This window comes from Simplicispira lacusdiani (assembly GCF_003604195.1).
In the GTDB taxonomy this organism is placed as follows: Bacteria; Pseudomonadota; Gammaproteobacteria; order Burkholderiales; family Burkholderiaceae_C; genus Simplicispira; species Simplicispira lacusdiani.
On record NZ_QXGR01000004.1, the window covers coordinates 111,532 to 167,859 of the forward strand.

Consider the following 56,328-nt stretch of genomic DNA (forward strand, 5'->3'; position numbering starts at 1 on the left):
TGGGGGCCATGTTCACGAGGTCGAATTATCGCTGCCACTGGCCTCGGGCTCGTTCACGTCGACGGCAATGGCGATCGGGCCGGCCACGGCCTCGTCGTCCTCGGCGTCTTCCACCGGGCCGTCGTCGCTGGCGTCCTGCGGGTCGTCCAGGCGCTCGATCAGCGAGCCGTGCACGTCCAGCGTGATCTCATCGACCTCGCCCAGCCGCACGCGGATGCGCGCGCCGCGCGGCAGGTTCTGCGCGCCCAGCACGGGGAAGACCAGCGGCAGTTCGTCCGCGCGCACCAGGAAGCTGCCGCCCGGACCTTCCTTGAACACCGTGGCCGTGAGTTCGGTGATGTGGTTCTGCTCCACATACTTGAGCGTCCAGAAGCGTTCCATGCCCGCCTGGTAGCCGTTGTAGGCGCTGTAGGCGGCGTCGAAGCTGCTGATGATGGAGAACAGGTCGGCGTCCTTGGGCTTGAACGGCGCGGCCAGCGCGGCTGTCTTGCCGTGGCGCGCGCAGGCGATGATCTGCCACTGGTTCACCAGGTCGGTGTAGCGGCGCAGCGGCGAGGTGGCCCACGAGTACGCCTTCACACCAATGCCAGCGTGCGGCAGCGCCTTGGTGCCCATGCGCACCTTCACGCCGGGCGCCAGGCTGGCCTGGCTGCGGTAGATGCCGGGCACGCCGTGCTCGGCCAGCATCAGGCCCCAGGTGCTGTTGGCCACGATGGCGGCCTCGGCCACGATCAGGTCCAGCGGCGCGCCGCGCTTGCGCGTGCCGATGGTGACCTGCTCCGTGCCCTGCGGCTCGGCGCCGTCGTTGCCGTGCAGGCGGAAGGTGTAGTCGGGGCGGTTGAAGGTTTCGGGCTTGCCGCGCACCAGTTCGCGCCCGGCCTTGAGCTTGAGCGCCAGGCGATACAAAAACGATAGCTGCTCGCGCCTTTCCAGCAAGGCCGGAGGCGTGTTTTCGTGCTGAATCGAAGCGTCTTGCAGCCAGGCCTCGGTGACGATGTGGTCGAGCTGGTCGTGGCGCAGGTTCACGGCCACGGGCACGCGCTCCAGGCGCGTTTCGGTGGCGGTGATCTCCAGCGTGGCTTCGTCGATGGTGGCGTAGAGCGACACGGCCGGGTTGGCGCGGCCCTCGTCGAGCGTGTAGATCTGCACCACCGGGTCGGGCAGCATGGTGATCTTGTAGCCCGGCATGTAGACCGTGGACAGGCGGTTGCGGCCCAGCTTGTCGAGATCGCTGCCGGGCTGGATGGCCAGGCCCGGCGCGGCGATGTGGATGCCCAGCGTGACGGTGCCCGTGCCCAGGCCCTGCACCGAGAGCGCGTCGTCGATCTCGGTGGTCTGCGAGTCGTCGATGGAGTAGGCCTGCACCGGGGCCAGCGGCAGGTCTGCCGGTGGCTGGGGCGCGGTGACGGCGGGGAAGCCCGTGCCCTTGGGGAAGTTGTCGAACAGGAAGCGCTTCCAGTGGAACTGGTAGCTCGAATCGATGGCGCCGGCCTTCTGCAGCAGCTCCAGGGGCGCGGTGTGCGTGGCGCGGCTGGCCTCGACCACGGCCTTGTATTCGGGCGCGTTCTTGTCGGGGCGGAACAGGATCTTGTAGAGCTGGTCGCGGATGGGCTGCGGGCACTCGCCCCGACCCAGTTGCTCGGCCCAGTCGACGATCTGCTGCATCACCGCCTTCTTCTTCTCGATGGCGGCCAGCGCCTGCTGCAGGATCTCGGCTGGGGCCTTCTTGAAGCGGCCCTTGCCGGCGCGGCGGAAGTAGTGCGGCGCCTCGTAGAGCGCGAACAGCGCGCCGGCCTGCTCGGCCAGCGTGGCGCTGGCGGAGAAATAGTCGCGCGCCAGGTCGGCGAAGCCGAATTCGTCCTCGGGTGCGAACTCCCAGGCCAGGGGCAGTTCGATGGTGGCAGCCACGGCCTGGGCCTGGGCCATCAGTTCGGCGGGGGCGGGTTTCTCGAACTTGAGCAGGATGTGGGCGGCCTTGGCCTTGACCCGTTTGCCGGAGTCGAGCTCGATCTGGGCCGAGGTCTCGGCTTCGGAGAGGATGCGGCCGGCCAGGAATTTGCCGGCTTCTTCAAACAATGCGTACATGGGGTCGGATTGTCCCATGGGCGCGCCGGAGCACCGGGGAGGTCAGGCCAGGTCGAGAAAGCGTAGCACGGTGGGCAGGTGGTCGGCGAAATCGCTCAGCCCGTGGTCGCCGCCCTCCAGCAGCCGCAGCCGTGCCTGCGGATAGCGCGCCACCATCTCGCGCCAGTCCAGCACCTCGTCGCCCTTGGCGATGATGGCCAGCTCCGGGCCGCCCGGGGGCAGGCCGCGCTGGTCCAGTGCCTTGAGTTCGTCCACATATTCGGGCCGGAAGAAGAAGCGTTCCTCGGGGTTGTGCCAGGCGGTTTGTTCGCCGATGTGGCGCGCCAGATCGCGCGCCGGGTCCACGGCGGGGTTCAGCAGCACGCTGGGGCAGCCGGTTTGCCGGGCCACCCAGCTGGCGTAGAAGCCACCGAGTGACGAGCCCACCACCGCCATCGTGTCGCGCGGCCAGCCGGCGATGCCCTCGGTCACCAGCGCCATGGCGGCGCGTGGCGAGGGCGGGAGCTGGGGTGCCCAGAAATGCACGTCCGGGCGGTGCTCGGCCATGTGGCCGGCCACCATCCGCGCCTTGGCGGACTGGGGGGAGGAGCGAAAGCCGTGCAGGTACAGAAGGTGGGTGGTGGCCATGGAGGGGTCTGGGAGGCAAAAATCAATGTAACCGCCGCGTGCAGACGGACAGTTGTAAGCATAAGATACAGACTCTGGGGCAGTGCAGAGTGCGCTGCCCGTCCTGCCCGCGTACACCATGCCTGATTTTGCCCCGCTTGCCACCGCCCGACGCTTTGTGACAGGCGGCGGAGGCCAGCCCACCATGCTGGGGCGCTTCGAATTGCTGCGCGTGCTGGGCCAGGGCGCGCAGGCCACGGTGTGGCTGGCGCAGGACCCGCGCCTGGAGCGCCAGGTGGCCATCAAGCTCATGCCGCCGGGGCAGGACGCCGCCGTGCTGGAACACTGGCTGCGCGAGGCGCGCCACGTCGGGCGCCTGGCCCATCCCTACATCGTGCCCGTGTTCGAGGCCGACGTGCAGGGCCGCCAGCCCTACCTGGTGTTTGAATACGTGCCCGGCTGCACGCTGGCCGAGCACCTGGCGCACCAGGGGCGCTGCGCGCCGCACGATGCCGTGGCGCTGATGGTGGACGTGCTCGACGGCCTGCACGCGGCCCACGCGGCGGGTATCGTGCACCGCGACCTCAAGCCTTCCAATGTGATGGTGGACGCGCACCGCCACGCACGCGTCATGGACTTCGGCCTGGCCGCCGCCGTGGCCAGCCCGTCCGACGCCCAACTGGCCAGCGGAACGCCGGCCTACATGGCGCCCGAGGCCACGGCCGGGGCCGCGCCCGCGCCGTCCATGGACATCTATTCGGCCGCCCTGGTGCTGGTGGAACTGCTCACCGGCCGGCCGCTGATCCACCAGACCGACACCTGGCAGGCGCTGTACCGCATCGCCAACGAAACGCTGGAACTGCCCGCCGACCTGGGGCCGGGCGTGGACGATGCGCTGCGCGCCGTCCTGCGGCGCGCCCTGGCGCGCGAGCCCTCGGCGCGCTTTGCCTCGGCGGCCGACTTCCGCGACGCGCTGCGTGCCTGGGCCGCGCCCGTGAGCGCGCCCACGGCGGCGAGCAACGCCACGCTCGACTTCCTGCTGCGGCGCATGCGCCACAAGAGCGATTTTCCAGCGCTGTCGGACTCGGTGGCGCGCATCCAGCGCGTGGCCAGCTCCGAGGACGACAGCATCAGCGACCTGACGAACGAGATCCTCAAGGACGTGGCGCTGACCAACAAGCTGCTGCGCCTGGTCAACAGCGTGCAGTTCGCCCACGCCAGCCGGGGCAGCGTGAGCACGGTGTCGCGCGCCGTGAGCCTGGTGGGCTTCAACGCGGTGCGCAACATGGCGCTGAGCCTGGTGCTGCTGGACCACATGCAGAACAAGCAGCACGCCAGCCAGATGCGCGAGGAATTCCTGCGCGCCATGATGGCGGGCACCCTGGCGTCCGAGCTGTGCGGCCCGGGCCAGGGGGGCGAGGAGGCCTTCATCGGCGCCATGTTCCAGAACCTCGGGCGCATGCTGTGCGAGTTCTATTTCCCGGAGGAGGCGGGCCAGATCCGCGCGCTGGCGGCGTCCGGGCGGACGGAAGGTGGCGACGAGGCCGCTGCGGTGCAGGTGCTGGGCCTGGGGTTCGAGGACCTGGGCGCGGGCGTGGCGCGCATCTGGGGCCTGCCCGACACCTTGCAGCGCTGCATCCGCAAGCCCCAGGGTTCGCCGCCGCAGCGCCCGCCCGAACAGGGCCCCGAGCGGCTGCGCTGGGTGGCGCGGGCCGCCAACGAGGCCACCACCATCCTGCTGCGTAACGAGCGCAAGCAGGCCGATGAAGCCCTGCGCGTGATGGCCACGCAGTACGCGCGCACGCTGGCCATGTCGGCCGAGGCCATCGGCGCGGCCACGACGGAGGCGCGCCAGAAGCTTGCCGGCATGGCGCAGGCGCTGGACCTGCGCGTGGACAAGGGCTCGCCCGCGGCGCGCCTGCTGGCCCAGCCGGCCGCAGATGCGCCGCCAGAGATCGCGGACATGCTCTCGACCCACGAACTGCGCCCGGACGAGACTCAGCCGCTGCCCGCGATGCTGCAGACGCAGGCCGGCAAGGCGCCGTCCCCGGCGGAGGTGGCCGAGGTGCTGTCGGCCGGTATCCAGGAGATCACCAACGCCATGGTCGAGAGCTTCAAGCTCAACGACATCCTGCGCATGATCCTGGAGACCATGTTCCGTGCCCTGGGCGCGCGGCGCATGGTGTTCTGCCTGCGCGACGCCAAGACCGACATCGTGACCGGGCGCTTCGGCCTGGGCGAGGGCAGCGACGAGGCGGTGCGCGCCATGGCCGTGCCGCTGAAGGTGCAGAGCGACCTGTTCGCCGCCGTCTGCCTGCGCGGCGCCGACACGCTGATCGCCGACGCCACCGACGCGCGCATGCAGGAGCGCCTGCCCGCCTGGTACCGCAACGGGCCGAACGCGCCGACCTTCCTGTTGCTGCCGCTGCAGATCAAGGGCCGGCCGTTCGCGCTGATCTATGCCGACCACGCCCATCCCGGCGCCATCGCCGTGGATGACAAGGCGCTGGGCATGCTGCGCACGCTGCGCAACCAGGCCGTGATGGCGTTCCGCCAGGCGGGGTGAAGCACGGCCGTGGCGGCGGCCCGCCAGGCCACGCCCGATAATCGCGCCATGGGAACTTCTTTTGACAAGCCCTCGCTTGTCCAGCGCGTCCTGCCCCTGTTCCGGGGGTTCGACGGCTGGCTGGTCGGGGTCGTGCTGCTGCTGGCCTGCCTGGGGCTGGTGGCGATGTATTCGTCGGGCTATGACCACGGCACGCGCTTTGTCGACCATGGCCGCAACATGCTCATCGCCGGTGTCCTGCTGTTCACCGTGGCCCAGGTGCCGCCCCAGCGCATCATGGCGATGGCGGTGCCGCTGTACCTGACGGGCGTGGCGCTGCTGGTGGCCGTGGCGCTGTTCGGCATCACCAAGAAGGGGGCGCAGCGCTGGGTCAACGTGGGCATCGTCATCCAGCCCAGCGAGATCCTCAAGATCGCCATGCCGCTGATGCTGGCCTGGTGGTTCCAGCGGCGCGAGGGCCAGTTGCGCCCGCTCGATTTCGCCGTGGCCGGCCTGCTGCTGGCCGTGCCCGTGGGGCTGATCATGAAGCAGCCGGACCTGGGCACCTCGCTGCTGGTGCTGGCGGCCGGCCTGTCGGTGATTTTCTTCGCGGGCCTGCCCTGGAAGCTGGTGCTGCCCCCCGTCTTGCTGGGCTTGGCGGGCATTGGGGTGCTGGTGGTGATGGGCGATGCCTGGTGCGCCGACGGCGTCCGCTGGCCGGTGCTGCACGACTACCAGCAGCAACGTATATGCACGCTGCTCGATCCCACGCGCGACCCGCTGGGCAAGGGCTTCCACATCATCCAAGGCATGATCGCCATCGGCTCGGGAGGGGTGTTCGGCAAGGGGTTCATGGCGGGCACCCAGACGCACCTGGAGTTCATTCCCGAGCGCACGACCGACTTCATCTTCGCCGCCTATTCCGAAGAGTTCGGCCTGCTGGGCAACGGCTTCCTCATCCTGTGCTTTCTGTTCCTGGTCTGGCGCGGCTTGGCCGTCGCCCTGGGCGCGGCCACGCTGTTCGGCCGCCTGATGGCGGGGGCCGTGTCGATGATTTTCTTCACCTATGCGTTCGTGAACATGGGCATGGTCAGCGGCATGCTGCCGGTGGTGGGCGTGCCGCTGCCGTTCATCAGCTACGGCGGCACGGCCATGGTCACGCTGGGCCTGGCGCTGGGCATCCTGATGTCCATCGTGCGCGCGCAGCGCCAGCCGCCGCAGGCGGCCAAGCCGACGCTTTGAGAAGGCGTGAGCGAACCTGCCACGCCCGCTCATTTCGCCAAAACACACCCGCTCGTCGTTGCAAATTCTCGCCATGGCCCGCGCCATGGCTGTGCTTTGCGCCTAGATCGGCCGCGTTTTGGCGGCCTGCTCGGGCACGCCGGATTCATTCACGCCTGCTGAGCCCCGCGCCTAAAATGCGGGCATGACTTCCCGCTCTTCTTCCGGCACGCCGCAGCGCGCGCCCACCACCCAGCGCATCGATGTGGCGCGCCAACTGCTGCTGGCGCCTTTCGGGCTGGACGAAACCCATCTGGCGCGCGCCCTGGCCGACATCCGCGCCCACCAGGTCGATGACGCCGACCTGTACTTCCAGTACACCCGTAGCGAGGGCTGGAGCCTGGAGGAGGGCATCGTCAAGACCGGCTCGTTCTCCATCGACCAGGGCGTGGGCGTGCGCGCCGTCAGCGGCGAGAAGACAGCGTTCGCCTACTCCGACGACATCTCGGAGGCATCGTTGCTGGATGCTGCCCGCACCGTGCGATCCATTTCGGCTGCGGCCCAATCTGGAAAAGCGCGAGTAGCTCCTAAAAAAATAGCAAGCAGCCGCAGCCTCTACCCCGGTGTGGACCCCATCGCCACGCTCGACAGCACGGCCAAGGTGCGGTTGCTGGAAAAGGCCGAGCAGCTGGCCCGCGCCAAGGACCCGCGCGTGGTCCAGGTCATGGCCGGCCTGGCGAGCGAATACGACGTGGTGCTGGTGGCGCGCGCCGACGGCACCTTGGCGGCCGACGTGCGCCCGCTGGTGCGCCTGTCGATCACCGTGATCGCCGAGCAGGGCGGGCGCCGCGAGATGGGCTCGTCCGGCGGCGGTGGCCGCTTTGGCCTGGCCTATTTCGATGACGCGCAGATCGGCCAGTACGTGCATGAAGCCGTGAACGCCGCGCTGGTGAACCTCGACGCGCGCCCCGCGCCCGCGGGCGAGATGACCGTGGTGCTTGGCCCGGGCTGGCCCGGCGTGCTGCTGCACGAGGCCGTGGGCCATGGCCTGGAGGGCGATTTCAACCGCAAGGGCTCCAGCGCCTTCAGCGGCCGCATCGGCCAGCGCGTGGCGGCCAAGGGCGTGACCGTGCTCGACGACGGCACCCTCCAGGACCGGCGCGGCTCGCTCAACGTGGACGATGAGGGCCACGCCACGCAGAAGAATGTGCTTATCGAGGACGGTATCCTCAAGGGCTACATCCAGGACAGCCTGAACGCCCGCCTCATGGGCGTGGCGCCCACCGGCAACGGCCGGCGCGAGAGCTACGCCCACATCCCCATGCCGCGCATGACCAACACCTACATGCTGGGTGGCGACAAGGACCCGCAGGAAATCGTCGCCTCCATCAAGAAGGGCCTGTACGCCACCAATTTCGGCGGCGGGCAGGTGGACATCACCTCGGGCAAGTTCGTGTTCTCGGCCAGCGAGGCTTACTGGGTGGAGAACGGCAAGATCCTCTATCCCGTCAAGGGCGCGACCATCGTCGGCAGCGGCCCCGAGTCGCTCAAGAAGGTCAGCATGATCGGCAACGACATGCGCCTGGACAGCGGCGTGGGCACCTGCGGCAAGGAAGGCCAGAGCGTGCCCGTCGGCGTGGGCCAGCCCACGCTGCGCATCGACGGCCTGACCGTCGGCGGAACCGCCTGACGCCGGTCCGCCCGCGCTGGCGGGCTGCACTGCTTTTGGGAGCAGGCGCGTGTGTTGCCGCGCCGCGCCACCCCGGTGCGGTCCACGCCCGTGGCGCGCGCAAAAAAACCGCCAGCGGCGCACAATAGCGCGCATGGCCGCTTCGGGTTCACTGTCCCAGCAGACGATCCAGTCGTTTGCAGACATCAGCCGCTTCCTGCGCGAGGGGGTGGCCGATGAGGAGTCGCGCCAGCTGCGCGACAGCGTGGGCGTGCTGGCCCAGGTCATCGAAGAAGCCGTGCGTGCGCGCCGCGCGCCACCGGATGCGGCGCGCATCACGCGCCAGGCCCTGGCCCTGGTGCACGCGGTGCGCGAACACCAGCTGTTTCTCACCGGCATGGGCTCGGCCTGGCATTCGCTGTATGAGTTCGGCGCCTACCAGAGCGCCTTGCGCGAGCTGCGCCGGGCCGTGGAGGCCTGGCACAAGGCGCTGGAGCGCCGCAGCCCGCGCGAAGGCGGCGCGTTCGATCGGGTCGAGCTGCTGGCCTGGCGCACGCTGGGCGAAGGCATGTTGCTCATCGACATGTACGAGCAGGGCGGGCAGTCTGACAGCGAGCCCGCGGCCGTGGCGGCCCCGCGGCCTGCCCCGACCCCCTGGGAGCGGGCCAAGGCCTGGTGGCAGCACCTGCGCCGCTAAGGCCCCGGGAGGTGGTCTGGCGAGTGTGCTACATTGAGCGCATGCACAAGCCCTGCGCGTTTTATTTTTGCTTTTGGTTCTCGGTCCCTGGCGGATGAGAGGCAAGCGCGCAAGCACCTGAAACCTTCCCAACAACCGCCGATGCTGTAAAGCCCGGCGGTTTTTTGTTTTCAGCCCTGTTTTTTCCAACTTTCGAGAGAGAGCAACCCATGACAGCCAAGAGCCTGCCCACGAGTGATGCCTGGTACCGCAGCGTCGAGAAAACCAGCCAGACCGACGACGAACGCATCAAGGACATCACTGTGTTGCCTCCTCCCGAGCACCTGATACGCTTCTTCCCCATCAGCGGCACGCCCGTGGAGAAGCTGATCACCCAGACCCGCAAGGCCATCCACAACATCATGGCCGGCAAGGACGACCGCCTGCTCGTCGTGATCGGTCCCTGCTCCATCCACGACCCCGCCGCCGCGCTGGACTACGCGCGCCGCCTGAAGGATGCGCGCGAGCAGTACAAGGACACGCTGGAGATCGTGATGCGCGTGTACTTCGAGAAGCCGCGCACCACCGTGGGCTGGAAGGGCCTGATCAACGACCCCTACCTCGATGAGAGCTACCGCATCGACGAGGGCCTGCGCATCGCGCGCCAACTGCTCATCGAGATCAACCGCCTGGGCGTGCCAGCGGGCAGCGAGTTCCTCGATGTGATCTCGCCCCAGTACATCGGCGACCTGATCGCCTGGGGCGCCATCGGCGCGCGCACCACCGAGAGCCAGGTGCACCGCGAGCTGGCCTCGGGCCTGTCGGCGCCGATCGGCTTCAAGAACGGCACGGACGGCAACATCCGCATCGCCACCGACGCCATCCAGTCGGCAAGCCGGGGTCACCACTTCCTGTCGGTGCACAAGAACGGCCAGGTCGCCATCGTCAACACCAAGGGCAACAAGGACTGCCACGTCATCCTGCGCGGCGGCAAGGCGCCCAACTACGACGCCGCCAGCGTGGCCGCCGCCTGCAAGGACCTGGAGGCCGCCAAGCTGCCGGCCACGCTGATGGTGGACTGCAGCCACGCCAACAGCAGCAAGCAGCACGAGAAGCAAAAGGACGTGGCGCGCGACATCGCCGCGCAGATCGCCGGCGGTTCGCGCAGCGTCTTTGGGCTGATGATCGAGAGCCATCTGGTGGCGGGCGCGCAGAAGTTCACGCCGGGCAAGGAATCGCCGTGCGCGCTCGAATACGGCAAGAGCATCACCGACGCCTGCCTGGGCTGGAATGATTCCCTGGCCACGTTGGGTGAACTTTCCGCTGCCGTTCAGGCCCGCAGGGACCGGACGGCGGTGTAAGCTAGCCACCTGGGCCGCGCATGGTGGCGCGGCCCCATCTCCTCAGCAAAAGAAAGGCAACCCATGCACAGCGTAGTGACGGTCACCCTGGACGCCAACCAGGAATTCCGCTTTGAACTCGATGGCGTAGAGCCCATGGCACACGAAGATGCGCGCCGCTGGCTCGACAACGAGTTCACGCGCATGGAATGCGAGCCGCTGCGCGCCAGCGGCAAGGTACTGATGGCCGACAAGGTGCTGGTCGTGGCAGCGGCCGCCGGGGCCAAGCTGCTGGGTGACCGCGCCTGGCTGGCGGATTTCGCACGCGCCACCAGCGCCGCGCTGGCGCGCCCGGTGATCCGCGTGGACGTCCAGTCCATGACCGTGAATTTCTAATGAAACATGGCTCTAGCGCTTTACCAGTAAGCGCTAGTAGCTATTGATTCGGTAGCAAACCTGAAGCGGCCACCGGGAGGTGGCCGCTTTTCAATGGGCGGCCAGCGCCTGCAGCAGCCTGTCGTGCACGCCGCCGAACGAGCCGTTGCTCATGCAGACGATGTGGTCGCCCGGCTGTGCGGCTTGGGTCACCTGTTGCACGAGTTGATCGATCGCGGCGGCGGTGCGTGCCCGTGCTCCGGCGGGCGCCAGCGCCGCGGCGGCGTCCCAGTCCAGTCCCGCGGTGTGGCAGAACGCCAGGTCGGCGCCTTCCAGTGCCCAGGGCAGCTGCGCCTTCATGGTGCCGAGCTTCATGGTGTTGCTGCGCGGCTCGAACACGGCCAGGATGCGTGCGTGCGGCCCCACGCTGCGGCGCAGGCCGTCGAGCGTGGTGCGGATGGCCGTCGGGTGGTGGGCGAAGTCGTCGTACACCGTGATGCCGCGCACCGTGCCACGCACTTCCATGCGCCGGCGCACGTTCTGGAAACTCCCCAAGGCTGCCGCCGCACTGGCGGGCGCCACGCCCACATGGTGCGCCGCCGCGATGGCGGCCAGCGCGTTGAGCTGGTTGTGCACGCCGGTGAGCGCCCACTCCACGCGCGCCACGCGCTGGCCGTGGTGCAGCACGTCGAAGGCGCCGGGCTCACCCTGTGCGCTGAAATCGCTCACGGCGGCGCCGAAGCTGCTCACGCCGCTCCAGCAGCCCTGGTGCAGCACGCGCGCCAGGCTCTCTTCCAGGCCGTTGGCCACCACGCAGCCCGAGGGCGGCACGGTGCGCACGAGGTGGTGGAACTGGCGCTCGATGGCAGCCAGGTCGTCGAAGATGTCGGCGTGGTCGAACTCCAGGTTGTTCAGCACGGCGGTGCGCGGCCGGTAATGCACGAACTTGCTGCGCTTGTCGAAGAAAGCGGTGTCGTACTCGTCGGCCTCGATCACGAACAGCGGGGACGCGCCCGTGGACCCCGTGCCCGGTGTGGGCCGCGTGGCGGCCCCCAGGCGCGCGGAGACACCGAAATTCAGCGGCACGCCGCCCACCAGAAAGCCCGGCTGCTGCCCGGCGCATTCCAGGACCCAGGCCAGCATCGAGGTGGTGGTGGTCTTGCCGTGCGTGCCCGCCACGGCCAGCACATGGCGCCCCTGCAGCACATGCTCGGCCAGCCATTGCGGACCGCTGGTGTAGGGGGCGCCCGCGTCGAGGATGGCCTCCATCAGCGGGAATTTCGGCGTGCCATCGGGCTGCCGGGCGCGGCTGACGACGTTGCCGATCACAAACATGTCGGGCGCGAGCCCCATCTGGTCGGCGCCGTAGCCCTCGATCAGCTCGATGCCCAGCGCGCGCAGCTGGTCGCTCATGGGGGGGTAGACGCCGGCGTCGCAGCCCGTCACCTTGTGGCCCGCGGCGCGGGCGAGCGCGGCCACGCCGCCCATGAAGGTGCCGCAGATGCCCAGAATGTGTATATGCATGGGGGGATTCTAAGGTTCTGCGAAAAACCATTCGAACGCTTGCGCAGTCAGCGCAAGCAGCTATCAAAAAGAGAGTTTTTCCTGGGCACCCGTGCGCGCGGCATGCGAAGGGCCTGCCGCGCGCGGGGCTGCTGGAATGGTTTTTACCGGTGCAGTCCTGCGTTCAGGTCACAATGCGGGCGGGGAGAACCGCCATGTCGACGAACCTTGCCTCAGAAATCGCCCAATCCGCGGCCCGCTTGGTGGTCGAGGAAGGGCTGGAGTACGGCCCGGCCAAGCGGCGCGCGCTCAAGCTGCTGGGCCTGCCGGCACGCACTCCGCTGCCCGACAACGACCTGGTGGACATGGCGGTGCGCGAGCATATCGCCCTGTTCTGTGCCGACACACAGCCTGCGGAGCTGCGCGTGCTGCGCTCCCTGGCCCTGGTCTGGATGGAGCGCATGGCGGCATTCCGGCCCTACCTGGGCGGTGCGGTCTGGCATGGAACAGCCACGCGGCTGTCGGATATTTATCTGCAGTTGTTTTGCGATGACCCGAAATCGGCAGAAATCGCGCTGATCGACCATGGTGTGGACTATGAACCCAGCACGGTGCAGGGTTTGCACGGCGCACCGGTCGAGGCACTCACCGTGGGGTGTCCGTCGCGTGAATTGGGGCAGATGGTCGGCGTGCATTTCCTGATATACGACCTTGACGACCTGCGTGGCGCGTTGCGCCCCGATACCCAGGGGCGCATTCCACGGGGCGATGCCACCGCCGTGCGCCAGCTATTGGAGCCTGAATCTTGACCCAGCATTCTTCGAATTCCCCCGCTGTGGACGGCGTTGCCTCGCCTGGCGCTGATGTTCCCACGCCCGCGGGCGCGCGCCGGCGCCATCTGCTCTATGCCGGGGTGGCGGCCGCGGCTGCGCTGGGTGGTGGCTGGGCCTGGTGGCGCGCCAATGGCTCGGATGCGCATGCGGAAGCGGCCCGGGCCTTCTGGGGGCGCTCGTTCGAAACGCCTGCGGGCGCCACCCAGGCCATGGCCGCGTTCCAGGGCAAGCCGCTGCTGCTGAACTTCTGGGCCACCTGGTGCCCGCCGTGCATTGCCGAGCTGCCGCTGTTGAATGGGTTCTATCGTGAACATGCCGCCAAAGGCTGGCAAGTGGTGGGCATCGCCATTGATCAGCCGTCAGCGGTGCGCGCTTTCCTGGAGCGTGCCCCCGTGGATTTTCCGGTTGTCATGGCGGGACTGGGAGGCACCGACCTGTCGCGCGCACTTGGCAACCTGGGCGGCGGCCTGCCGTTTACCGTGCTGTTTGACGCGGATGGGCGCATTTTCCACCGTAAAATAGGACAGATCACGCCCGACGACCTGCGCCAATGGGTTTCATTGGGGTGATGAAATACCCGATAGAGGTGCTTGCGGCAGGGAGGTGCTGGTGATTGATGAAAATTGCCAGATGAAGAGTAAAAAAGGGTGAAATTGGAGTAAATTCGCGCCCTGTTCAGTTTTTAGCTGTTGGAGCTGCCATGGATTTGCGAAAACTCAAGACCCTGATCGACCTCGTGTCCGAATCGAATGTCTCCGAGCTGGAGATCACCGAGGCCGAGGGCAAGGTCCGCATCGTCAAGAGCGGCGGCACGGTGGTGCAGCAGTATGTCGCGCCCGCGCCGGCCCCCATGGCCGCGGCCCCCGCGCAGCCGGCCCCCGCGGCGGCGCCGGTGGCGGAGCTGCCTGCGCCCGCGCCTGCCGAGCCGGCGGGTCATGTGGTCAAGTCGCCGATGGTGGGCACGTTCTACCGCGCGGCCAGCCCGGGCGCCAAGCCCTTCGTCGAAGTGGGCAGCCAGATCAAGGAAGGCGAGACGATCTGCATCATCGAGGCGATGAAGATCCTCAACGAGATCGAGGCCGACAAGTCGGGCACCGTCACGCGCATCCTCGGCGAGAACGGCCAGGCCGTGGAATACGGTCAGCCCCTGTTCGTGATCGAGTGACGGGTTGAGGCTCAAGATAATTCCGGCCACCGGCCGCGAGGGCGTATATGTTTAAGAAGATTCTTGTCGCCAACCGGGGGGAGATCGCGCTGCGTATCCAGCGCGCCTGCCACGAGCTGGGCATCAAGGCCGTGATGGTCTATTCCGAGGCCGACCGCGACGCCAAGTACGTCAAGCTCGCCGAGGAGGCCGTGTGCATCGGACCGGCTCCCTCGCCGTTGTCCTACCTGAACATGCCCGCCATCATCTCGGCGGCCGAGGTGACGGACGCCGAGGCCATCCACCCCGGCTACGGCTTCCTGTCCGAGAACGCCGACTTCGCCGAGCGCGTGGAAAAGAGCGGCTTCCAGTTCATCGGCCCTACGCCCGAGTCGATCCGCATCATGGGCGACAAGGTGTCGGCCAAGCAGGCCATGATCAAGGCGGGCGTGCCCTGCGTGCCGGGCTCGGACGGCGAACTGCCCGACGATCCGGTGCAGATCCGCCGCATCGCCAAGGCCATCGGCTACCCCGTCATCATCAAGGCGGCGGGCGGTGGCGGTGGGCGCGGCATGCGCGTGGTGCACACCGAGGCCGCGCTGGTCAACGCCGTGCAGATGACCAAGGCCGAGGCGGGCGCTGCGTTCGGCAATCCGGCGGTCTACATGGAAAAATTCCTGCAGAACCCGCGCCACATCGAGATCCAGATCCTGGCCGACAAGCACCGCAATGCCGTGTACCTCGGCGAGCGCGACTGCTCCATGCAGCGGCGCCATCAGAAGGTGATCGAGGAAGCGCCCGCGCCGGGCATTCCGCGCCGCCTGATCGACCGCATCGGCGACCGCTGCGTGGCCGCCTGCAAGAAGATCGGCTACCGGGGCGCGGGCACGTTCGAGTTCCTGTACGAGAACGGCGAGTTCTACTTCATCGAAATGAACACGCGCGTGCAGGTGGAGCACCCGGTGACCGAATGGATCACGGGGGTGGACATCGTGCGCACCCAGATCATGGTCGCTGCTGGCGAGAAGCTGCCGTTCACCCAGCGCCAGATCCAGATCCGGGGCCACGCGATCGAGTGCCGCGTCAACGCCGAAGATCCGTACAAGTTCATTCCCTCGCCGGGACGTATCACCAAGTGGCATGCGCCGGGCGGCCCCGGGGTGCGCGTGGATTCGCACATCTACACGAACTATTTCGTGCCCCCGAACTACGACTCGATGATCGGCAAGATCATCGTGCACGGCGACACGCGCGAGCAGGCGCTGGCACGGATGCGCACGGCGCTGTCGGAAACCGTGATCGAAGGTATCAACACCAATGTGCCGCTGCACCGCGAGCTGATGGTGGATGCCAAGTTCATGGACGGTGGCACGAACATCCACTATCTTGAAGAGTGGCTGTCGCAGCGCCAACGCTGAAGCATCTGAAGGGCGCTCGCGGAAGCGCCCTTTTTCATTGGTTTGCATCCTGAAGGCACGAAGCCATGCATGAACTGAGCCTGTTGTGCCCGCAAGACCGGGTTGAAGCAGTGAGCGAGGCGCTTGAAGCGCTGGACGCGTTGAGTGTTTCGGTGGAGGACGCCGACGCGCAGACCGAGGCCGAGCAGGCGCTGTTCGGAGAACCCGGCATGCCCCCGCCGCGCGCGGGCTGGCAGCGCAGCCGCGTGGTGGCGCTGTTCGGCACGGAGGCCGCTGCGCAGGAAGCGCGGCAACTGCTGGCCGTACAAGATTTCTTCGAGGGCTGCGAGGTTTCCGGTCTCGTGCCTCTGGTCGATCAGGACTGGGTGCGGTTGACGCAGTCGCAGTTCGCGCCGGTGGATATCACGCCCGAGTTCTGGATCGTGCCCACTTGGCACGAGCCGCCTGCGCAGGCCAAGACCATCATCCGGCTCGATCCAGGCCTGGCCTTCGGCACCGGCACGCACCCGACCACGCGCATGTGCCTGCGCTGGATTGCGCGCCAGGGCGGCGGTGCGGCGCTGGGCCGCGTGCTCGACTACGGCTGCGGCTCGGGCATCCTGGCCATCGGCGCGGCCAAGTTCGGTGCCACGGACATCGATGCCGTCGATATCGACCCGGCGGCGGTGGAATCGGCCGCGCTCAATGCCCAGGCCAATGGCGTGCAACTGCAGACCGGCCTGCCCGACAAGGCTGGCGGCAGCTACCAGACCGTGCTGGCCAACATCCTGGCCACGCCGCTGCGTGTGCTGGCGCCGTTGCTCTGTGGCCATGTGGCGCCTGGCGGCCACCTGGTGCTGGCGGGCATTCTGGAACGCCAGGCCGAGGAATTGCAGGAGGCGTATGCGCCATGGCTGTCGCTCACGGTGGCGGACCGCGAGGATGGCTGGATTCTGATGACCGCCACGCGTTGAGGCCCCGGCCGGCGTGGCCTGGAGCGCCCCTACAATGCACAGCCAATGAGCCAGATCACCCGCTGCCCGTCCTGCGCGACGATGTTCAAGGTCGTTGCGGACCAGTTGCGCATCTCCGACGGATGGGTGCGGTGTGGGCACTGCAAGCAGGTTTTTGACGCCTCCGCGCATTTGCTGCCTCCCGAGCCGGAGCCCCTGATGCCGGACCTGGCGCTGGACAAGCTGCGTCCACCGCCGCAGCCGGTGCCGCGCGCGGATCCGCTGGCGCGTTCTTGGGGCGCGTTGCCTGCCTCACCGGCCGCAGCAGCGCCCGTGACGAACGCCCCACCGGCCGCCCCCGTGCCGGACGATGCGCGGGCCGCCCTCCCTGTTCCTCCGCTTCCACCGGTCATGTCGGTGCCGGAGCCCGCGGTGCCGGCCTTTCTCTCGGCCCAGGGGCCGTCTGTACCGGCGGATGGCATGGACGACCTGCCCCCATTGACGCTGGTGCCGGAGACGCCGTTCGCTTGGCGCACGCCCAGTCCTGCGCAGGCCGATCCAGCGGTGTTGTCCGCCAGGCCTTTCGAGGCTGCGCAGGGCGAGGCTCCGGATATCGAGTGGCCGGCCATCGAGTTCACTCCGCCTCCTCTGGGGTATGAACTGCCCTCGCCGGTGCTGGAGGATGTGGACCCCCATGACCTGCTGACGCCGACCGCCGTGGCGCTGGAACAATTGCCAGAGCCAGAGCCAGAGCCAGAGCCAGAGCCAGAGCCAGAGCCAGAGCCAGAGCCAGAGCCAGAGCCAGAGCCAGAGCCAGAGCCAGAGCCAGAGCCATTGGCGCAGGAAGTGCCGCGCGGCGCAGAGGGCGCTGCGCCGGGAAGGGGCGAAGCCATCGAGGCGGTGCGGCCCGAGCCCCTGGGACAGGAGCCGGCATGGCCTGAGGCCGCCGGAGCCGCGCAAACCGGGATGCCGTCAGGCCATGGGAACGATGCCCATGAGCTGGGCTCCGCCGATCTCCACGGGGGGCTGGCCGATGACATCCAGCAGGGCGGCGCCGAGGCGGTGCCGCTGGGCGAAGAGCCATCGTTCGTCCGCGCCGCCAGGCGCAAGGCGTTCTGGCGCAAGCCGTTGGTGCGTGTGGGCTTGTCACTGCTAAGCCTGTTGTTGCTGGCGGGGCTGCTGTTGCAGTTGGCTGTGCAGGAGCGCCATTACCTCGCGGCCGTGGCGCCGCAGGCTCGCGCGCCCCTGGCGGCGCTGTGCGACTTGCTTCAGTGCCGGATCGGCCCTTACCGCCATATTGCTTCCGTGGTGGTGGACGGCTCCTCCTTCCAGAAGTTGAAGGGAGAGGATTACCAGTTTTCCCTGACCCTGCGAAACCGCGCGGACCATGCCGTGGAAATGCCGGCCGTGGAATTGACATTGACCGATGCCCAGGACCAGCCCGTGTTGCGGCGTGTGTTGCGGGCCGAGGACCTGGCCGCGCCCGCCGAGCTGCTGGCGCAAGCCGAGTGGAGTGTGACGGTGCCCGTGCAGATGGCGCTGGGCGGCGCGCGCATCACGGGGTACCGGGTGCTGGCTTTTTACCCTTGACGCGGCTTCGCGCCGCAATGAATGAAATTGAGAACATGGCTGTACTGATTTGTGGTTCCCTGGCTTTCGACACCATCATGACCTTCGAAGGCCGCTTTGCCGAGCAGATCCTGCCCGACCAGTTGCATATCCTCAATGTGTCCTTCCTGGTGCCGGGTTTGCGGCGGGATTTCGGCGGTTGCGCAGGCAACATCGCCTACAGCCTCAGGCTCCTGGGGGGAGAGCCGGTGCCCATGGCCATGCTGGGGAGCGATGGCGCGGACTACTTGCAGCGCCTGGACTCGCTGGGCATCAGCACGCGCTGCGTGGGCCAGGTGCAGGATACCTACACCGCGCAGGCCATGATCATGACCGACCGCGACAACAACCAGATCACGGCCTTCCACCTCGGGGCCATGATGCAGGCGCATGCCAACCGTATCGACGGCGGCGTGCAGGACATCCGTGTCGGCATCATCGCGCCCGATGGGCGCGATGCCATGATCGAACATGCCGCGCAGTTCCAGGCAGCGGGCATCCCTTTCGTGTTCGATCCGGGCCAGGGCCTGCCCATGTTCTCGGGCGAGGAGCTTATGCGTTTCGTGGAGCAAGCCACCTGGGTCACGGTGAACGACTATGAGGGCAAGATGCTGTGCGAACGCACCGGCCTGGGCCTGGAGGCGCTTTCGCGCAAGGTCCAGGGGCTGGTGGTAACGCTCGGCGGTCAGGGCTGCGAGGTTTGGGTGGATGGCGTCAGGACGGTGGTGCCGCCCACGGTGCCGGCTGCCATCGTGGACCCCACGGGCTGCGGCGATGCTTGGCGTGGTGCCTTGCTGTTCGGTCTGGAGCGGGGCTGGCCGCTGGTGCGCTGCGCGGAACTGGGCAACCGCCTGGGTGCGCTCAAGATCGCCGCGCGCGGCCCACAGAACTACACGCTGGATTTCGATCCAGCATCGCTGATGTCCTGATGGAGCGCGGGCGGGCATAAAAAAACCCGGTGCACAGGGCACCGGGTTGGATACAGCCACCAGGGCGCTGTATCAGGGCTTGGTGCCCGTCGGGAAGGGCCATGCGGCCTGGGGATTGAGCGTGGTCTGCGCGGCAGGAGCGGCAGGGGCCTTCTCTGCTGCGGGTTTCTTGGCCGGAGCAGCTTTCTTGGGGGCGGCGGCGGCCTTCTTGGCAGGCGCAGCAGCCTTCTTGGCGGGAGCGGCCTTCTTCGCGGGCGCAGCAGCCTTCTTGGCGGGAGCGGCCTTCTTCGCGGGCGCAGCAGCCTTCTTGGCGGGGGCGGCCTTCTTCGCGGGCGCAGCAGCCTTCTTGGCGGGAGCGGCCTTCTTCGCGGGCGCAGCAGCCTTCTTGGCGGGAGCGGCCTTCTTCGCGGGCGCAGCAGCCTTCTTCGCAGGAGCCGCCTTCTTGGCGGCAGGTTTCTTCGCAGTTGCCATGGTTTTCTCCTTAGGGGTCATTGAGCAAAGAGCACTCCGGGCCTGGTATCAGACCTGGAGCGATCCATGGAGATGGGGACCCTCCCATCTCCATGAATGCGAAACGCTCCACCTCGCGGCGCGTTCGCGGGCCGGGCAGGGTGGAGCGTTGTGACTTGGTGCATGGTGTGCGTCGCTAATCCCAGGAGAGCGCGCCGCCCGACTGGTACTCGATCACGCGGGTTTCGAAGAAGTTGCGTTCCTTCTTCAGGTCGATCATTTCGCTCATCCAGGGGAACGGATTCTCTTCGTTGGGGAAAAGCGGTTCGAGGCCGATCTGGGTGGCGCGGCGGTTGGCGATATAGCGCAGGTAGCCCTTGAACATCGAGGCATTCATGCCGAGCACGCCGCGCGGCATGGTGTCCTCGGCGTAGCGGTATTCCAGTTCGACGGCCTGCATGAACAGGGCCTTGATCTCGGCCTTGAATGCGGCGGTCCACAGATGGGGGTTTTCGAGCTTGAGCTGGTTGATCAGGTCGATGCCGAAGTTGCAGTGCATGGACTCGTCGCGCAGGATGTACTGGTACTGCTCGGCGGCGCCGGTCATCTTGTTCTGGCGGCCCAGCGCGAGGATCTGCGTGAAGCCCACGTAGAAGAACAGGCCTTCCATGAGGCAGGCGAAAACGATCAGGGATTTGAGCAGTGTCTGGTCGTTCTCGGGCGTGCCGGTGTGGAAGGCCGGGTCCATGATGGCCTCGATGAACGGGATCAGGAACTGGTCCTTGTCGCGGATGGACTGCACCTCGTTGTAGGCGTTGAAGATCTCGCCTTCATCGAGCCCCAGGGATTCGACGATGTACTGGTAGGCGTGCGTGTGGATCGCTTCCTCGAAGGCTTGGCGCAGCAGGAACTGGCGGCACTCGGGCGCCGTGATGTGGCGGTAGGTGCCCAGCACGATGTTGTTGGCGGCCAGCGAGTCGGCGGTGACGAAGAAACCGAGGTTGCGCTTGATGATGCGGCGCTCGTCTTCGGTCAGACCATTCGGGTCTTTCCACAGCGCGATGTCGCGCGTCATGTTCACTTCCTGCGGCATCCAGTGGTTGGCGCAGGTGGCGAGGTATTTCTCCCAGGCCCACTTGTACTTGAACGGCACGAGCTGGTTGACGTCGGTCTTGCCGTTGATGATGCGCTTGTCGGCTGCGTTGACGCGGTGTCGCTGGGCTGCTCCTGAATCGGGAGCTGGCGTGGCAGGGGTGGCGCGCGCTGCGGAAGAGGGGGCTTGGAAACCGGAAAGAGGGAAAGTGGGCGGCGCCGATTCCACCGAGCGGTTTTTTTGCAGACCGCCGTCAAAGGATCTTTGCGATGTGGAGGTGACTTCTTCGTCCCAGGTCAGCATGGTTTTTCCAGTGTTCGGATTATGAAAGCAGCGCTGCAAAATGAAAAGCGCTTGCGCGCTGCGCCGCGAAGTTTTGTTGCTTGAATACACATGCGAGGCCGCATTTTTCAGCGTGCCTCGCGTTCGGATTTACTGACAGGCCTCGCACGATGGATCGTCGATGGCGCAGAAGCGCACGTCGCTGGCCGGCGCCATGTCCGCCGCATCGCTTTGCGATGCCGCATGTGCAGACATCGCGCCGCCGCCATGGTCGGAGGCCACGGCGTTGAGCTGGCGCGTGTTCACCGTGCTCATCTCGACGTGCGTGGCGCTTTGCGTGCGCAGGTAGTAGGTGGTCTTGAGGCCGCGCACCCAGGCCAGCTTGTAGGTCTCGTCGAGCTTCTTGCCGGAGGCGCCCGCCATGTAGATGTTGAGGCTCTGCGCCTGGTCGATCCACTTCTGGCGCCGCGCGGCGGCCTCGACCAGCCAGCGCGGCTCCACCTCGAACGCGGTGGCGTAGAGTTGCTTGATGTCCTGCGGCACGCGGTCGATGGCGTGCAGCGAGCCCTTGAAGTGCTTGAGGTCCATGACCATCACGTCGTCCCACAGGCCCAGGCGCTTGAGGTCGCGCACGAGGTAGTGGTTGATCACGGTGAACTCGCCCGACAGGTTGGACTTGACCGAGAGGTTGCCGAAGCACGGTTCGATGGAGGCATCCACGCCCACGATATTGGAGATGGTGGCGGTGGGCGCGATGGCCACGCAGTTGGAGTTGCGCATGCCGTCCTGCGCGATCTTGCGGCGCAGCGCGTCCCAGTCGAGCGTGCTGGAGCGGTCCACCTCCACGTGGCCGCCGCGCGCCTGGGCCAGCGTGTCGAGCGTGTCGAGCGGCAGCATGCCCTGGTCCCATAGCGAGCCACCGTAGCTCGAATAGCGGCCGCGCTCGGCGGCCAGGTCGGTGGAGGCCCAGTAGGCGTAGTAGCAGATGGCCTCCATCGAGCGGTCGGCGAATTCCACCGCGGCATCGCTCGCGTAGGGGATGCGCAATTCGTACAGTGCATCCTGGAAGGCCATGAGGCCCAGGCCCACGGGGCGGTGGCGCAAGTTGGCATCGCGCGCCTTCTTCACCGCGTAGTAGTTGATGTCGATGACGTTGTCGAGCATGCGCATGGCGACGGCGACCGTGCGCTGGAGCTTCCCGTGGTCGATGCCGCCGTCCTTCAGGTGCTGCCGCAGGTTGATGGAGCCCAGGTTGCAGACGGCTGTCTCGCTGTCGCTGGTGTTGAGCGTGATCTCGGTGCACAGGTTGCTCGAATGCACCACGCCGGCGTGCTGCTGGGGCGAGCGCAGGTTGCAGGCGTCCTTGAACGTGATCCAGGGGTGGCCGGTCTCGAACAGCATGGTCAGCATCTTGCGCCACAGGTCCGTGGCTTGCACGGTCTTGCTCGGGCGGATCTCGCCGCGCCGTGCCCTCTCTTCGTAGGCCACGTAGGCTCTTTCAAAAGCGGCACCGAACAGGTCGTGCAGGTCGGGCACGTCGGAGGGCGAGAACAGCGTCCATTCGCCTTTTTCCATCACGCGCTTCATGAACAGGTCGGGAATCCAGTTGGCGGTGTTCATGTCGTGCGTGCGGCGCCGGTCGTCGCCGGTGTTCTTGCGCAGCTCCAGGAATTCCTCGATGTCCAGGTGCCAGGTCTCCAGGTAGGCGCAGACCGCGCCCTTGCGCTTGCCGCCCTGGTTCACCGCCACGGCGGTGTCGTTGACCACCTTGAGGAAGGGCACCACGCCCTGCGATTCGCCGTTCGTGCCCTTGATGTGGCTGCCGAGCGCGCGCACGCGCGTCCAGTCGTTGCCCAGGCCGCCGGCGTATTTGGAGAGCAAGGCGTTCTCCTTGATCGATTCGTAGATGCCGTCGAGCTGGTCGGGCACCGTGGTCAGGTAGCAGCTCGAAAGCTGCGAGCGCAGCGTGCCGCTGTTGAACAGCGTGGGCGTGGAGGACATGAAGTCGAAGGATGAGAGCACCTCGTAGAACTCGATCGCCCGCGCCTCGCGGTCGATCTCGTTCAGCGCCAGACCCATGGCCACGCGCATGAAGAAGGTCTGTGGCAGCTCGATGCGCGTCTTGCGCACGTGCAGGAAGTAGCGGTCGTAGAGGGTCTGCAGGCCGAGGTAGTCGAAGCGCAGGTCGCGCTCGGCCTTCAGCGCGGCGCCCAGGCGAGGCAGGTCGAACTGCAGCAGGCGCTCGTCGAGCAACTGGTTCTCGACCCCCTTGCGGATGCCGTGCGGGAAGTAGTCGGCATAGTTTTGCGCCATGTCGGCTTGCGCTACCTCGCGGCCCAGGACCTCGCGTGTGATGGTGTGCAGCAGCAGGCGGGCGGTGGCGTGGGTGTAGCCGGGGTCGGTCTCGATCAGCGTGCGCGCGGCCAGGATGGCGGCCTTGTGCAGTTCTTCGAGGGGGATGCCGTCGTAGAGGTTGCGCAGTGTCTCCTGCACGATGGGCTCGGCCTGCACGCTGTCCCCCAGGCCGGCGCAGGCCGATGCGATGAGCGCGTGCAGCTGCGCCTGGTCCAGCGCCACGCGCCGGCCCGCGTCCACCACATGCAGGGCCGGGGTGGCGGGCGCCACGGTCTCGGACTGGCGCGCGCGCTCTTGGGCGCGGCGCTCGCGGTACAGCACATAGGCGCGCGCCACTTCATGGTGGCCGCCGCGCATGAGGCCCAGTTCGGCCTGGTCCTGCACATCCTCGATGTGGAAGGTGCCTCCGGCAGGGCGTGAGCGCATGAGGGCGCGCACCACGGCATGCGTCAGAGAGTCCACCACTTCGCGAACGCTGGCCGATGCCGCCCCCTGCGTGCCATGCACGGCCAGGAAGGCCTTCATCAGGGCCACGGCGATCTTCTGCGGCTCGAATGGCACCACGGCGCCATTGCGCCGGATGATTTGGTAATGCGACAGCTCGGCGGACGTGGGCTGGCTGGCGGCTGCGGCCGGCAGAAGGGATGTGCCGGCAAAAGGCGGGGTGTGGGCGTGCGTGGCTGCGTGCATGGCGTCCTCTCGATGTGGTCGAAAAATGGGGCCGGGGAATCACCCCGGGTGGCGGTTCAGGGGGCCTGGCCGGGGTATGGTCAAGCAATTGATGTTCGTCAATTGCACACTATAGGTATAGTGCTTTGTGTGTGTCAAACACTAAATGTAGTGTGTTGAGGAAATCCCTCGCTGCCTGCCGATGGCAGGGGCAGGTGCCGCGCAGGCAGGGCTGCGCCGCGCCGGCCCGGGGCGGGCGGCGTCTGGTTGCGACGCGGGGGAAGTGCCCGGGGGGAGGGTCAGCCCAGGGTGCCGGCCGGGAACTGCTGGCGGTCCCAGGCCAGCAGGTGCTGCAGGCGTGGCCAGTCGAATCCGCTGCCTGGGTCGCGTTTGCGGCCCGGCGCGATGTGCTCGTGGCCGGCCACGTGGGCAATGGGGTAGCGTAGGGCCAGGTCGGCGCACAACCGGGCCAGCGTGTCGTACTGGCCCGGCTCGAAGAGCTGGCCTTCGAGGCCTTCGAGCTCGATGCCCACCGAATCGTCGTTGCACTGGCCGCGTCCCCGGTAACGGGAGGCGCCGGCATGCCAGGCCCGCTGGTCGCAGTCCACGAACTGCCAGAGCGTGCCATCACGCTCGATGAAGAAATGCGCCGACACCTCCAGGCCCCGGATGCCCTGGAAGTAGGGGTGGGCGTCCCAGTCGAGCCGGTTCATGAACAAATCCTGCACGGCATGGCCGCCGTATTCGCCCGGGGGCAGGCTGATGGAGTGCACCACGATCAGGTCCACGCGGGCCTGCGCCGGGCGGGGGCCGAAGTTGGGCGAGGCCAAGTGCCGGGCGCCCGCATGCCAGCCGCCCGTCCAGGGCGGGCTGGTGGTGGGCTCAGGGCTCGGCGTCGGCATGTGGATCGTCGTTGGGCGCGGCGATATTCAGGCGCGCGATGCGGTAGCGGATCTGGCGCAGGCTGATGCCCAGGCGCGCCGCCGTGGCGGTGCGGTTGAAATGGTTGGCCTGCAGCGCACGCACCAGGATCTCGCGCTCCAGGTGGTCCAGCCAGGCCTGCAGGTCGTGGGGCAGGTCGGTGCAGTCGGTGGCCGGCGCCGGTGTGGTCCGCGCGGGCTGCATGTCCGCCGGTGGCGTGGTGCCGAGAACCCGCTCCGCCACGGACGGGGGGGCGGGCTCGACCACGAGGTCTTCGCCGTCGCTGAGGGCGACCGCCCGGTGCAGCAGGTTTTCGAGTTCGCGCACGTTCCCGGGCAGCGGGTGGGTGGCGATGGCCGCCAACGCGGCTGGCGTGAGCCGGTGCACCGGTCCGGCGGATTCCTGGGCGATGCGCGCCAGCAGCGCCTGGCACAGGGCCGGCAGGTCCTCGCGCCGCTCGCGCAGCGGCGGAATGAAGATCTCGATGACATTGAGCCGGTAATACAGGTCCTGGCGGAAGCGGCCCGCCTGCACGGCGGCGGCGAGGTCGTGGTGCGTGGCGCTGATGATGCGCACGTCCACCGTCTCTTCCTGCGTGGAGCCGAGCGGGCGCACGCTGCGCTCCTGGATGGCGCGCAGCAGCTTGGACTGCATGGCCAGCGGCAGGTCGCCGATTTCGTCGAGAAACAGGGTGCCGCCCTGTGCCGCCTGGAAATAGCCCAGGCGGTCGTGCGTGGCACCGGTGTAGGAGCCCTTGCGGGCGCCGAAGAATTCGGCTTCGAGCAGGTTCTCGGGGATGGCTCCGCAATTCACCGCCACGAGCGGCCCATTGGCGCGCTGGCTGCTGGCGTGCAGGGCGCGCGCCACCAGTTCCTTGCCGGTGCCGGATTCTCCGCGGATCAGCACCGGGGCCATGCCGCGCGCCACTTTGGCCACGCGCAGCTTGACATTGCGGATGGCCTCGGAATCACCCACCAGGCGATCCATCGAGGGGCTGCGGCGGTTGTCAGGCTCGGCGGCCCCATGCTGTGCTGGCGGGGTGCGTGGGCTGCGGGGCGCTGGGACGCCCTCGCTGCCTTGCACGGCCGAGGCCACCACGGAGCGGAACTGCTTGAGATCCACGGGCTTGGTGAGGTAGTCGAAGGCGCCCGAGCGCAGGGCCTCCACGGCGTTCTCCGCCGAGCCGTAGGCCGTCATGACCACGCAGCGCTCGCGCCGCTGCTGGTCGCGCAGGTCCTGCAGCAGCTCCATGCCGAAGCCGTCGGGCAGGCGCATGTCGCTGATCACCACGTCGAAGCGCCGTGCCTGCAGTTGTTGACGGGCCTCCTGGAGCGTGGCGGCGGTCTCGACGCGGTAGCCCTCGCGCAGCAGCGTGAGTTCATACAGGGTGCGCAGGTCGGGCTCGTCGTCTACCACCAGGATGGATGCGGCGGGGGCGTTCATGGACATATCAAACCACGATGGTGTCAAACAAGGAAGCCGGCGCCTGCAACTGGCCCGACTTGCGGAAGTGCACGGTGAAGGCGTTGCCCTCCATGTCGCCGCGCTGCGTCATGCGCTGAATGCGCTGGTAGCTGATGGAGGCGCCATGGCGTTCGCACAGTTCGCGGCAAATGTACAGGCCCAGGCCGCTGGAGCGGCTCTCGGAGGAGAAAAAGGGCTCGAACAGGTGGCGCTCGACCGACTGGTCCATGGGCGGGCCGTCGCTCCAGACCTGCACGCTGGCCTGCCCTGGCGCGTGCAGGCGCGTGGTCAGCTGCAGCGAGTCGGGCATCTGACCCATGAAGCGCAGCGCATTGTCGAGCAGGTTGACGAGCACGCGGCGCAGGTGCTCGGCATCGAATTCCACGTGCATCTGTTCGGTGTCCAGCGCCACCACGGCCTGGCGCCGCGCCGGGTCGTGGCCGCTCCAGTCGCGCCAGATCTGGGCCACGCTCTCGTCCAGCGCGACCGTGGATGCGGGGGCATGGCTGATCTGGTGCTGGACGCGGGCGATGTCGAGGATTTCCTCGGCGATCCGCGCGAGGCGGTCGGCATTCTGCTGCACCATGTGCGTGAGCCGTTTCTGGCCCGGGTCATGCAGGTCTTCCTCCAGCAGCGCATTGGCCTGGACGATGGCGGCCAGCGGGTTGCGGATCTCGTGCGCCACGGCGGCCGACATGCGGCCCATGGCGGCGAGCTTTTCCGTGCGCAGCCGGGCCTGCATCTCGCGCAGGTCGTGCAGGAACATCACGCACAGGCGGGCTCCGGCGGGGCCCGTGGCGGCGCGGCGCGGGGCCGTCAGCCAGGTGCGCGCGTGCAGACCGATCGGGCTCTGCCCCTCGCTGACCAGGTTCACATCGGCCACCTGGGGCTGCTCCAGGTGGAAGGTATGGTGAGCCAGCGCCACGAGGGGCTGCCAGGGGGCGCTCTGCACCAAGGTGAAAGGCGGGGCCGAGCCCGGGGTGCAGCCCAGCAGCTGCAGTCCGGCCGGGTTGGCGGTGCGCACGGTGAATTCCTCGTCCACCACCAGCACGCCATCCGTCAGGTTCTGGATCACGAGGGCGCTGACCTGGCTCTGCATCTGGGCCGCGGCCTTGTTGTGCTGCGCGATCTGCTGCTCGCGCACCAGCCGGGACGCCAGCTGATGCACCAGGAAGGCGGCGATAAAGTAACCCGTGCCCGTCAGCGCGGCCTGCAGGTAGCGCTGCGCCGCATCGCCGCCCAGGCCTTGCGTATCCAGCCATCCCGCCCAGGCCAGCAGCAGCAGGGTGACCGCCGCCGTGGTGCCCAGCGCCAGCGTGAGCGTGCCCAGCACCGAGGCCATGAGGATGGGCAGGCCGAACAGGGGCGTGAAGCTCATGCCGCCGGTGTGCAGCAGCTGCAGCGCGCTGATGGCGGCCAGGTCCACGCCGATCGATGGCAGCCAGTGCAGGCCCGAATGCGGCGGCGGCGGCGCATGCCGCCCCGCCACGCGCAGCGAGACCGTTGCCACCAGGTAGGCCAGGCAGGTGGCGAGCACCAGGGGTTCGGGGGTGTGGTTGAGCGCCTGCCCCAGTGCCTGCAGCAGCAGCAGCGCCAGGGCCACCATGGCACGGCCCGTCAGAAAGCCGTGCCACAGGCGCAGGAAGGGGGTGTCGTCCAGGGCCAGCGGCAGGGCGGCCATGCCAGGTGTCTGCGGTGCCGGTTCAGCGCGCATCTTGCCGCTGGTGCTCGGCGCAGCAGTAGCTGCGCGGCCCGCTGGTCAAGGCATCGGCGCGCGGCAGGTGCACGCCGCAGTGGGCGCAGGCCACCATGTCTTGCGGTGCGGGTGGCTGGCGCGGGGCTTCGGTGCGCGACATCGTGGCGCGGCGTTGGCCGCGCCACCAGGCATAGGCCACCACGAGAACGGCCAGCAGCACGAGGTATTTCATGCGCCGCGTCCCAGGATCACTTCGAGGGCGAAGCGCGAGCCCACATAGGCCAGCAGCAGCAGCGCGGCGCCCGCATAGAGCATGCGCCGTGCGCTGCGGCCGCGCCAGCCAAAGCGCGAGCGCCCGAGCAGCAGCGCGGCGAAGGTCAGCCACGACAGCAGCGAGAACACGGCCTTGTGGTCCCAGCGCCAGGCGCGGCCGTACAGGGCCTCGCTGAACAGCATGCCGGCGGCCAGGGTGGCCGTCAGCAGCACGAAGCCGGCGGTCACGAAACGGAAGGTGAGGCGCTCCAGCGTCAGCAGGGGCATGCCGCTGTGCGGGTCCACGGCCAGGCGGATGCGGCGCTCGGCGCGCGTCATCAGGGCCGCGTGCACCACGGCGGCGGCCAGCAGCCCGTAGGCCGAGATGCCCAGCGCCAGGTGCAGCGGCAGCCAGGCCGAGCTGGAGGCGTGCAGGGCCTGGCCCGGGAATGCCAGCGCCAGCAGCACGGCGGCGGCGCCCAGCGCCGCCAGGGCCCAGCGCGCCTGCAGCTGCGGGAAGAGCTGGTGTTCGATGGCGTACACGGTGAGCACCAGCCAGGCCGTGACCGACAGGGCCGGCGCGAAGCCGAAGCGGGGCGTGGCCTCCAGCATGCTCCAGCCCAGCGCCGCCGCATGCAGCGCCCAGGCCAGCCACAGGGCCGTGCGCGCGCCTTGGTCCTGCAGGCGCCGGGCGGCCACCGCCGGGATGGCATAGGCGAGGGCCGCCGCGATACCGAGCAGCAGACTGGCAGGGGAGCTACTAGCTAAAATCATGGTCACAGTTTACCTTTCGCCCAGGGCCCGTGCCCCGGCGCAACCCCTCCCGCCGCCCCCGATCGCGGGCCCACCCGAGAAGACCCGACATGGCCTCCGCCCTTACCGACAAACTTTCGCGCCTCGTCAAGGAGATGCGCGGCCAGGCCCGCATCACCGAATCCAACGTGCAGGACATGCTGCGCGAGGTGCGCATGGCCCTGCTCGAAGCCGACGTGGCCCTGCCGGTGGTGCGGGATTTCATCGCCCGCGTGAAGGAGAAGGCGCTGGGCCAGGAGGTGCTGGGTTCGCTCAAGCCCGGCCAGGCGCTGGTGGGCATCGTCAACAAGGAGCTGGCCGCCACGATGGGCGAGGGCGTGAGCGACATCAATCTCGCCGCCCAACCTCCCGCCGTGATCCTGATGGCCGGCCTGCAGGGCGCGGGCAAGACCACCACCACGGCCAAACTGGCCAAGCACCTGATCGAGAAGCGCAAGAAGAAGGTGCTCACCGTCTCGGGCGACGTGTACCGCCCGGCCGCCATCGAGCAGCTCAAGACCGTGACCAGGCAGGCCGGCGCCGAGTGGTTCCCGAGCACGCCCGACCAGAAACCCCACGACATCGCCGTGGCGGCGCTCGATTACGCCAAGAAGCACTACTTCGACGTGCTGCTGGTCGACACCGCCGGCCGCCTGGCCATCGACGAGGCGCTGATGCAGGAAATCAAGGACCTGCATGCCACGCTGAACCCGGTCGAGACGCTGTTCGTGGTCGATGCCATGCAGGGCCAGGACGCGGTGAACACGGCCAAGGCCTTCAAGGAGGCGCTGCCGCTGACCGGCATCGTGCTCACCAAGCTCGACGGCGATTCGCGCGGCGGCGCGGCGCTGTCGGTGCGCCAGGTGACCGGCGCGCCGATCAAGTTCGCCGGCGTGTCCGAGAAGATCGACGGCCTGGAGGTGTTCGACGCCGAGCGCCACGCCGGCCGCATCCTGGGCATGGGCGACATCGTGGCCCTGGTCGAGCAGGTGGCTGCGGGCGTGGACATGGAGGCGGCGCAGAAGCTCGCCGCCAAGGTCAAGAGCGGCGACGGTTTCGACCTCAACGACTTCCTGGGCCAGCTGCAGCAGATGAAGCAGATAGGCGGGCTCTCCAGCCTCATGGACAAGCTGCCCGCCCAGCTCACGGCCAAGGCCGGCCAGGTGGACATGGACAAGGCCGAGAAGGACATCAAGCGCAAGGAAGGCATCATCCAAAGCATGACGCCGCTGGAGCGCCGCAAGCCCGAGCTCATCAAGGCCACGCGCAAGAAGCGCATCGCCGCCGGTGCCGGCGTGCAGGTGTTCGAGGTCAACCGCCTGCTCAAGGAGTTCGAGCAGATGCAGGACATGATGAAGAAGATGAAGGGCGGCGGCCTCATGAAGCTCATGAAGAAGATGGGCGGCATGAAGGGCCTGGGCGGCGGCATGCCCAAGATGCCGTTCTGAGATTTTTGGCCTCCAGCGCTTGCCCGGCAAGCGCTGGCAGCTATCAAAACAAAAGCAAAAACCGGCGGTGAGCCGGTTTTTTTGTGCGCGCAGCGCCTGGATCGTGCTATTTAAATGGTAGCTTCTCGCGCTTAGTGGAAAAGGATTTCAGATACAAAACACTCTGAAATGCCCGCCAATCAAGCGCGGGCAGCTCACTTTTTTAGCGTCATGCGTTGCGCGCCAGCACCTCGCCACGCAGCGTGTAGGCCTTGGCCTCGGTGATGGTCACATCCACCATCTGGCCCACCAGGCGCTGGCCGCCGGCGAAGTTGACCACGCGGTTGCATTCGGTGCGGCCCATCAGTTCGTCGCCGTCGCGCTTGGAGGCGCCCTCGACCAGGATGCGCTGCACCTTGCCCACCAGGCTTTCGCTGATCGACTTGATGTTGCCGTTGATCACGGCCTGCAGCTCCTGCAGGCGGCGCAGCTTCACCTCGTGCGGCGTGTCGTCGTGCAGGTTCGCGGCGGGCGTGCCGGGGCGCGGGCTGAAGATGAAGCTGAACGAGTTGTCGAAATGGATATCGTCGATGAGCTTCATCATCCTGGTGAAATCCTCCTCCGTCTCGCCGGGGAAGCCGACGATGAAGTCGCTGCTCATGGCCAGGTCGGGGCGGATGGCGCGCAGCTTGCGCACCGTGCTCTTGTATTCCATGGCCGTGTAGCCGCGCTTCATGGCCATGAGGATGCGGTCGCTGCCATGCTGCACCGGCAGGTGCAGGTGGTTGGCCAGCTTGGGAATGTTGGCATAGGCCTCTATCAGGCGCGGCGTGAACTCGTTGGGGTGGCTGGTGGTGAAGCGCAGGCGCTCGATGCCCGGGATCTCGGCCACGTATTCCAGCAGCAGCGCCAGGTCGGCCACCTCGCTCGTGCCACCCATGGCGCCGCGGTAGGCGTTCACGTTCTGGCCCAGCAGGGTGATCTCCTTCACGCCCTGGTCGGCCAGGCCGGCCACTTCGGCCAGCACGTCATCGAACGGGCGGCTCATCTCGTCGCCGCGCGTGTAGGGCACCACGCAGTAACTGCAGTACTTGCTGCAACCTTCCATGATGGAGACGAAGGCGCTGGCGCCCTCCACACGCGCGGGCGGCAGGTGGTCGAACTTCTCGATTTCGGGGAAGCTGATGTCCACCTGCGGGCGATCCTGTCGCACACGCGCGCTCAGCAGCTCGGGCAGACGGTGCAGGGTCTGCGGGCCGAAGACGATGTCCACATAGGGCGCGCGCTTGATGATCTCCTCGCCCTCCTGGCTGGCCACGCAGCCGCCCACGCCGATCTTCACGCCGCGCTCCTTGAGGTGTTTGACGCGGCCCAGGTCGGAGAACACCTTTTCCTGCGCCTTCTCGCGCACCGAGCAGGTGTTGAACAGGATCAGGTCGGCCTCCTCGGGGTCCTGGGTGGTCTCGTAGCCCTCGGCGGCGTGCATCACGTCCACCATCTTGTCCGAGTCGTACTCGTTCATCTGGCAGCCGAAGGTTTTGATGAAGACTTTTTTGGCCATGGGGCAAATCTCGCGGGGAATAGGATGAATGCGCGGCGCCCGCCAGGGTGCCCGGTGAGGGGCGGGGCGGGTGCCGTGGAGGGGCGGAGCCGAAAAGGGCGCCGCTCAGCGGGTGGGCTTGTCCGAGGCGAAGCCGAAATTACGCACCACGCCGGCGCCGGCGCGGGGCTGCGTGGCCTCGACGGTGCTCAGGATCCAGGCGGTCAGCAGCATGCCCGTGCTTTGCTCGATGAGGTAGTTCACGGTGTACTGGTTGCCGACCACGTTGTGCGCCATGACCAGCGTGTTCTGCGGGCTCAGCAGCCGCAGGCCCGGCGCCAGGCGCACCGCGCGCCCATCGATTTCGGCCGTGCCCGGGGAGGTGATGACCAGCGTGCCGCGCAGCGCGGCGTCCGGAAAGTTGCGCTCCGATCCCATGGAATGCTGCACCGTGTTCTGCGCCACGGCCGGCGTGCAGAGCAGCGCGCCGCCGCACAGCGCGGCCAGCAGCAAGGGGGCCACGCGGACGTGGGAGGGGTGGGGGGCGGTGGGGCAGCGGTTCATGGTGTACATCCAGGGGCTGAAGCCGCAATTCTACGGGCCCGCCCGGCAAAAGGCTTCCCCCACGAAGGCCTTTTGCCGGGAAAGGGCCGGGTCAGTGCAGCACCAGCACCGGCAGTTTGCTGCGGGCGATGATGGTCTTGGTGTGCGAGCCGAACAGGAATTCGCCCAGCGGGCCACGCCCGTGGGTGACCATCACGATCATGTCGCAACCCGCCTTTTCGGCCTCGTCCATGATGGCCTGGTCCACGGAGTAGGCGGTCACATGCGATGCGGTGAAGGAAACGCCCGCGGCCTGGGCGCGCTGCGCGAACTGGTCGAGCAGGGTCTTGGCGTGGGCCTCGTTCTTCGATTCGTGGCGCTGGATGCGTTCGGCCGAGGTCTGGGCGTCGTTGCTCATCACCGACAGCGGCAGGTCGGGCTCGACCACGAAGCCGGTGATGGCCGCGCCCAGCTGCCGGGCCAGCGCGATGCTGCCGTCCATGGCGCGGTGGGACAGTTCGGAACCATCCACGGGGACGAAAAGGTTCTTGTACACGGTATCTCCTGGAAAAACCGCCGGGCCGATGCGAATGGCATGGGCGCGGGCATGGGCAGACGGCCTGCGCAACCCTCGGGATGGGCCGCCCACGACAGTGTCTCCCATGGCGGGGGCCGTGGGGCTGTGGATGCTACGTATGGAAAATGGGCGCGGGCCGGACGACGGGCCAAGAAAAAACCCACAGTGTCGCCACTGTGGGTTTGATTTGGTGGTGGTACCGGGACTTGAACCTGGGACATCAGCATTATGAATGCTGCGCTCTAACCAACTGAGCTATACCACCGTAAGACCAAAATTATATAACAAAAAAATCACTGGTGCGTGAATTGGGCCTTGCGCTTGTTCACGAAGGCGTCCATGCCTTCCTTCTGGTCCTGGGTGGCGAACAGCGAATGGAACAGGCGGCGCTCGAACATCACGCCGTCGTTCAGCGTGCCCTCGAAGGCGCGGTTCACCGACTCCTTGGCGGCCATCACGGCGATCTGCGAGAAGTCCGCGATGATGAGCGCGGCGCCCAGGGCCTCGTCCATGAGCTTGTCGTAGGGCACGACGCGGCTGACCAGGCCGGCGCGCTCGGCCTCTTGCGCGTCCATCATGCGGCCCGTCAGGCACAGGTCCATGGCCTTGGACTTGCCCACGGCGCGCGGCAGGCGCTGCGTGCCGCCCGCGCCGGGGATCACGCCCAGCTTGATCTCGGGCTGGCCGAAGCGGGCGTTGTCGGCGGCGATGATGAAGTCGCACATCATGGCCAGCTCGCAGCCGCCGCCCAGGGCAAAGCCGCTCACGGCGGCGATCACGGGCTTGCGGATGCTGCGGATGGTTTCCCAGTTGCGCGTGATGAAATCGCCCTTGTACGCGTCGGCGAAGCTGTACTTGGCCATGGCGGTGATGTCGGCGCCGGCCGCGAAGGCCTTCTCGCTGCCCGTGACGATGATGCAGCCGATCTTCTCGTCGGCATCGAAGGCCTTGAGCGCCTGGCCCAGCTCGTCCATCAGCTGGTCGTTCAGCGCGTTGAGCGCCTTGGGGCGGTTGAGGGTGATGATGCCGACCTTCTCGGCTTCGGTGCGTACTTCGATGACTTCGTAGGCCATGGTGTCTTCCAGTCGTTGTAACAAAACCGTGAAACTATAACCAAGCACCGCCGGGTGTCTGGTCAGGCGCCGTCCAGCCAGCGCGCCGCCTGGGCCGCGTCGCCGACGCCGAGCGAAATGGTGTCGGCCGGTGGCGGCGCGGCCTTGCGGCCGCGTCCCGCGCTGGCGCGGGATTCGAGCGCCAGCGGCAGCCGCAGCAGGCGCCGGTCGCGCGCCACCAGCGCGGTCACGGCCTTTTCGGTGCCGGCGTACAGGGCCACGTCGTCGAGCTTGGCGATGCGCCAGCCCTGGCCGTCCACCTCGATGCCCAGCCACTCGTCGCCCGCGGCCATGCCGGCCTGCTCGGCCAGGCCGCCGCGCAGCACGGTCTTGACCTGCACGCTGCCGTTCTCGGCTACGCGCAGGCCCAGGCGCTGGGCGGCCTGGGCTTCCTCGCGCTTGACGGTGATGCCATGGGCGCCCAGTAGGTGCTCCAGTGGCAGTTCGCCGGTGCCATGCACCCAGGCGTCGAGTTCGGCGTCGAACGGGCGTCCGCCCAGCTCCTGCAGCACGGTGCGCAACGTGGCCTCGTCCATGGGGCCGCCGGCGCAGCGCTGCCACAGGGCGCGCATCACCGCATCCAGCGTGGTGCGGCCCTCGCGGCGCAGCGTGAGGTCCAGGCACAGGGCCACGAGCGCGCCCTTGGTGTAGTAGCTCACCGTGGCGTTGGGGGTGTTCTCGTCCTGGCGGTAGTACTTGACCCAGGCGTCGAAGCTGGCCTGGGCCACGGTCTGCACCTTGCGGCCCGGGGTCTGCAACACCTGGTTGATGGTCTTGGTCAGCAGCTTGAGGTAGCCGCCATGGTCCAGCAGGCCGGCGCGGCGCAGCAGCAGGTCGTCGTAGTAGCTGGTGAAGCCCTCGAAGAACCACAGCAGCTGTGTGTAGTTCTCCTGCGCGTAGTCGTAGCGCGCGAACTCCGCCGGGCGCAGGCGCTTGACGTTCCAGGTGTGGAAGTACTCGTGGCTGATCAGGCCCAGCAGCGTGGTGTACCCCTCGCCCGCGTGCGGCGCCGTGGTGCGCGGCAGGTCGCGCCGGCCGCAGATCAGCGCGGTGGAGTTGCGGTGTTCCAGCCCGCCATAGCCGTCGTCGACCACGTTGAGCAGGAACAGGTAGTTCTTGAAGGGTGGCTTGCCCTCGCCGTGCCAGAAGCGGATGGCGGTCTCGCAAATCTTGCGCGTGTCGGCCACCAGCCGCTTGCCGTTGAAGGAGGCCGGCGCGCCCGCCACGACGATGCGGTGCGGCACGCCGCAGGCGGTGAAGCGCGCGCTCCAGAACGGGCCCATTTCCACGGGGCAGTCCACCAGCGTGTCGTAGTCGTCGGCGCGGTAGGTGCCGAAGCCCCGGTCATCCAACTCCAAGTGGAAAAGGCCTGTAGCGCACGACCAGTGGGCGCTGTCAGCTACGTTTTCAGGAGCAATGATTTCCAGCGTGCACGGCTGGTCGGCCAGGCCTTCGGGGCGCAGGCACAGGCTGGTGCCGTTGAAGAAGCCACGCGTGGCGTCGAGCCAGGCGGTGCGCACCGAAGCATCGCAGGCATACACCTCGTAGCGCAGCTCCAGCGGCTTGCCGCCCTGGCAGTCCACCTGCCAGCGGTGCTTGTCGAGCTGGCGCGGCGCCAACGCCTTGCCGCCCTGGCGGGCCTGCAGGTTTTGCAGGTGCTTGGAGAATTCGCGCACCAGGTAGCTGCCGGGAATCCAGACCGGCAGCGACAGCTCTTGCCGGGCCGTGGGCTTCGCCAGGGTGAGCGTCACATGGAACAGATGGGTGCGCGGATCGGGGGCCTCGATGCGGTAGTGGACCGGGCTGTCGGCGGTGCGGCGTGCGGGCATGGGCAGGATCAGTGGTCGCCGGCATCGGCCAGGCGCTTCTCGACGTCCTGCGCGGGAATGGCGCCGGGAACCCGCAGGCCATTGGCGAAGATCAGCGTGGGCGTGCCCGTGATCTTGTACTTCTTGCCGAAGGCCAGGTTGCGCTGCAGCGCGCTGGTGTCGCAGGTGGCGGCGGCGGGGGCCTTGTCGCGCACCATGTAGTCCTGCCAGGCGGCCGTGCGGTCCTTGGCGCACCAGATGTTGCGCGACTTCTCGGCCGAGTCGGGGCTCAGGATGGGGTAGAGGAACAGGTAGACGGTGACGTTGTCCACGTTCTGCAGGTCGCGTTCGAAGCGCTTGCAGTAGCCGCAGTTGGGGTCCTCGAAAACGGCCAGCTTGCGCTTGCCGTCGCCGCGCACGATGGTGAAGGCGTCCTTGAGCGGCAGTTCGGAGAAATCCACCGCCGTGAGCTTGTTGATCCGGTCCTCGGTGAGGTTGCGGCGCGCCTTGGTGTCGATCAGCTCGCCCTGGATCAGGTAGTTGCCCTTGGCGTCCGAATAAAAAATGTCGGTGCCGATGCGCACTTCGTACAGCCCGGACATCGAGGTGGCCTGGATCTCGTCGATCTTGCCCATCTGCGGGATGCGCTCGGCCAGGGTCTTGCGGATGGCGGCTTCCTGGGCGTTGGCCGACAGGCCCAGGGTCAGCGCGGCGGCGGCCAGCAGGGAAGGGATCAATTGCATGGTGTTCTCGTCGGGGGGTGTCAGGTAGGGCGGCGGCGAGGCGCCAGCCCGTTGGAGTGCGTGCGCGTCAATGCGTTCCCATGGCCTGGCGGGCCATCCAGTCTTTCAGGGAGCCGCTGCGCTCGAAACCCTTCATGCCCCAGTTGCGCAGCTGTTGCCAGGGGCCCTGCGGGCGGGAAAAGAGCTGCTGCAGGCCATCCGTGACCAGGCCCATGGGCAGCAGGGCGGTCTTGCGCTCGCGTTCGTAGCGGCGCAGCAGGCGCGGGTCGGAGACGCTGCGCCAGGGGTCGCGCCCGGCCAGCACGCGCGCCAGGGCCTGCGCGTCGCCCAGGCCCAGGTTCAGCCCCTGGCCGGTGAGCGGGTGCACGTTGTGCGCGGCGTCGCCCGCCAGCACCCAGCTGTTCGCCGGAGCATTCGGCAGGGCACCGCACCAGTGGCGCGCGCGCGCTTGCTGCAGCGGCCAGGCCACACGGTCGCAGGTGGTGCGCAGCGCGCCCAGCGCATCCTGGCTGGCGGCCTGCAGGCGCTGGGCAAAGCTCTCCGGATCAAGCTCCCGCAACAGGGCGGCCTGCTCCGCAGCGACCGACCACACCACCGCCACGGCGTGGCCGTCCTCGCCGTCGAGGGGCAGGAAGGCCAGGATGCTGCCATCGGGCGCGAACCACTGCCGCGCCACCTGGCCATGGGGCTTCTCGCAGGCCAGACGCGTGGCGATGGCGTGGTGGGGGTAGGGCGAGACGTCGAACTCGGCGCCGAATTCCTCGCGCGTGCGGCTGGCGCGGCCCTCGCATACCACGGTTAACGGGGCGGGCACCGGGGCTTGCACCACTTCCACCTGGGGCTGGAAGCGCACCGCATCGTGCAGGCGGGCTTCGAGCGCGGGCACGTCGACGATCCAGGCCAGCGCGGGCACGCCCTGGGCGGTGGCGTCGAAATGCACCTCGCCGTCCTGGTCGCCCGCCACGCGCATGTGCGTGACCGGGGTGGCGTGCTGGACGTCGGGCCAGCTGCGCAGGGATTCGAGCAGGGCGCGCGAGGCGGCATTCAGGGCGTAGGCTCGCACGTCGGATGTGGACGGGGCGGCCGGCGGCGGGCTGGCCACCAGGGCCACGTTCAGCCGCTCGCGCGCCAGCAGCAGAGCCAGCGTGCGGCCCACCACGCCCGCGCCGCGGATACAGATGTCGAAGGATTGCGCCATCCGGGGATTGTAGGAGGGCGCTTCCCGCCCCATGGCGCGTGGGTGCTCTTGGCGTGGCGGGATTCGCCGCTATGCTTCGGCCTCCATCCTTTCCCTGGGCCATTCGCCGTGAGCTTCCATCCCGACTCCGACCTGCAGGGCACCATCGCGCGCCTGTTCGTCCACCCCGTGAAATCCTGCGCCGGCACCGAGGTGCGGGAGGCCGTGCTGACCGAGGCCGGGCTGGAGCTGGACCGGGCCTGGATGGTCGTCGATGCCCAGGGCGTGTTCCTCAGCCAGCGCACGCTGCCCCGCATGGCCCTGGTGCGCCCACGGGTCGTGGGACAGGACCTGGTGCTGCAGGCGCCGGGCCTGCCGGATCTGCGCCTGCTGGCGGGCGCGGCCGAGGGCGCCGCCACGGTGACCGTGTGGAAAGACACCGTGCCCGCGCAGGACATGGGCGAGGCGGCGGCGCGCTGGCTGGGCGCTTTCCTGGGCCAGCCCTGCCGCCTGGTGCGCTTCGATCCGGCGCACCGGCGCCTCTCCAGCATGGGTTGGACGGGCGGCCTGGAGGCGCCCAACCGGTTCAGCGACGGCTTTCCCGTGCTGGTGGCGAGCGAGGCCTCGCTCGCCGACCTGAACCAGCGCCTGGCGGCCGCAGGCCATGGCGCCGTGGGCATGGAGCGCTTCCGGCCCAACGTAGTGCTGGGCGGCGTCGAGGCCTTCGACGAGGACCGCGTGGACGGGGTCCGCATCGGCACCGGCGGCGGGCAGGAGGCATGGCTGCAGCTCGTCAAGCCCTGCGCGCGCTGCCCCATCCCCGACATCGACCCGGCCACGGCCGAAAGCCACCCCGCCGTGGGCGACACCCTGCGCAGCTTCCGCCAGGACAAGCGGCTGGACGGCGCCATCACCTTCGGCATGAACGCCATCGTGCGCCAGGGCGCGGGCCAGGTGCTGCGCGTGGGCCAGCCCATCGCCGCCGACCTGCGCTTTGACTGACGAACCGGGTGTCCGATGCCGGGGCCGTAAAATCGAAGGTTTTCCCCCAGAACACCTGAAAGCCCTGCCATGAGCCTGAAATGCGGCATCGTGGGCCTGCCCAACGTCGGCAAGTCCACCCTCTTCAACGCGCTGACCAAGGCCGGCATCGCCGCCGAGAACTACCCCTTCTGCACCATCGAGCCCAACACGGGCGTGGTGGAAGTGCCCGATCCGCGCCTGAACCAGCTGGCCGAGATCATCTCGCCCGAGCGCATCGTGCCCGCCATCGTCGAGTTCGTGGACATCGCGGGCCTCGTGGCCGGCGCCTCCAAGGGCGAGGGCCTGGGCAACCAGTTCCTGGCCCACATCCGCGAGACCGACGCCATCGTCAACGTGGTGCGCTGCTTCGAGGACGACAACGTGATCCACGTGGCCGGTCGGGTCGATCCGATCTCCGACATCGAGGTCATCCAGACCGAGCTGTGCCTGGCCGACCTGGGCACCGTCGAGAAGGCGCTCAACCGCTACAGCAAGGCCGCCAAGAGCGGCAACGACAAGGAAGCGGTCAAGCTGGTGCAGCTGCTCACGCCCATCCAGGCCGCGCTGAACGAAGGCAAGCCCGCGCGCACGGTGCCCGTGAGCAAGGAAGACGCGCCGCTGCTCAAGCCCTTCTGCTTGATCACGGCCAAGCCGGCCATGTTCGTCGGCAACGTGAGCGAGGATGGCTTCGAGAACAACCCGCTGCTGGAGCGCCTGAAGGAATACGCGGCCGCGCAGAACGCGCCCGTGGTCGCCATCTGCGCCAAGATGGAATCCGAGATGGCCGAGATGAGCGACGAGGACCGCGACTTGTTCCTCGCCGAGATGGGCCAGAGCGAGCCGGGCCTGAACCGCCTGATCCGCGCCGGTTTCAAGCTGCTGGGCCTGCAGACCTACTTCACCGCCGGCGTGAAGGAAGTGCGCGCCTGGACCATCCACGTGGGCGACACCGCGCCCCAGGCCGCAGGCGTGATCCACGGCGACTTCGAGCGTGGCTTCATCCGCGCACAGACCATCGCCTTCGACGACTTCATCCAATACAAGGGCGAGCAGGGCGCCAAGGACGCGGGCAAGATGCGCGCGGAAGGCAAGGAATACGTCGTCAAGGATGGCGACGTGATGAACTTCCTGTTCAACGTCTAACCCCACGCCTGGCGCTTGCGCCAGCGTCCGGCCGCCCGTGGCGCACCTTTCGTGGATGCGCCTTGGCGGCCGATTTTTTTACCAGTGCAGCGCCATGCGCTGCCCTCTCTGGATGGGCCCATGAACACCGGAATCGTCTACGCCGCGCTGGCCTACCTGTCCTGGGGCCTGTTCCCCCTGTATTTCCGCCAGGTGGCCGATGTGCCCGCGCTCGAAGTGGTGCTGCACCGCACGCTGTGGTCGCTGGTGTTCGTGCTGGCCCTGCTGGCGGTGCGCCGGCAGTGGGCCTGGATGCGCGAGGTGCTGCGCCAGCCGCGCGTGCTGGGCGCGTTCGCGCTGTCGGCGCTGCTGCTGGCCGCCAACTGGCTGACCTATGTCTGGGCCGTGAACAACGGCCATGTGGTCGATGCCAGCCTGGGCTACTTCATCCTGCCGCTGGTCAACGTGGCGCTGGGCTATGTGTTCCTGCACGAGCGGCCGCGCCCGGGCCAGTGGCTTGCCGTGGCCGTGGCGGCGGCCGGTGTGCTGTGGCTGACGGTGCAGGCCGGGCGCCTGCCCTGGATCGCGCTGGTGCTGGCGCTGACCTTCGGCTTCTACGGCCTGCTGCGCAAGGTGGCGGTGCTCGGCGCGCTGGAAGGACTCACCCTGGAGACGGTGCTGCTCGCGCCGCTGACGCTGGCCGTGCTGGGCGCCTGGGCCTGGCAGGGCCAGGGGGCACTGGCGCAGGGCGACGCCGCCACCCTGGGCTGGCTGGCGCTGGCCGGGCCGGTCACGGCCGTGCCACTGCTGCTGTTCGCGGCCGGCGCGCGCCGGATTCCGCTGGCCACCATGGGCATCCTGCAATACATCTCGCCCAGCCTGCAGTTCGCGCTGGGGGTGTGGCTGTTCCATGAGGCCTTCGATCCCGCGCGTCTGACGGGTTTCGTGCTGATCTGGGCGGCCTTGCTGGTCTACACGCTCGAAGGCTGGCGCTCGCGCCGCCGTGTCCAGCCGGCCTGAATGGCGTCCGGCATGTTCGCGGCGGGCCGCGCTGGTGGCATACTGGAAAACCCGGGGGAGGGGTAGGGCGGTTGTCCGTAAGATGCTCCGTTTACCAGTGCCCGGTGCGCCTCTGGGGGCGTGCCGGGGGCGGTCTTCAGAATGCGCGCGCAGGGTTCTGGGGGCCGTGTGGAGCGGCCGGCGGCAATTGGCACCCACTGCTTTCCAGTCCATACAACCTGTAGACACAACGACGTTCCTCGCGTTCAAGGCTCATGGGTACCGCCACCATCCTTTCCTTGTTTTTCGGGCGTAGCAAGCCGCAGTTCACCGGCACGGACGTCTTTCCCCTGACCGATGCGATCATGGACTTCGACGATTCGTCGGAGGGGAGCACGCGGCCGGCGCGCCGCGAGACGGATGCCAGCAAACCCGTGGGCAAGCGCTCCAATGCGCAGAAGTGGAGCATCGCTACCGCCCTGATCGGCCTGTTCATGCTGGCGACGCTGGGTTTCCATGCGCTGGACATGGTGCGGCTGTCCACGGTCTATGTCCTCGCGGGCATGGCGGCTTTCTTCATGCTGGCCTTCTTTGCCGTGTTCAAGACGGGCCAGCATTTCCGTTTCCGCGAGAAGCGGCTCAAGCTGCCCATCGTCGCCACGGCCCTGGGCTGCATGCTGGTGGTGGTGTACCTCGAACCGGTCATGCAGATCCTGCTGGCGCCCTTCTCCTTCGTCGCCCTGGCCTACGGCATGTACCGCATTTCGCGCGCCAAGGCGTTCGTGCTCGCTGTCGGCCTGCTGGCGGGTTATGCGCTGGTGATCGTGCTGCACCATGCGCAGCAGCAGAACGAGGCGCTGTTGCGGCTGGAGATCCTGCACTTCATGGCGCTGGCCGCATCGTTGCCGGCCTTTGCCTTCCTGACCGGCAAGGTGCAGATGTTGCACCGCATCCTGCACCGGGCCAGCCGCAAGCTCAAGAACATCCAGGAAGACGCGCAGCGCGACACCTTGCTGGGCTGCTTCAACCGCCGCTACATCGTCGCGGCGCTCGAAGAGCAGAGGCAGCTGGCCGACGAAACCGGCATCCCCCTGTGCCTGGCCGTGATCGACCTCGACCATTTCAAGCGCATCAACGATGAACTGGGCCACCTGGGCGGCGACGAGGTGCTGCGCAGCTTTGCCCGCGTGGCGCAGGAGAACGTGCGCGCGGGGGACCTCTTCGGCCGCTACGGCGGCGAGGAATTCCTGCTCATCTTCCCCGCCACCGCGCTGCTGCCCGCGCTCAACACCTGCGAGCGTATCCGTGCGCAGGTGGAGTCCCATGCCTGGAAGGGCCTGCCCAAGAGCCGCGTGTCGGTGTCCATCGGCGTCACCCAGTACATCCCGGGCGAGTCGGTGCTGGAATTCTTCGCGCGCGCCGACACCGCCATGTACATGGCCAAGGAGGGCGGACGCAACCAGGTGGTGGTGGAAGAGCCGGTGGTCAAGGGCGATCCGTCGGTCTCGGTGCAAATGCTCGGGCCGGCGTCCATCTGACCGCTGCCGGTGGGAGAGCGGTTTCGCAGGGTTTTTCGATATTTCTCCCGTCCAGCATGCGTCAGTAGCTATTTTTTTAATAGCTTAAGGGGTGTGCGCCGCGCCACTGGCGGCGGTTTTCTTGACCGGATTGGTTGACACCCCTCCCGCAGGCGCCACACTGGAAGGACCGGCCGCTTTGCCGGGTGCCCGACACCGCTTCGCATGCCCACCATCCCCGCAGTTTCCCCGCCATGCCCGGCGCCCGAGGCCGTGTTCCGCGCCCAGGGCCTGGGCAAGACCTACCAGACCGGCGCCGTGGCGGTGCGGGCCCTGCACGATGTCAATCTGCAGATCGTGCGCGGCGAGTTCGTGGTGCTGCTGGGCGCCTCGGGCAGCGGCAAGTCCACGCTGCTGAACATCCTGGGCGGGCTGGACGTGCCCACCACGGGCGAGGTCTGGTTCGCCGACCACCGCCTGACCGGTGCCAGCGAGGCCGAACTGACCGACTACCGGCGCGAGCACGTGGGCTTCGTGTTCCAGTTCTACAACCTCATCCCCAGCCTCACGGTGCGTGAGAACGTGGCGCTGGTGACCGACATCGCGCCGCACCCCATGGCGATCGACGAGGCCATCGCCATGGTGGGGCTCACGCCGCGCCAGCACCATTTTCCGGCGCAGCTCTCGGGCGGCGAGCAGCAGCGCGTGGCCATCGCGCGCGCCATCGTCAAGCGCCCCGAGGTGCTGCTGTGCGACGAGCCCACGGGTGCGCTCGACTACCAGACCGGCAAGATGGTGCTGGAGGTGATCGCCCGCATCAACGCCGAACTGGGCACCACGGCGGTGGTCATCACGCACAACGCCGCCATCGCCGCCATGGCCGACCGCGTGGTCTACCTGGGCGACGGCACCATCCAGCGCGTGGAGCGCAACGCGCACCGCGTCTCGCCCTCGGAGCTGTCCTGGTGATGCCGTCCTGGGGCACAGGCCCATGAAGGCCCTCGACCGCAAGCTGCTGCGCGACCTGCGGCGCATGTGGAGCCAGGCGCTCACCATCGCGCTGGTGGTGGCCAGCGGGCTGGGCGGCTTCATCACCTGCCTGTCGGCGGTCGATTCGCTGGCGCTGGCGCGCGACCAGTTCTACGCCCAGGGCCATTTCGCCGACGCCTTCGCCAGCGTCAAGCGCGCGCCGCTGGCGCTGGCCGAGGTGTTGCGCGGCGTGCCCGGCGTGGCCGATGTGCAGGTGACGGTGGAGCAGGTGGTGCGCGTGGAGATCGCGGGGCTGTCCGACCCCATCCTGGGCCAGCTCATCGGCGTGGACCTGCGCCAGCCGCCGCGCATGAACCAGGTCACCGTGCGCCACGGGCGCGCCCTGGCGCCCGCCGGTGCCGGGCAGGCGCGCGGCGACGGTGCCATCGACGCCCTGGTGTCCGAAGGCTTCGCCACCGTGCGCGGGCTGCGGCCGGGCGATGAACTCACGGCCCTGGTCAACGGCAAGCGCCGCGGCCTGCGCATCGTGGGCACAGCGCTGTCGCCCGAATACATCTTCGCCGGGCTCGCGGGCGTGCCCGACATGCGCGGCTTCGGCGTCTTCTGGGTGGACCGCGAGGCCCTGGCCGCCGCCTACGACATGCAGGGCGCGTTCAACCGCGTGGCCGTCAAGCTGGCGCCCCAGGCCTCGGAGCCCGCCGTGCTCGACGGACTCTCGCGCCTGCTCGCGCCCTACGGCGGGCGCGACGCCCGGGGCCGGGAAGACCAGCCCTCGCACGCCATGCTCGACGCCGAGATCAAGGAGCAGCGCGTGCTGGGCACCGTGCTGCCCGCCATCTTCCTGGCCGTGGCGGCCTTCCTGCTGCACGTGGTGCTTTCGCGCCTGGTGTCCACGCAGCGCGAGCAGATCGCCGCGCTCAAGGCGCTGGGCTATGCCAATGCCGCGATCGCCGGGCACTACCTCAAGCTCGTGGCGCTGATCGTCGCCGTGGGGCTGCTGCTGGGCGTGGCGCTGGGCGACTGGCTGGGCACCCTGCTGACGCGGCTGTACGCGGAATTCTTTTTCTTCCCGGTGTTCGGGCACCGCATCGCGCCGTGGCTGTTCCTTGTCGGCGCGGGCGTGACCGGCGCCACGGCCCTGCTGGGCACGCTCAGCGCCGTGGGCGCCACCGTGCGCCTGGCGCCGGCCGAGGCCATGCGCCCACCCGCGCCCGGCTTGTACCGGCGCACCGTGCTGGAGCGTCTGGGCGTGCAGCGCATTCCGCCCGCGCTGCGCATGGTGCTGCGCAACATGGAGCGCCGGCCGCTGCGCACCCTGCTGACCATCGGCGGCACGGCGGCGTCGGTGGCCATCGTCATCATGGGCAACTTCTTCAGCGACGCCATCGACCACATCGTCGACACCACCTTCGAACTGGCCATGCGCAGCGACGTGACCGTGTGGATGGCCGAGCCCGTGGATGCCCTGGCCCTCCTGCAACTGGCGCGCTTGCCGGGCGTGGCGCTGGTGGAGCCCTCGCGCGGCGTGGCCGTGCGCATTCGCCACGGCCACCGCAGCGAGCGCGTGGGCCTGCAGGGCATCGTGCCGGATGCGCGCCTGCAGCGCATCATCGACGTGGACGGCCGCCAGAGCCCCGTGCCGGCGACGGGCCTGCTGCTCACCGACCGCCTGGCCGACAAGCTCGGCCTGCGCGTGGGCGACATGGTGCAGCTGGAGGTGCTCGAAGGCCGCCAGCGCAGCCTGACCGTGCCCGTGCAGGCCACCGTGCGCGAGATGATGGGCCTCAACGCCTACGTGCAGCGCGATACGCTCAACCGCTGGCTGCAGGAGGGCGACGTGGCCTCGCAATTCGCCGTGGCGCTGGAGCCGGGCGCCGAGCCGCGCTTCCTGGAGGCCACCAAGGGCCTGCCGCGCGTGGCGGGGGCGTTCAGCAAGGCTACGCTGCTGCGCAACATGGAGGACGTGAGCGCGCGCAACGTGCGCATCATGAGCACCATCCTCACGCTGTTCGCGGCCGTGATCGCCGTGGGCGTGGTCTACAACAATGCCCGCATCGCCCTGGCCGAGCGCACCTGGGAGCTGGCCAGCCTGCGTGTGCTGGGTTTCACGCGCGGCGAGGTTTCGGCGCTGCTGCTGGGCGAGCTGGCCATCGGCATCGCGCTGGCGCTGCCCCTGGGCATGGCGCTGGGCTGGGGGCTGGTGCACCTAGTGGTGGACCTGCTCAAGAACGACCAGTTTTTGTTCCCCGTGGTCATCGGCCCGCGCACCTATGCCGTGGCGGGCCTGTGCGTGGTGGCCGCGGGTGCGGCCAGCGCGCTGGTGGTGCGGCGGCGGATCGACCAGCTGGACATGGTGGGCGCGCTCAAGACGCGCGAGTGACGGAAAAACGGATCAAGCGAGGACGATGGCGATGCAGAAGAAGACATGGATGCTGAGCGGGGGCGCGGTGGTGGCGCTGGCGGTGCTGCTGGCCTGGGCCTTCGCGCCCCGGCCGCAGCCGGTGGAAGTGGTGGGCGTGGCGCAGGGCCGCTTCGAGACCGGCATCGACGAGGACGCCAAGACCCGGTTGCGCGACCGGTATGCCGTCTCGGCCCCGCTGGCCGGGCGCCTGGCGCGCATCGCGCTGCGCGAGGGCGACGCGGTGCGCGCGGGCGAGGTGGTGGCGCGCATCCTGCCGGCGTTGCCGGCCCTGCTCGATGAACGCAGCCTGCAGGAACACCGGGCGCGCGTGGACGCCGCGCAGGCCGGCGTGCAGCGCGCCGGGGTGCGCGCCGAGCGCAGCCGCGTGGTGCTGGAGCAGGCGCGCGGCGACCTGCGCCGCAGCGAGGACCTGGCGCGGCAGGGCTTCGTGGCCGCCGCGCGGCTGGACGCCGACCGCCTGGCCCTGGACGCCGCGCAGAAGGACGCGCAGGCCGCCATGCTGGAGCAGCAGGCGGCGCGCGCCGACCTGGCCCAGGCGCGCGCGGCGCTCGGCGTGGTGCAACGCCCGCAGGCCGGGGGCCGGGCCTTCGAGGTGCGCGCGCCCGTGGCCGGCCGCGTGCTGCGCGTGGCCCAGACCAGCGAGGGCATGGTGGGGCTGGGCACGGTGCTGGTCGAGCTGGGCGACACCACGCAGCTGGAGGTGGTGGCGCCGCTGCTGTCCACCGATGCGCTGCAGGTGCGCGCGGGCAGCCCCGTGCGCATCGAGCGTTGGGGCGGTCCCGGCGTGCTGCAGGGGCGCGTGCGCGCCGTGGAGCCGGCGGCGTTCACCAAGGTCTCGGCCCTGGGGGTGGAGGAGCAGCGCGTGAACGTGCTCATCGACCTGACTAGCCCGGCCGCGCAGTGGGAGGCCCTGGGCGACGGCTACCGCGTGGTGGCGCGCGTGCTCACGCGCGAGGCAGAGGACGCCACCCTGGTGCCCGTGAGCGCGCTGTTTCCGCTGCACGCCGACGGCGCCGCTGCGGCGGGCGCCGAACCCGCCGCGCCGCGCATGGCCGTGTTCGTGGTGCAAGAGGGGCGCGCCCGCCGCGTGCCCGTGGTGCTGGAGGCGCGCGGTGCCACCCATGCCTGGGTGAAGGAGGGGCTGCAGGCCGGCGCGCAGGTGGTGGTGTACCCGCCCGCCACGCTGGCCGATGGCGCCCGCGTGCGGCTGCGCGCGCCGTGACGGAACCCCGGGCCATGGACCTGCAGGACGACTACGCCGCCGCCGAACGGCGCCTGCGTGCCCTGCAGCGCTCGCCCCAGGCCTTCGACCACCCGGTGGGCGCGGTGGAATGGATCGAAACGCACATCTCCTGGCTGCTGCTGGTGGGTGACTATGTCTACAAGTTCAAGAAGCCGCTGCGGCTGGATTTCCTGGACTTCAGCACCCCGGCGCTGCGCCGCGCCGCGTGCGCGGAGGAGCTGCGCATCAACCGCCGTACCGCGCCGGGCCTTTATCTGGGATTGGTGGCACTCACGGGCGGCGCGCCGGACGGACTGCGCCTGCGTCCCCTGGAGGATGCGCCCCCGGATGCCGAACCCGCGGTGCGCATGCGGCGCTTCGATCAGGCGGCGCTGCTCAGCCACCTGCTGGAGCGGGAGCAGCTCACGCCCGCGCACATCGACGCGCTGGCGTGGCAGGTGGCGCGCTTCCATGGCGCGGCCGCCGTGGCCCTGCCCGGCCAGGGCTGGGGTACGGCGCAGGCCGTGCGCGCGCCAGTGGATGACTGCCTGGCCGCCCTGCGGGCCGTGGCGGCCGATGCGCCGGACCTGGCGCCGCTGCTGGGCGATGTGGCGCGGTGGTGTGCCGCCCAAGGCGCCAGGCTGGCGCCGGTTTTCGAGGAGCGCCTGCGCTCGGGCCGCGTGCGCGAAGGCCATGGCGACCTGCACCTGGCGAATCTGGTGCTCATCGATGATGCGCCGCAGTTGTTCGATGCCATTGAATTCAACCCGGCGCTGCGCTGGATCGATGGCGTGGCCGATGTCGCCTTCCTGGCCATGGACCTGGAGGCGCGCGGCCGCGCCGACCTGGCCTGGCGTTTTCTCAACGCCTGGCTGGAGCGCACGGGCGACTACGCAGGCCTGCAGGTGCTCGATTACTACCGCGTCTACCGCGCCCTGGTGCGCGCCCGCGTGGCGGGCCTGCGCCTGGCGCAGACCGAGGGCCAAGCCCGCGCCGCCTGCCTGCGGGAGCAGCGGCGCTACCTGGAACTGGCGCTGCGCTTCATCCGGCCTCGGCCCCTGGCGCTGTGGCTGGCGCACGGTTTCTCGGGCTCGGGCAAGAGCACGCAGTCGTTGGCGCTGGTCTGCCAGCGCGGCATGGTGCGCGTGCGCGCCGATGTGGAGCGCAAACGGCTGTTCGGCCTGGCGCCCGAGGACGCCAGCGGCGCCGTGCCCGGCGGCATCTACACGCAGGATGCCTCGCTGCGCACGCACGAGCGGCTGGCGCGGGCGGCGCGCTCGGCACTCGATGCCGGCCACGCGGTGCTGGTGGACGCCACCTTCCTGAACCCGGCCCTGCGGGCGCGGTTCATCGCGCTGGCCCAGGCGCTGCGGGTGCCCATCCGTATCCTGTGTTTCGAGGCGCCGCTCGACGTGCTGCGCGAGCGTGTGCGTGCTCGCCAGCAGGCCGGGGGCGATGCCTCCGAGGCCGATGTGCGGGTGCTCGAATCGCAATGGGCCGCGGCCCGGCCGCTCTCGGCCGAGGAGGAGGCATGGGCCATGCACGTGGACACGACCCGGCCCGTGGACTGGGACGCGCTGCTGCCGCCAGAACCGGCTACAGCCCCACCTGGCCTGGCACCAGGTGCAGCAGCACCGTCGTCATGAACAGGTAGCGCAAAAACTTGCCCACGGCCATGTAGGCCAGGCAGGGCCAGAACGGCAGCTTGAGCCAGCCGGCCACGGCGCACAGGGGGTCGCCCACCACGGGCAGCCAGCTCAGCAAGCAGGTCTTGGCCCCCCATTTGCGCAGCCAGATGCGCGCGCGGCGCTCGTTGCGGCTGAGTTCGCGCACCGGCTTGGCATCGGCGCCCGGGGGGGGGCCGGCCCGCCGGTGGCGCCGCGCGGCATCCCAGGCGCGGTGCGCGCCCAGCCCCATCCACCAGCTCACGCCGCCGCCCAGGGTGTTGCCCGCGGTCGCCACCAGGATGGCGGGCCAGAACAGCTCGGGGTTGAGCTTGATGAGGCCGAACACTGCGGGCTCCGAGCCCATGGGCAGCAGCGTCGCCGACACGAAGGCGACGACAAAGACCGTGCTCAGGCCGAACTGCGGCAGGGCCAGCCAGCCGAGCATTGCGTGCATCCAGGATTCCATGGCCAGGGAGTGTAGGGGCAGGCCGTGCGGGCCGCTGCCGGCACCGTTGCATGGAGGGCGGCATGGGGGTGGATATTTCATTTGCTGAAATTTTGAGCAGGTACAATCCTGCCTCCTTTTTCAGCATTCGCTGCCCACCCTCACCCATGCACATCGGCCATATTCCCCTGGCGAACCGTCTGTTCGTCGCCCCGATGGCCGGGGTGACGGACCGGCCGTTCCGCCAGCTGTGCAAGCAGCTCGGCGCCGGCTACGCGGTGAGCGAGATGGTGACCTCGCGCAAGGACCTGTGGAACAGCCTCAAGACCTCGCGCCGGGCCAACCACGAGGGCGAGCCCGGGCCCATCGCGGTGCAGATCGCGGGCACCGAGGCGGCGATGATGGCCGAGGCGGCGGTCTACAACATCGAGCGCGGCGCCCAGATCATCGACATCAACATGGGCTGCCCGGCCAAGAAGGTCTGCAACAAGTGGGCGGGCTCGGCGCTGATGCAGGACGAGGCGCTGGCGGTGTCGATCGCCCAGGCGGTGGTGGACGCCTGCGCGCCGCGCAATGTGCCCGTCACGCTGAAGATGCGCACCGGCTGGTGCCAGCAGCACAAGAACGCCGTGCAGCTGGCGCGCCAGTTCGAGGCCGTGGGCATCCAGATGCTCACGGTGCATGGCCGCACGCGCGAGCAGGGGTACAAGGGCCAGGCCGAGTACGACACCATCGCGGCCGTGAAGGCAGCGGTGCAGGTGCCCGTGGTGGCCAATGGCGACATCACCTCGCCCGAGAAGGCGCGCGATGTGCTGGCCTGCACCGGGGCCGACGCCATCATGGTCGGCCGCGCGGCCCAGGGCCGGCCCTGGATCTTCCGCGAGATCGGCCACTTCCTGGCCACGGGCGAACACCTGGCGCCGCCGTTGGTGGCCGAGGTGCGGCGCCTGCTGCTGGACCACCTGCAGGACCACTACCGCCTCTACGGCGAGCTGACCGGCGTGCGCAGCGCGCGCAAGCACATTGCCTGGTACCTGCGGGCGTTGCCGGGCGGCGAGGATTTCCGACAACATATCAATACGATCGACGACTGCCAGGCGCAATGGCAGGCGGTGGACGACTACCTGCAGGCCCTGGGCCGACAGATGGACCGCCTGCCGGCCGCGAGCGCCGGGCTGGACGCCGACGCACAAGAACAAGAGGGATTGGCTGCATGAGCAAAAAACACATCGAGGAATGCGTGCGCGAGAGCCTGCAGGGCTACTTCCGCGACCTGGGCGGCGAGACGCCCGACGGCATGTACGACATGCTGGTGCGCGTGGTCGAAAAACCGCTGCTGGAGGTGGTGATGAGCCATGCCGACAACAACCAGTCGCGCGCCGCCGAATGGCTGGGCCTGAACCGCAACACGCTGCGCAAGAAGCTGGTCGAGCACAAGCTGCTGTGAGCTTTTTTGCTATATAAATAATAGCTATTGGCGCTTGCTTGGCGGGCGCTGGAGCACGATTTCACTTCAAAACCACCACCATGAACGCACTACTCTCCGTCTCCGACAAGACCGGTATCGTCGAATTCGCGCAGGCCTTGCATGCCCTGGGCATCAAGCTGCTGTCCACCGGCGGCACCGCCAAGCTGCTGCAGGAGGCGGGCCTGCCCGTGACCGAGGTGGCCGAGGTCACGCAGTTCCCCGAGATGCTCGACGGCCGCGTCAAGACCCTGCACCCCAAGGTGCATGGCGGCCTGCTGGCGCGCCGCGAGCTGCCCGCGCACATGGCGGCGCTGAAGGAGCACGGCATCGACACCATCGACCTGCTGGTGGTGAACCTCTACCCCTTTGAAGCCACCGTGGCCAAGGCCGGCTGCACGCTGGCAGACGCCATCGAGAACATCGACATCGGCGGCCCCGCCATGGTGCGCAGCGCCGCCAAGAACTGGAAGGATGTCGGCGTCATTACTTCGGCCGACCAGTACGAGGCCGTGCTGGCCGAGTTGAAGGCCGGCGGCAAGCTGTCCGACAAGCTGCGCTTCGCGCTGTCGGTGGCCGCGTTCAACCGCATCGCCCAGTACGACGGCGCCATCAGCGACTACCTCTCCTCCGTCAGCTTCGAGGCCGAGAAGCTGTCCGAAACCTACGTGCCCCAGCGCGCGCTGTTCCCCGGCCAGAGCAACGGCATCTTTACCAAGGTGCAGGACCTGCGCTACGGCGAGAACAGCCACCAGCAGGCCGCGCTGTACCGCGACCTGTACCCCGCGCCCGGCTCGCTGGTCACCGGCGTGCAGTTGCAGGGCAAGGAGCTGAGCTACAACAACATCGCCGACGCCGACGCCGCCTGGGAATGTGTGAAGAGCTTTGACGCCGCCGCCTGCGTGATCGTCAAGCACGCCAACCCCTGCGGCGTGGCCGTGGGCCTGGATGCCCTGAGCGCCTACAACAAGGCCTTCCAGACCGACCCGACCAGCGCCTTCGGCGGCATCATCGCGCTGAACCGCACGCTCGACGGCGCGGCCGCCGCGCAGATCAGCAAGCAGTTCGTCGAGGTGCTGATGGCGCCCGATTTCACGCCCGAGGCGCTGGAGATCTTCAAATCGAAGGCCAATGTGCGCCTGCTCAAGATCGCCTTGCCCGCGCGCGGCGGCCAGACCGATTGGGAGCGCGGCCGCAACGCCATGGACGCCAAGCGCATCGGCTCGGGCCTGCTGCTGCAGACGGCCGACAACCACGAGTTGGCGCTCACCGAACTGAAGGTGGTCACCAAGAAGCAGCCCACGCTGGAAGAGATGGAAGACCTGCTGTTCGCCTGGAAGGTGGCCAAGTACGTCAAGAGCAACGCCATCGTGTTCTGCAAGGGCGGCATGACCATGGGCGTGGGCGCGGGCCAGATGAGCCGCCTGGACTCGGCGCGCATCGCCAGCATCAAGGCCCAGCACGCCGGCCTGACCCTGCAGGGCACGGCCGTGGCGAGCGACGCCTTCTTCCCCTTCCGCGACGGCCTCGACGTGGTGGTGGACGCGGGCGCGACCTGCGTGATCCAGCCCGGCGGCTCCATGCGCGACCAGGAAGTGATCGACGCCGCCGACGAGCGCGGCGTGGCCATGGTGTTCAGCGGCGTGCGCCATTTCAGACATTGAGAGCAACCCCCTGAGCGGCTGCGCCGCTTCCCCCTTCTCTTGCAGCGCTGCGCGTTGCGGAAGGGGGACGACACCAGCGCGGCGGGGCGGCCCTTGCGCGGTGTCTGCTGGTCTGGGCCGCGCCGGTTTCAAAGGGCAGCGTGACATCCAACAAAAAAGCGGCCTCGGCCGCTTTTCTTTTTGAGTGGGGCAGGGTCAGTTTGGTTTGCCCTTGCGCCCGGCCAGCACCTGTTCGATTTCTTCGTCCTTGGCCTGCCACAGCTCGTTCACCCAGGCCTGCACAGGCGCGCGCGGCGCGGGTTCGCCGTTGGCTGGCAGCACCTGCGGCGGGATGGCGCGCAGATGGGCGTGCACCACCACCTCGGTGATGCGGCCGCAGAGGGCGTCGGTGAAAGTGGGGGCGCCCTGCGGGTAGACGAGGGTCACGTCGAGGAAGCCGGTGAAGGCGTCGCCCAGGGTCTCCAGCGCCATGCCGATGCTGCCCACCTTGGGCTTGAGCAGGTGGCGGTAGGGCGATTTCTGCTGCGCGTGCTTGGCGGGCGTGAAGCGCGTGCCCTCGACGAAGCTCATCACCGAGGTGGGCACGAGGCGGAACTTCTCGCAGGCCTTGCGCCCGGCTTCGAGGTCGGCGCGCGCGCTGGCGCCGCCCTTGCGCTGCATGAACGGAAAGTCGAGCGCCCACCAGGCCAGGCCGATCACGGGCACGTAGATCAGCTCCTTCTTGGTGAAGAACTTGAGCATGGGGATGCGGCGGTTGAACACGCGCTGCAGCACCAGGATGTCCACCCAGGTCTGGTGGTTGCTGGCCACGAGGTACCAGCCGCGCGGGTCGAGCCCGTCCACGCCGCTGACCTGCCAGCGCACCGGGTTGACGGCGCCGAGCCAGAAGGCGTTGATGTCCATCCACAGCGCCGCGATGCCCATGAGGGCGCGGTCGCAGACATGGCGCACCGGGGTGACAGGCAGGATGAGCTTGGCCAGGGCGAACGGGATCATCGAGCTGCACAGCACGAGGGTGTTGATCGCCAGGATCAGCGCGGCAAACAGGAACTTGGGTGCAGCAAGCATGGGAGGAGGGGAGGCGGGTGCGGTAGAAATAAGGGTGTTTTCGGGGTGCAGCGCTTGCAGGGCAAGCGCTGCTAGCTCTTATTTTGAGAGCGTCTTGAACACTTCGCGCGCGGCGGCCACCGTGGCCGCGATGTCGTCGGCGGTGTGCGCCGCACTGACGAAACCGGCTTCATAGAGCGCGGGCGCGATGTATACGCCGCGGTCGAGCAGGCCGTGGAACAGCTGGTTGAAGCGCGCGTTGTCGGTGCGCATGACCTGCGGGTAGTTCTGCGGCAGCTCGGGCATCAGGAAGAAGCCGAACATGCCGCCCTGGCAGTCCACGCTGAAGGGCACGCCCTCGGCGTCGGCGGCGGCCTTGAGGCCGTCAACCAGCGAGCGCGTGGACTTTGAGAGGGCCTCGTAGAAGCCGGGCTTGCGGATCTCGCGCAGCGTGGCCAGGCCGCAGGCCGTGGCCACGGGGTTGCCCGACAGCGTGCCGGCCTGGTAGACGCCGCCCAGCGGCGCCAGGTGTTCCATGATGGCGCGCTTGCCGCCGAAGGCCGCCAGCGGCATGCCGCCGCCGATGACCTTGCCCATCACGGTGAGGTCGGGCTCGAAACCAGGGATGGCCTGGGCATAGACGCTCTGCGCGCCGCCCAGCGCCACGCGGAAGCCCGTCATGACCTCGTCGTACACCAGCAGGGCGCCGTGCTGCGTGCACAGCTCACGGCAGCGGCGCGTGAACTCGACGCTGGCGCGCACGAAGTTCATGTTGCCGGCGATGGGCTCGATCATCAGGCAGGCCACGTCCTTGCCATGCAGGGCGAAGGCTTCTTCGAGCTGCTGCACGTTGTTGTATTCGAGCACCAGGGTGTGCTGCACCACTTCGGGCGGCACGCCGGCGCTGGTGGCGTTGCCGAAGGTGGCCAGGCCCGAGCCGGCCTTGACCAGCAGCGCGTCGGCGTGGCCGTGATAGCAGCCCTCGAACTTGATGATCTTGCTGCGGCCCGTGGCGCCGCGCGCCAGGCGGATGGCGCTCATGCCGGCCTCGGTGCCCGAGCTGACGAGGCGCACCATGTCCATGGACGGCACGATGGACAGGATTTCCTCGGCCAGCTCGACCTCGCGTTCGGTAGGCGCGCCGAAGGAGAAGCCTTCGAGCACGGCCTTTTGCACGGCTTCGAGCACGGCCGGGTGGCCGTGGCCCAGGATCATCGGGCCCCAGGAGCCGATGTAGTCGATGTGCTTTTTGCCATTGGCATCCCAGAAGTAAGCGCCCTGGGCGCGTTGCACGAAGCGGGGCGTGCCGCCGACGGCGCGGAAGGCGCGCACGGGAGAGTTGACGCCGCCGGGGATCACGGCCTTGGCGCGTTCGAACAGGGAGGTATTCAGGTCAGTGCTTGGTGTCATGGGAATGAAGGCCGAAGCCTTCCAGGCTGGGTTGATCTTCTTTGTTGTCGTCGGCGCTGTCGTCGCCGTCTTCGGGCTCGGCCCAGAACATGCGGTCGGGCACGACATGGCCCATGCCGGGCCGGAAACCGGCGTCGAGGCAGCGGTCCAGGTAACTCAGGGCTTCGCTGCAGGCCTCGGCCAGGTCGCATCCGCAGGCCAGCAGGGAGGCCAGGGCGGTCGACAGGGTGTCGCCCGCGCCGGTGAAGGTGGCGTCGAACAGCTCGAAACGGCCGCTGCAGAGCACGGACTCGGGCGAGGCGAGCACATTCTCGACGAACTGCTCGGGCAGCGGGATGCCGGTGACCAGGGTGTAGGGAACGCCCATCTCGGCGGCGGCGGCGGCAATGTCGCGCGGACCGGGGCTGCGCTCGCTCTCCCAGTCGGGCAGGAGCCAGCGCCAGAGCGTGCTGTGGTTTCCAACCAACACGGTGGTCTGCGGCAGCATGAGCTCGCGGAAGGCGTCAAGGTACTGGTCGATCAGTCCATCCTGCCACCACGAGAGGTTGGGCATGTAGCTGACGATCGGCAGCTCGGCGTAGTCCGCGGCCAGTTCGGCGATGGCGCTGATGTTCTCCGGGCCGCCCACGAACCCGACCTTGATGACCTGGACCGGCAGGTCTTCGAGCGCGGCGCGCGCCTGCTCTGTGACCGCCTCGTCGTCGAAGCTGAAGTGGTCGCGCACCTCCGCCGTATCGCGAACATAGGCTCCGGTGACCACCGCTACCGGGTGACCCCCCACCGAGGTGATGGTGGAGATGTCCGCCGTCAATCCGCCCGCGCCACTGGGGTCGCTGGCGTTGAACACCATGACGCAGGCAGGATGAGGGAGGGCATCGGCGGCAGGTGTTTCGGCCTCGTCGGAAAAGGGGGGTGGCGACTGGTTTGGCATGGGCCCGTTGCGGTGCGGATGGTGGCGCGAAAACGGCAACCAGCAGTGGCGCCTAGATACAATCATTGCATTCTATGTGAAGGCCCTTTAAGCTGTGACCGGTTCATTAACTTGGATGTGCTTGCTATGCGGTTGGATTTATGACGAATCCAAGGGTTCTCCCGAACACGGCATTCCACCCAGCACGCCTTAGGACCGGGTTCCAGCCACTTGGGCCTGCCCTGAATGTGGTGCCGGCAAGGATGATTTCGAGATGGTTCGGATCTGAAGCGCGGCAACTGCCTGCGTTGTTTATTTTTCCCATCGGGAGCAGTGACAATTGACTACAACCGGCACATCTTTCAAAGTGCTCGTGGTGGATGACAGCAATACCATCCGACGCAGCGCAGAGATATTCCTCAAACAGGGTGGGCACGAAGTTTTATTGGCGGACGATGGTTTTGACGCCCTTGCGAAGGTCAATGATTACCATCCCCAGCTGATTTTCTGTGACATTCTCATGCCCAAGCTCGATGGTTACCAGACGGTGGCCATCATTAAGCGCAATGCCCGTTTCGCGGACACTCCCGTGGTGATGCTTTCATCCAAGGACGGGGTTTTCGACAAGGCGCGCGGCCGC

47 protein-coding genes, 1 tRNA gene and 2 pseudogenes (1 of these 50 only partly in view) are annotated in these 56,328 nt (G+C 68.2%); 27 read left to right on the forward strand and 23 right to left on the reverse strand.

The window, feature by feature from the left end; genetic code table 11:
- Positions 1-12 precede the first annotated feature (12 nt).
- On the reverse strand, positions 13-2,085 hold the full coding sequence (locus D8S75_RS06695; RefSeq protein WP_119965294.1) for a ribonuclease catalytic domain-containing protein: 2,073 nt from the start codon (positions 2,083-2,085) through the stop codon (positions 13-15).
- A gap of 42 nt (positions 2,086-2,127) precedes the next feature.
- On the reverse strand, positions 2,128-2,712 hold the full coding sequence (locus tag D8S75_RS06700; protein WP_119965296.1) for a YqiA/YcfP family alpha/beta fold hydrolase: 585 nt from the start codon (positions 2,710-2,712) through the stop codon (positions 2,128-2,130).
- Between the two features lie 118 nt (positions 2,713-2,830).
- Here D8S75_RS06700 and D8S75_RS06705 point away from each other — a divergent pair, with 118 nt between their 5' ends.
- The 6 genes from D8S75_RS06705 to D8S75_RS06730 all read left to right on the forward strand — a co-directional run bounded on the left by D8S75_RS06705 (position 2,831) and on the right by D8S75_RS06730 (position 10,538).
- Positions 2,831-5,257 (forward strand): protein kinase domain-containing protein, encoded by a 2,427-nt coding sequence (locus tag D8S75_RS06705; protein ID WP_119965632.1) that lies wholly within the window; start codon positions 2,831-2,833, stop codon positions 5,255-5,257.
- Between the two features lie 48 nt (positions 5,258-5,305).
- On the forward strand, positions 5,306-6,478 hold the full coding sequence (rodA, locus tag D8S75_RS06710; RefSeq protein ID WP_119965298.1) for a rod shape-determining protein RodA: 1,173 nt from the start codon (positions 5,306-5,308) through the stop codon (positions 6,476-6,478).
- A 184-nt stretch (positions 6,479-6,662) separates the two neighbouring features.
- Positions 6,663-8,147: a metalloprotease TldD gene (gene tldD / locus D8S75_RS06715; protein WP_119965300.1), complete on the forward strand. Its 1,485-nt coding sequence runs from the start codon at positions 6,663-6,665 to the stop codon at positions 8,145-8,147.
- 133 nt (positions 8,148-8,280) lie between these two features.
- A complete protein-coding gene (locus D8S75_RS06720; protein ID WP_119965301.1) occupies positions 8,281-8,823 on the forward strand; it encodes a hypothetical protein in 543 nt (180 codons plus the stop codon).
- Positions 8,824-9,032: 209 nt separating this feature from the next.
- Entirely contained in the window at positions 9,033-10,163 is a 1,131-nt protein-coding gene (locus D8S75_RS06725; protein ID WP_119965303.1) for a 3-deoxy-7-phosphoheptulonate synthase, read from the forward strand.
- 63 nt (positions 10,164-10,226) lie between these two features.
- On the forward strand, positions 10,227-10,538 hold the full coding sequence (locus tag D8S75_RS06730) for a hypothetical protein (RefSeq protein ID WP_119965305.1): 312 nt from the start codon (positions 10,227-10,229) through the stop codon (positions 10,536-10,538).
- Between the two features lie 90 nt (positions 10,539-10,628).
- Here the strand turns inward: D8S75_RS06730 and mpl are convergent, their stop codons facing one another.
- Positions 10,629-12,041, reverse strand: coding sequence for a UDP-N-acetylmuramate:L-alanyl-gamma-D-glutamyl-meso-diaminopimelate ligase (mpl, locus tag D8S75_RS06735; RefSeq protein WP_119965306.1), 1,413 nt, complete (start codon positions 12,039-12,041; stop codon positions 10,629-10,631).
- Positions 12,042-12,235: 194 nt separating this feature from the next.
- On the opposite strand from mpl, the gene D8S75_RS06740 reads away from it, so the two are divergent.
- The 7 genes from D8S75_RS06740 to D8S75_RS06780 all read left to right on the forward strand — a co-directional run bounded on the left by D8S75_RS06740 (position 12,236) and on the right by D8S75_RS06780 (position 18,884).
- Complete coding sequence (locus D8S75_RS06740; protein ID WP_119965308.1) at positions 12,236-12,829, forward strand: hypothetical protein; 594 nt, start codon at positions 12,236-12,238, stop codon at positions 12,827-12,829.
- Positions 12,826-13,422 (forward strand): TlpA family protein disulfide reductase, encoded by a 597-nt coding sequence (locus D8S75_RS06745; RefSeq protein WP_370807436.1) that lies wholly within the window; start codon positions 12,826-12,828, stop codon positions 13,420-13,422. The genes D8S75_RS06740 and D8S75_RS06745 overlap by 4 nt, the downstream gene beginning before the upstream one ends.
- Before the next feature lie 131 nt (positions 13,423-13,553).
- On the forward strand, positions 13,554-14,018 hold the full coding sequence (gene accB, locus D8S75_RS06750; protein ID WP_119965312.1) for an acetyl-CoA carboxylase biotin carboxyl carrier protein: 465 nt from the start codon (positions 13,554-13,556) through the stop codon (positions 14,016-14,018).
- Positions 14,019-14,065: 47 nt separating this feature from the next.
- Positions 14,066-15,415, forward strand: coding sequence for an acetyl-CoA carboxylase biotin carboxylase subunit (gene accC, locus D8S75_RS06755; protein ID WP_119965314.1), 1,350 nt, complete (start codon positions 14,066-14,068; stop codon positions 15,413-15,415).
- 65 nt (positions 15,416-15,480) lie between these two features.
- Entirely contained in the window at positions 15,481-16,368 is an 888-nt protein-coding gene (gene prmA, locus D8S75_RS06760) for a 50S ribosomal protein L11 methyltransferase (protein WP_119965316.1), read from the forward strand.
- A gap of 45 nt (positions 16,369-16,413) precedes the next feature.
- A complete protein-coding gene (locus D8S75_RS17390) occupies positions 16,414-17,937 on the forward strand; it encodes a zinc-ribbon and DUF3426 domain-containing protein (protein ID WP_157982599.1) in 1,524 nt (507 codons plus the stop codon).
- Positions 17,938-17,972: 35 nt separating this feature from the next.
- Positions 17,973-18,884, forward strand: coding sequence for a carbohydrate kinase family protein (locus D8S75_RS06780; RefSeq protein WP_119965318.1), 912 nt, complete (start codon positions 17,973-17,975; stop codon positions 18,882-18,884).
- Between the two features lie 72 nt (positions 18,885-18,956).
- On the opposite strand, the pseudogene D8S75_RS06785 reads toward D8S75_RS06780, so the two are convergent.
- The 8 genes and pseudogenes from D8S75_RS06785 to D8S75_RS06820 all read right to left on the reverse strand — a co-directional run.
- Positions 18,957-19,346, reverse strand: a pseudogene (locus D8S75_RS06785) (histone); the annotation flags it as partial.
- Between the two features lie 184 nt (positions 19,347-19,530).
- Positions 19,531-20,730, reverse strand: a complete 1,200-nt coding sequence (locus D8S75_RS06790) for a ribonucleotide-diphosphate reductase subunit beta (RefSeq protein ID WP_119965321.1) — start codon at positions 20,728-20,730, stop codon at positions 19,531-19,533.
- A gap of 129 nt (positions 20,731-20,859) precedes the next feature.
- Positions 20,860-23,754 carry a ribonucleoside-diphosphate reductase subunit alpha gene (locus tag D8S75_RS06795; protein ID WP_119965323.1) on the reverse strand — a complete coding sequence of 965 codons (2,895 nt, stop codon included), beginning with the start codon at positions 23,752-23,754 and terminating at the stop codon, positions 20,860-20,862.
- 278 nt (positions 23,755-24,032) lie between these two features.
- Positions 24,033-24,635, reverse strand: a complete 603-nt coding sequence (gene ampD / locus D8S75_RS06800; protein WP_119965325.1) for a 1,6-anhydro-N-acetylmuramyl-L-alanine amidase AmpD — start codon at positions 24,633-24,635, stop codon at positions 24,033-24,035.
- A complete protein-coding gene (locus D8S75_RS06805) occupies positions 24,616-26,097 on the reverse strand; it encodes a sigma-54-dependent transcriptional regulator (RefSeq protein ID WP_119965635.1) in 1,482 nt (493 codons plus the stop codon). The genes ampD and D8S75_RS06805 overlap by 20 nt, the downstream gene beginning before the upstream one ends.
- A 7-nt stretch (positions 26,098-26,104) precedes the next feature.
- The gene (locus tag D8S75_RS06810) at positions 26,105-27,799 is read right to left on the reverse strand and encodes a sensor histidine kinase (protein WP_119965327.1); all 1,695 of its coding nucleotides are present in this window, start codon (positions 27,797-27,799) and stop codon (positions 26,105-26,107) included.
- Between the two features lie 22 nt (positions 27,800-27,821).
- The gene (locus tag D8S75_RS06815) at positions 27,822-28,046 is read right to left on the reverse strand and encodes a PP0621 family protein (protein ID WP_119965329.1); all 225 of its coding nucleotides are present in this window, start codon (positions 28,044-28,046) and stop codon (positions 27,822-27,824) included.
- Positions 28,043-28,840, reverse strand: a complete 798-nt coding sequence (locus D8S75_RS06820) for a cytochrome C assembly family protein (RefSeq protein ID WP_119965636.1) — start codon at positions 28,838-28,840, stop codon at positions 28,043-28,045. The genes D8S75_RS06815 and D8S75_RS06820 overlap by 4 nt, the downstream gene beginning before the upstream one ends.
- Before the next feature lie 89 nt (positions 28,841-28,929).
- On the opposite strand from D8S75_RS06820, the gene ffh reads away from it, so the two are divergent.
- Positions 28,930-30,306 carry a signal recognition particle protein gene (gene ffh / locus D8S75_RS06825; protein WP_119965330.1) on the forward strand — a complete coding sequence of 459 codons (1,377 nt, stop codon included), beginning with the start codon at positions 28,930-28,932 and terminating at the stop codon, positions 30,304-30,306.
- Positions 30,307-30,514: 208 nt separating this feature from the next.
- Here ffh and miaB read toward each other — a convergent pair whose 3' ends face one another.
- From miaB to D8S75_RS06865, 8 genes are all read right to left on the reverse strand, one after another.
- The gene (miaB, locus tag D8S75_RS06830) at positions 30,515-31,846 is read right to left on the reverse strand and encodes a tRNA (N6-isopentenyl adenosine(37)-C2)-methylthiotransferase MiaB (RefSeq protein ID WP_119965332.1); all 1,332 of its coding nucleotides are present in this window, start codon (positions 31,844-31,846) and stop codon (positions 30,515-30,517) included.
- A 105-nt stretch (positions 31,847-31,951) separates the two neighbouring features.
- The gene (locus D8S75_RS06835; protein ID WP_232828944.1) at positions 31,952-32,389 is read right to left on the reverse strand and encodes a hypothetical protein; all 438 of its coding nucleotides are present in this window, start codon (positions 32,387-32,389) and stop codon (positions 31,952-31,954) included.
- A gap of 91 nt (positions 32,390-32,480) precedes the next feature.
- A complete protein-coding gene (locus D8S75_RS06840) occupies positions 32,481-32,924 on the reverse strand; it encodes a universal stress protein (protein ID WP_198673161.1) in 444 nt (147 codons plus the stop codon).
- Between the two features lie 209 nt (positions 32,925-33,133).
- A tRNA-Met gene (locus D8S75_RS06845) sits at positions 33,134-33,210 on the reverse strand.
- Between the two features lie 28 nt (positions 33,211-33,238).
- A complete protein-coding gene (locus D8S75_RS06850; protein WP_119965338.1) occupies positions 33,239-34,018 on the reverse strand; it encodes an enoyl-CoA hydratase in 780 nt (259 codons plus the stop codon).
- Between the two features lie 62 nt (positions 34,019-34,080).
- Positions 34,081-35,886 (reverse strand): M61 family metallopeptidase, encoded by a 1,806-nt coding sequence (locus D8S75_RS06855; protein WP_119965340.1) that lies wholly within the window; start codon positions 35,884-35,886, stop codon positions 34,081-34,083.
- Between the two features lie 8 nt (positions 35,887-35,894).
- The gene (locus tag D8S75_RS06860) at positions 35,895-36,608 is read right to left on the reverse strand and encodes a DsbC family protein (protein WP_119965341.1); all 714 of its coding nucleotides are present in this window, start codon (positions 36,606-36,608) and stop codon (positions 35,895-35,897) included.
- 67 nt (positions 36,609-36,675) lie between these two features.
- On the reverse strand, positions 36,676-37,806 hold the full coding sequence (locus tag D8S75_RS06865) for an FAD-dependent monooxygenase (protein WP_119965343.1): 1,131 nt from the start codon (positions 37,804-37,806) through the stop codon (positions 36,676-36,678).
- Positions 37,807-37,914: 108 nt separating this feature from the next.
- Here D8S75_RS06865 and D8S75_RS06870 point away from each other — a divergent pair, with 108 nt between their 5' ends.
- The 8 genes from D8S75_RS06870 to D8S75_RS06905 all read left to right on the forward strand — a co-directional run bounded on the left by D8S75_RS06870 (position 37,915) and on the right by D8S75_RS06905 (position 48,726).
- Positions 37,915-38,787, forward strand: coding sequence for an MOSC domain-containing protein (locus tag D8S75_RS06870; RefSeq protein ID WP_119965345.1), 873 nt, complete (start codon positions 37,915-37,917; stop codon positions 38,785-38,787).
- Between the two features lie 69 nt (positions 38,788-38,856).
- Complete coding sequence (gene ychF, locus D8S75_RS06875) at positions 38,857-39,951, forward strand: redox-regulated ATPase YchF (protein WP_119965346.1); 1,095 nt, start codon at positions 38,857-38,859, stop codon at positions 39,949-39,951.
- Between the two features lie 120 nt (positions 39,952-40,071).
- Positions 40,072-40,950, forward strand: coding sequence for an EamA family transporter RarD (rarD, locus tag D8S75_RS06880; RefSeq protein ID WP_119965348.1), 879 nt, complete (start codon positions 40,072-40,074; stop codon positions 40,948-40,950).
- Positions 40,951-41,204: 254 nt separating this feature from the next.
- Positions 41,205-42,467, forward strand: a complete 1,263-nt coding sequence (locus D8S75_RS06885; RefSeq protein ID WP_119965350.1) for a GGDEF domain-containing protein — start codon at positions 41,205-41,207, stop codon at positions 42,465-42,467.
- A gap of 204 nt (positions 42,468-42,671) precedes the next feature.
- Positions 42,672-43,415 carry an ABC transporter ATP-binding protein gene (locus tag D8S75_RS06890; protein ID WP_119965351.1) on the forward strand — a complete coding sequence of 248 codons (744 nt, stop codon included), beginning with the start codon at positions 42,672-42,674 and terminating at the stop codon, positions 43,413-43,415.
- A 22-nt stretch (positions 43,416-43,437) separates the two neighbouring features.
- Positions 43,438-45,816, forward strand: a complete 2,379-nt coding sequence (locus D8S75_RS06895; RefSeq protein ID WP_119965353.1) for an ABC transporter permease — start codon at positions 43,438-43,440, stop codon at positions 45,814-45,816.
- A 31-nt stretch (positions 45,817-45,847) separates the two neighbouring features.
- Positions 45,848-47,080 (forward strand): efflux RND transporter periplasmic adaptor subunit, encoded by a 1,233-nt coding sequence (locus D8S75_RS06900; RefSeq protein ID WP_232828946.1) that lies wholly within the window; start codon positions 45,848-45,850, stop codon positions 47,078-47,080.
- Positions 47,077-48,726, forward strand: coding sequence for a bifunctional aminoglycoside phosphotransferase/ATP-binding protein (locus D8S75_RS06905; RefSeq protein ID WP_232828948.1), 1,650 nt, complete (start codon positions 47,077-47,079; stop codon positions 48,724-48,726). The genes D8S75_RS06900 and D8S75_RS06905 overlap by 4 nt, the downstream gene beginning before the upstream one ends.
- Here the strand turns inward: D8S75_RS06905 and D8S75_RS06910 are convergent.
- The gene (locus D8S75_RS06910; protein WP_119965358.1) at positions 48,677-49,201 is read right to left on the reverse strand and encodes a YqaA family protein; all 525 of its coding nucleotides are present in this window, start codon (positions 49,199-49,201) and stop codon (positions 48,677-48,679) included. The two genes, D8S75_RS06905 and D8S75_RS06910, sit on opposite strands and share 50 nt — an antisense overlap.
- Before the next feature lie 158 nt (positions 49,202-49,359).
- Here D8S75_RS06910 and dusB point away from each other — a divergent pair, with 158 nt between their 5' ends.
- The 3 genes from dusB (at position 49,360) to purH (ending at position 52,321) form a co-directional block, all read left to right on the forward strand.
- Positions 49,360-50,409, forward strand: coding sequence for a tRNA dihydrouridine synthase DusB (gene dusB / locus D8S75_RS06915; protein ID WP_119965360.1), 1,050 nt, complete (start codon positions 49,360-49,362; stop codon positions 50,407-50,409).
- Positions 50,406-50,639: a Fis family transcriptional regulator gene (locus D8S75_RS06920; protein ID WP_005799570.1), complete on the forward strand. Its 234-nt coding sequence runs from the start codon at positions 50,406-50,408 to the stop codon at positions 50,637-50,639. Before dusB ends, D8S75_RS06920 begins: the two co-directional genes overlap by 4 nt.
- 80 nt (positions 50,640-50,719) lie before the next feature.
- On the forward strand, positions 50,720-52,321 hold the full coding sequence (gene purH / locus D8S75_RS06925; protein WP_119965362.1) for a bifunctional phosphoribosylaminoimidazolecarboxamide formyltransferase/IMP cyclohydrolase: 1,602 nt from the start codon (positions 50,720-50,722) through the stop codon (positions 52,319-52,321).
- Between the two features lie 195 nt (positions 52,322-52,516).
- On the opposite strand, the gene yihG is transcribed toward purH, so the two are convergent.
- The 3 genes from yihG to thiD form a co-directional block, all read right to left on the reverse strand.
- Positions 52,517-53,389, reverse strand: coding sequence for a 1-acylglycerol-3-phosphate O-acyltransferase, YihG family (gene yihG / locus D8S75_RS06930; RefSeq protein WP_119965364.1), 873 nt, complete (start codon positions 53,387-53,389; stop codon positions 52,517-52,519).
- A gap of 78 nt (positions 53,390-53,467) precedes the next feature.
- Positions 53,468-54,778: a glutamate-1-semialdehyde 2,1-aminomutase gene (hemL, locus tag D8S75_RS06935; RefSeq protein ID WP_119965366.1), complete on the reverse strand. Its 1,311-nt coding sequence runs from the start codon at positions 54,776-54,778 to the stop codon at positions 53,468-53,470.
- Positions 54,762-55,709: a bifunctional hydroxymethylpyrimidine kinase/phosphomethylpyrimidine kinase gene (thiD, locus tag D8S75_RS06940; RefSeq protein WP_119965638.1), complete on the reverse strand. Its 948-nt coding sequence runs from the start codon at positions 55,707-55,709 to the stop codon at positions 54,762-54,764. The genes hemL and thiD overlap by 17 nt, the downstream gene beginning before the upstream one ends.
- 94 nt (positions 55,710-55,803) lie before the next feature.
- Between thiD and D8S75_RS06945 the strand changes: the two are divergent.
- Positions 55,804-55,977: pseudogene (locus tag D8S75_RS06945) on the forward strand (rubredoxin).
- 51 nt (positions 55,978-56,028) lie between these two features.
- On the forward strand, positions 56,029-56,328 hold the 5' portion of the coding sequence (locus D8S75_RS06950; protein ID WP_119965367.1) for a response regulator. 99 nt of this gene lie beyond the right edge of the window; 300 of the gene's 399 nt are visible here — the first part of the coding sequence; its start codon is at positions 56,029-56,031; its stop codon lies beyond the right edge, outside the window.

Excerpts from the sequence above, each read along its gene's own strand:
- D8S75_RS06695 (WP_119965294.1), bottom strand. The coding sequence starts at position 2,085 with ATGTACGCATTGTTTGAAGAAGCCGGCAAATTCCTGGCCGGCCGCATC.
- D8S75_RS06700 (WP_119965296.1), bottom strand. The coding sequence starts at position 2,712 with ATGGCCACCACCCACCTTCTGTACCTGCACGGCTTTCGCTCCTCCCCC.
- D8S75_RS06705 (WP_119965632.1), top strand. The coding sequence starts at position 2,831 with ATGCCTGATTTTGCCCCGCTTGCCACCGCCCGACGCTTTGTGACAGGC.
- rodA (WP_119965298.1), top strand. The coding sequence starts at position 5,306 with ATGGGAACTTCTTTTGACAAGCCCTCGCTTGTCCAGCGCGTCCTGCCC.
- tldD (WP_119965300.1), top strand. The coding sequence starts at position 6,663 with ATGACTTCCCGCTCTTCTTCCGGCACGCCGCAGCGCGCGCCCACCACC.
- D8S75_RS06720 (WP_119965301.1), top strand. The coding sequence starts at position 8,281 with ATGGCCGCTTCGGGTTCACTGTCCCAGCAGACGATCCAGTCGTTTGCA.
- D8S75_RS06725 (WP_119965303.1), top strand. The coding sequence starts at position 9,033 with ATGACAGCCAAGAGCCTGCCCACGAGTGATGCCTGGTACCGCAGCGTC.
- D8S75_RS06730 (WP_119965305.1), top strand. The coding sequence starts at position 10,227 with ATGCACAGCGTAGTGACGGTCACCCTGGACGCCAACCAGGAATTCCGC.
- mpl (WP_119965306.1), bottom strand. The coding sequence starts at position 12,041 with ATGCATATACACATTCTGGGCATCTGCGGCACCTTCATGGGCGGCGTG.
- D8S75_RS06740 (WP_119965308.1), top strand. The coding sequence starts at position 12,236 with ATGTCGACGAACCTTGCCTCAGAAATCGCCCAATCCGCGGCCCGCTTG.
- accB (WP_119965312.1), top strand. The coding sequence starts at position 13,554 with ATGGATTTGCGAAAACTCAAGACCCTGATCGACCTCGTGTCCGAATCG.
- accC (WP_119965314.1), top strand. The coding sequence starts at position 14,066 with ATGTTTAAGAAGATTCTTGTCGCCAACCGGGGGGAGATCGCGCTGCGT.
- prmA (WP_119965316.1), top strand. The coding sequence starts at position 15,481 with ATGCATGAACTGAGCCTGTTGTGCCCGCAAGACCGGGTTGAAGCAGTG.
- D8S75_RS17390 (WP_157982599.1), top strand. The coding sequence starts at position 16,414 with ATGAGCCAGATCACCCGCTGCCCGTCCTGCGCGACGATGTTCAAGGTC.
- D8S75_RS06780 (WP_119965318.1), top strand. The coding sequence starts at position 17,973 with ATGGCTGTACTGATTTGTGGTTCCCTGGCTTTCGACACCATCATGACC.
- D8S75_RS06790 (WP_119965321.1), bottom strand. The coding sequence starts at position 20,730 with ATGCTGACCTGGGACGAAGAAGTCACCTCCACATCGCAAAGATCCTTT.
- D8S75_RS06795 (WP_119965323.1), bottom strand. The coding sequence starts at position 23,754 with ATGCACGCAGCCACGCACGCCCACACCCCGCCTTTTGCCGGCACATCC.
- ampD (WP_119965325.1), bottom strand. The coding sequence starts at position 24,635 with ATGCCGACGCCGAGCCCTGAGCCCACCACCAGCCCGCCCTGGACGGGC.
- D8S75_RS06805 (WP_119965635.1), bottom strand. The coding sequence starts at position 26,097 with ATGAACGCCCCCGCCGCATCCATCCTGGTGGTAGACGACGAGCCCGAC.
- D8S75_RS06810 (WP_119965327.1), bottom strand. The coding sequence starts at position 27,799 with ATGGCCGCCCTGCCGCTGGCCCTGGACGACACCCCCTTCCTGCGCCTG.
- D8S75_RS06815 (WP_119965329.1), bottom strand. The coding sequence starts at position 28,046 with ATGAAATACCTCGTGCTGCTGGCCGTTCTCGTGGTGGCCTATGCCTGG.
- D8S75_RS06820 (WP_119965636.1), bottom strand. The coding sequence starts at position 28,840 with ATGATTTTAGCTAGTAGCTCCCCTGCCAGTCTGCTGCTCGGTATCGCG.
- ffh (WP_119965330.1), top strand. The coding sequence starts at position 28,930 with ATGGCCTCCGCCCTTACCGACAAACTTTCGCGCCTCGTCAAGGAGATG.
- miaB (WP_119965332.1), bottom strand. The coding sequence starts at position 31,846 with ATGGCCAAAAAAGTCTTCATCAAAACCTTCGGCTGCCAGATGAACGAG.
- D8S75_RS06835 (WP_232828944.1), bottom strand. The coding sequence starts at position 32,389 with ATGAACCGCTGCCCCACCGCCCCCCACCCCTCCCACGTCCGCGTGGCC.
- D8S75_RS06850 (WP_119965338.1), bottom strand. The coding sequence starts at position 34,018 with ATGGCCTACGAAGTCATCGAAGTACGCACCGAAGCCGAGAAGGTCGGC.
- D8S75_RS06855 (WP_119965340.1), bottom strand. The coding sequence starts at position 35,886 with ATGCCCGCACGCCGCACCGCCGACAGCCCGGTCCACTACCGCATCGAG.
- D8S75_RS06860 (WP_119965341.1), bottom strand. The coding sequence starts at position 36,608 with ATGCAATTGATCCCTTCCCTGCTGGCCGCCGCCGCGCTGACCCTGGGC.
- D8S75_RS06865 (WP_119965343.1), bottom strand. The coding sequence starts at position 37,806 with ATGGCGCAATCCTTCGACATCTGTATCCGCGGCGCGGGCGTGGTGGGC.
- ychF (WP_119965346.1), top strand. The coding sequence starts at position 38,857 with ATGAGCCTGAAATGCGGCATCGTGGGCCTGCCCAACGTCGGCAAGTCC.
- rarD (WP_119965348.1), top strand. The coding sequence starts at position 40,072 with ATGAACACCGGAATCGTCTACGCCGCGCTGGCCTACCTGTCCTGGGGC.
- D8S75_RS06885 (WP_119965350.1), top strand. The coding sequence starts at position 41,205 with ATGGGTACCGCCACCATCCTTTCCTTGTTTTTCGGGCGTAGCAAGCCG.
- D8S75_RS06890 (WP_119965351.1), top strand. The coding sequence starts at position 42,672 with ATGCCCACCATCCCCGCAGTTTCCCCGCCATGCCCGGCGCCCGAGGCC.
- D8S75_RS06895 (WP_119965353.1), top strand. The coding sequence starts at position 43,438 with ATGAAGGCCCTCGACCGCAAGCTGCTGCGCGACCTGCGGCGCATGTGG.
- D8S75_RS06900 (WP_232828946.1), top strand. The coding sequence starts at position 45,848 with ATGCAGAAGAAGACATGGATGCTGAGCGGGGGCGCGGTGGTGGCGCTG.
- D8S75_RS06910 (WP_119965358.1), bottom strand. The coding sequence starts at position 49,201 with ATGCACGCAATGCTCGGCTGGCTGGCCCTGCCGCAGTTCGGCCTGAGC.
- dusB (WP_119965360.1), top strand. The coding sequence starts at position 49,360 with ATGCACATCGGCCATATTCCCCTGGCGAACCGTCTGTTCGTCGCCCCG.
- D8S75_RS06920 (WP_005799570.1), top strand. The coding sequence starts at position 50,406 with ATGAGCAAAAAACACATCGAGGAATGCGTGCGCGAGAGCCTGCAGGGC.
- purH (WP_119965362.1), top strand. The coding sequence starts at position 50,720 with ATGAACGCACTACTCTCCGTCTCCGACAAGACCGGTATCGTCGAATTC.
- yihG (WP_119965364.1), bottom strand. The coding sequence starts at position 53,389 with ATGCTTGCTGCACCCAAGTTCCTGTTTGCCGCGCTGATCCTGGCGATC.
- hemL (WP_119965366.1), bottom strand. The coding sequence starts at position 54,778 with ATGACACCAAGCACTGACCTGAATACCTCCCTGTTCGAACGCGCCAAG.
- thiD (WP_119965638.1), bottom strand. The coding sequence starts at position 55,709 with ATGCCAAACCAGTCGCCACCCCCCTTTTCCGACGAGGCCGAAACACCT.